Origin of the sequence: Rahnella sp. RcJ3, assembly GCF_009498575.1 — a bacterium.
Lineage (GTDB): Bacteria > Pseudomonadota > Gammaproteobacteria > Enterobacterales > Enterobacteriaceae > Rahnella > Rahnella aceris.
Genome location: NZ_QSNX01000001.1, coordinates 401,578 through 458,535, shown reverse-complemented (window position 1 = coordinate 458,535; position 56,958 = coordinate 401,578). Strand labels below are relative to the sequence as shown.

The window sequence follows — 56,958 nt, the reverse complement described above, 5'->3', positions numbered from 1 at the left end:
GCACGGCAACCATTGGCTCCGGTCTGGTGTCGCTGAGCACGCTGGATCGTAATTTTGATGCGCTGGGCGACGCCACGCACATCATCGGTTCCGGCCCGTTTGTGGTCAGCAAAGAAACGCTGGGGCGTGAAGTCGATCTGACTGCCCGCAAGGATTACAACTGGGGGCCGAAAAACCTTAAACAGCAGGGTCGCGCGAATCTTGACGGCATCAAAGTGATCGTGACCGGTGAAGACAGCGTGCGTATCGGCGCACTGCTGGCGGGTCAGGCTGATTTCATCCGTCAGGTTCAGGCGTATGACGAGAAACAGGCCAAAGACCAGAGCTTCCCGCTTTATGCCGCGCCGACCAAAGGCGTTAACGACAGCATTTCGTTCCGGCCGGACAACGCGCTGGTATCGGATCTGAAAGTGCGTCAGGCGCTGCTGCACGCCACCAACAGCAAACAGGTGGTCGATACGCTGTTCTCACCAAACTATCCGCAGGCCACTTCGGTGATTGCCAAAACGGCAGCCGGTTATGTCGATCTGAGCCACAAACTGACCTACGACCCGACGCTGTCCAAAAAGCTGCTTGATGAGGCGGGCTGGAAACCGGGTCCGGACGGCATCCGCCAGAAAGACGGCAAAACGCTGTCACTGACTATTTATGAATCGCTGCCACAGCCGCAGAACAAAGAGGTGTTGCAACTGGTTTCCCAGCAATGGAGCCAGGTCGGCGCGAAGCTGAATATTCTGGCGGGCGACGCGGGCAGCCGCGTAGCGGATAACCTCGATCCGGAGAAAACCCCGGCTAACGTGGTGGAAGTCGGACGCGCCGATCCGGACGTCATCAAAAGCTCCTTCTACCCGACCAATCGCGATGCGCTGCTGCAAAAAGGCGGCCTGAGCAGCAAGGTGAAAAGCTTCCGTGACGACAAACTTAACGATCTGCTGACCGCGATTTCTGCCGAAGTCGATCCGAAAAAACGGCTTGAACTGACCGGTGACGTGCAGAACTACCTGCTCGATCAGGCGTATGTCATTCCGATTTTCGAAGAGCCGCAGGTGTTTGCCGGTGCGCCGTATTTCAAAGGCGTAAGCTTTGAAGCGGTCGGGCGTCCGAGCTTCTACGGCGCATGGCTGGAAAAGCATTAACAGACGGGAGTAAATCATGAGCCGATACGTGAGCGGTCGATTCGGGCAGGCTTTGCTGGTGTTGTGGGCGGCGTTTACCGTCTCCTTCATCCTGTTGCAGGTGCTGCCCGGCGACGCGATTCTGATTAAATTCCAGAACCCGGACATGGGATTAAGCCCGGCACAAATCGCCGATATGCGTGCCGCTTACGGCGCGGATGTGCCGGTCTGGCAACAATATCTGCATACGCTGGGCAATTTCCTGCGCGGGGATCTGGGTTACTCGATTCAGGCTGGCGTACCGGTCACCGAATTACTCAGCAGCAACTTTCCGCCGACACTGCGTCTGGCGCTGATGGGTTTTGCTCTGGCCGCCGTGGTGGCTTTTGCGCTGGCATTTCTTTCCAGCCTGCTGCATTTCGGCTGGCTGAAAAATGCTTTTCAGGCGGTGCCGTCGCTGTTTATTTCCATCCCGACCTTCTGGCTGGGCATCGCGCTGATTCAGTTTTTCTCGTTCCATCTGCGCTGGATCCCGGTGATTAATCCGGGTGAATGGGTCGGGCTGATTCTGCCGGTTATCACCCTGGCGGTACCGATTTCCGCGCCGCTGGCGCAGATCCTCATCCGCAGTATTGATCAGGTGCAAACCCAGCCGTTTGTCGCCGTCGCCCGCGCCAAAGGTGCCAGCCGCAGCGGCGTGTTGTGGCGTCATGTGGCGCGCAACGCCCTGCTTCCGGCGCTGACCATTGCCGGTTTGTTGTTTGGCGAACTGATTGCCGGAGCGCTGATCACCGAAACCGTCTTCGGTCTTAACGGCCTCGGGCAACTGACCCAGCAGGCAGTGAATAATCAGGATGTCGCCGTGTTGCAGGCGATTGTGGTGATTTCCGCCGCCGCCTTTGTTGGCATCAATTTACTGGTCGATTTGCTGTATCCGCTGCTCGACCCGCGCCTTAAAACCTCTGCCTCTAAACATTCAGGAGGAGCCACCGCATGAGCAGCTTACCGCTTGGCAAAAGCATTCTGTCGTTGCCGGTGACACAGCGCCGCCGCTGGAAACCCGCCCGCCTGCAGCCGGGCTTAATTCTCGCCTGGCTGGTGATGGCGACCGTCATTTTGTGGGCGATTGCCCCCGGCTTATTTACGGATTACAGCGGTACCGAAGGGATTGCCGGGGCGCAGCGTCTGGCGCCGCAGGCCGGACACTGGCTGGGCACGGATCAGCTCGGCCGCGATGTGTACGCACGCATTGTGTATGGCGCATCGCATTCCCTTTCCGGTGCACTGGTCGCGGTGGCGCTCGGGCTGGTGTTCGGCACCGCGCTAGGGCTGGCGGCGGGTGCCAGCGGCGGTCTGGTGGATGCCATTGTCATGCGCATCAATGACGTATTGCTGTCAATTCCCGGCCTGCTGTTGTCACTGAGCGTGATTATTCTGCTCGGCTTCGGCACGGTGCACGCAGCGATTGCCGTCGGTGTCACGTCGGTTGCCAACTTCGCCCGCCTGGCACGTGCCGAAGTGGTGCTGGTACGTCACAGCGATTACGTCGAAGCCGCGTACGGCAGCGGCGGTTCCTTCTTCTCTGTTTTGTGGCGACACATTTTGCCCAACTCGCTGACCTCAGTGATCGCCTTCTCGGCGTTGCAGTTTGGCAGCGCGATTCTGGCGATTTCCACCCTGAGTTTTCTCGGTTATGGCACGCCACCGCCGACACCGGAATGGGGGTTACTGATTGCCGAAGGCCGCAATTACATTTCCACCGCCTGGTGGCTGACCACTTTCCCCGGCGTGGTGGTGGTTTTAGTGGTGCTTTCCGCCAACCGCATCAGCCAGTCATTACGCAGGAGAACGCGATGAACGCACAGGCCACTTTTACGCATGACGCTCCGCCGGTTCTCGAACTGGAAAACGTATCGATTGCCTACGACGGCAAACCGGTGGTGCATAACGTATCGTTTTCCATTAACGCCGGGGAGGTGCTGGCGCTGGTCGGCGAATCCGGCTCAGGGAAAACCACCACCGCACAGGCGATTATTGGCCTGCTGGCAGAGAACGGCCATATCGAACAGGGCGAAATCCGTCTGAACGGTTCCGACATCAGCCAGTGGTCGCAGCGCCGTCTTGATGCCCTGCGCGGTGCGCGCATCAGCCTCATTCCGCAGGATCCGACCAGTTCGCTGGATCCGGTGAAAACCATCGGTTCGCAGGTGGCGGAAATTCTCGATATCCATCAGCGCCTGCCGCGTGTGCAGCGCGACGCCCGCGTGGTGGAACTGCTGTCACGCGTCGGTCTTTCGCACCCTGAGCAACGGGCGAAACAGTATCCGCACGAGCTTTCCGGCGGCATGAAACAGCGCGTATTGATCGCCATTGCCATTGCGCTGCAACCGGCGCTGATCATCGCCGATGAGCCGACCAGCGCGCTGGACGTCACAGTGCAAAAACGCATTCTGGATTTGATCGACGAACTGCGCCGCGAATCCGGCACCGCCGTGTTACTGGTGACACATGACCTGGCGATTGCTGCCGAACGCGCCGACCGGTTGCTGGTGTTCCGTCACGGCAAAGTGCAGGAACAGGGCATCACACGCGAGGTGCTGGATGCACCGAAAAGTGATTACACCCGCCAGCTTTTCGCCGATGCCCCGGCCCTTTCCGGCCGTCACCGTGCACAACTTCGCGCGGCGGAAGATCCGGTGCTGGTGGTCGAAAACATCACCCATGATTTCACGCTGGGTGGCAAACATCAGGCGGCGTTCCGCGCGGTGGATCATGTCTCTTTCAGCATTCCGCGCGGCACCACCCATTCGCTGGTCGGCGAATCCGGCTCCGGCAAAACCACGCTGGCGCGCATTCTGCTCGGTTTTCAGAAACCGGACAGCGGACGCGTACTGATCGACGGCGAAGACATCACACGGCTAAAAGGTGAAGCCTTGCGGCAGTTACGCAAGAAAATCCAACTGGTATATCAGAACCCGTTCGCCTCGCTGGATCCGTCGCAAACGCTGTTTCGCGTGATCGAAGAACCGCTGCTGAATTTCGAAAAAATCCCGGCTGCCGTGCGCCGTGAACGGGTGCTGGATATCGCCCGCCGCGTGGCGCTGCCGGAAGAATTACTCAGCCGTAAACCTCGCGAACTGTCCGGCGGTCAGCGCCAGCGTGTGGCGATTGCGCGCGCGCTGATTTTAGAGCCGAAAGTGCTGATCCTTGATGAAGCCACGTCGGCGCTCGACGTCACCGTGCAGGCGCAAATCCTGACGTTACTTCAGCAGTTACAGGACTCACTCGGCCTGACCTATTTGTTTATTTCGCACGATCTGGCCACCGTCCGGCAAATCTCACACAGCGTCTCGGTGTTAAACCGCGGGCAGCAGGTGGATTCCGGCAAGGTGGAAGACGTTTTCGCCCTGCCTTCCAGCGATTACACCCGCCAGCTAATCGATGCTATTCCCGGTCGCCACCGCGCCGCATAAACCAGACCATGAAACAAGAGGGACATTATGAGCAGTAAACGTCTTGGATTTTTCACCCGCCTGCTGGACAACACCAGTGCGCAGGAACGTTACCGGCTGGCGACCGAGCAAATCATTCATGCCGAACAGTTAGGTTTTGATTCCGCGTGGGTCGCGCAGCACCATTTTCATGAAGCCGAGGGCGGCCTGCCTGCGCCACTGGTTTTTCTTGCGCAGGTCGCGGCGCATACCCGCTTTATCCGTCTCGGCACCGGCGTAATCACGCTGCCGATGGAAAACGCATTGCGCGTTGCCGAAGACACCGCCGTGCTGGATTTACTCTCCGGCGGACGGCTTGAGGTCGGTTTAGGCTCAGGCGGCACACCGTCATCCTTCCCGCCGTTCGGGCTGGAAAGTCACGAACGCGGTACGGCATTTGGCAATAATCTGCAAACCCTGCTCACCGCCTGGCGCGGCGAACCGCTGGCGGGCACCGATAACCGCTTATATCCGGCGGCACCGCAACTGGCGAACCGCGTCTGGCAGGCGACTTTCTCGGTGGACGGCGGCGCACGTGCCGGTAAATCCGGCGACGGACTGATGCTCTCGCGCACCCAGCCACGTCCGGCGGACGCGCCGGATTTGCGTCTCGATGAGCTGCAAAACCCGATCATTGATGCCTATCTGGATGCACTGCCGGAAGGCGTAGCGCCGCGCATCATGGGTTCGCGTACCGCATTCGTCACTGAAAACGGCGATGAAGCGCGTGAACTGGCGCAAAAAGGCTTACGCCGTCAGGCCGAAAATCACCGCGCCAGCGGACAGACGGTGCAAGGCGACACGCTGGATGATTATATCCGCGCCTTCGACGTGCATCTCGGCACGCCAGCGCAGGTGACCGCGACGTTGCAGGCCGATACCGCGCTGGCCCGCGTCACCGATCTGGCGTTTCAGGTGCATTCCATCGATCCGCCGCATCCGTATATTTTACGTTCCATCGAACTGATTGCCCGTCACGTTGCGCCCGCGCTCGGCTGGGTTCGCCGCACGCCGCAACGCAGTGTTTCCACCTCTTCTGCCGATTCCTCATTCTCAAGGGAAGCCCTATGACTACCTTTTCGACCGACCTGCTGGAAAAACTGGCCGATATTGCCCCGGATTCCGCATTGAAACAGGCTCGCGATACCCGCGACGCCGCCACCCGTCACGCACAGGGCAGCTATGACGCGCTGTTTACCGAACAGGATGGCGTGGATTTCTCACTGGCTGAGCGCCTGCGGCTGGCGCAAAACGTCGCGCGCTGGCACGGCGATTCGCAACTGACTAACCACTATTCCGAGCGTTTGCAGGATTTGCCGGATATCGACGAAACCGCACGCCTCGACGCGGCACTGACCCACGGCGAACGCCTGAGCTTCAAACCTGCCAGCGCGACGCCGGCGCATTTGCAGGCACTGAAAAAAGCCGGCTGGTCGGTGGATGCCATTGTCACGCTGTCGCAACTGATCGCCTTCGTCAGTTTCCAGAGCCGCGTGCTGCGCAGCTACCGTCTGATCGGTGGCAAGCCGGTGGAGAACGGCAGCAATAAGCCGGTCGGTGCCGCGTTCTGGCGCACCGAACCCAATACCCACAGCGGCCGCGATGCACCACAGGCCTTTACCCAGGAAGAACTGGGCTGGGAGCCGTGGATCCCGGCAAAAAAACTGGAAGAATTTGATGAAGCCCAGCAGGCTATTCTGGCGAAATTCGGCCATACCGATTCTGACTATTTCCGCCTGTTAGGTCGTAATTTACCGGTACTCGAACAGCGCACGCTGACCGACAAAGGGATTTTCTATACCTCCGGCGGGTTGCCGCGCAAAGAGCGCGAACTGGCGGCGACGGTTGCCAGCAAAATTAACGGCTGTATTTATTGCGCCTCGGTGCATTCGCGCAAAGCCAGCCAGCTTTCCAAACAGACGGAAGATGTCCAGCGTCTGATCGACACCCCGCCGGGCGGCATTCTCAGCAAAGAACAATCTCCGCGCTGGCAGGCTGAAATTGATTTCGCCGCCGCGCTTTCCGCTACCCCACCGGTCGCCACTGAGCAGCACATTGCGGCGCTGCGCGAGCAAGGTTTAAGTGAGCTGGAGATTGTCGATCTGGCGCAGTCTGCGGCGTTCTTCGCCTGGGCAAACCGTCTGATGTTAACGCTGGGAGAACCGTTTAATGACTGAAGCACAACATTCGCAGCCCCTTCGCCCGCAGCTTGATCACGTGGTGATCAACGTCGCCGAACAACTGGATCAGGCCGGGCAGCAGTTCCGCCGTCTGGGGTTTCATCTCACGCCGCGCGGGCATCACTCGCTGGGATCCAGCAATCATCTGGCGATTTTCGGCGAAAACTATCTTGAACTGCTCGGCTATGAGCCGGGCAACGCTCACACCCGCAAAGACCTGTGGCAGGCACCGCTTGGCCTGACCGGTCTGGTGTGGAAAACGCAGAATTCATCGGCGGTATACGAACATCTGCAACAGCAAGATATTGCCGGTTCCGCACCGGCGGAGTTCTTCCGCCCCGTCGGGCTCAACGACGGCACTTCACCGAATGCGCGATTCCGCACCGTACCGCTGGCCGCCAGCCGCGTACCGAATGGCCGCAGTTTCTTTTGTCATCATCTGACGCCGGAACTGGTGTGGCGCAACGAATGGCAACACCACCCGAACGGTGTTGCCGATATCACCGGTTTCGTGATTTCTGCGGCAAATCCGCAGGAAGCCGCTCAGGTGTATGGCGAATTGTTTGGTGTCAGTGCGCTGGAGTTCAAACCGCAGGAAGTCGTGCTGCGCGCAGGCCGCGCCGCCGTCCGGTTTATCACACCGGAGCAAGCCGCCGCTGAATTCGGCATTGTGCCGGAAGGCGAGAACGGCAGCGCCCGCATGGTCGGACTGGAATTCGCCACGCGGTCGCTGGAGGCAGTACGGAATAGTTTGCGGGTGGGGGAAATACCTTTCAGGGATGACGTTAACCGTGTGTCTGTCCGGGCAGCGGACGGGCTTGGGGTGGCGCTTGGATTCAGCGAGGAATGATCTGCTTTTAGCTCCTCCCCCTGCGAAGGGGGAGGATAGCCTACACATCATATTGAATATCAAGGATATTAATTTTCTATTATGAATTTATATCCTGTTTTATATCCAGCAAATAAATCTTATACAAACTAATTTCTGTTTTGAAGAAAAGAGCACAAATAGTTCAAGCGTTATTCGAAACTACAATTCACAGGATAAATCTTACTCATTGAATTTATTGAAATTTGGCATTATTTCCACATAAAGTATAGGTGTATGTTATCGTTTTATCCACAGAACGGTAATCATTATGCCTCACACGACAAAACGTCTCTATTTCTATGCTCCCGGTGATCATTTCCATCTTGCCCCTCTTGATATGTTTGTTGTGGCAAAAAAATCAGTCAGAGAAAACGGCATTCACTGGCTGGAACCCGTCTGGTCAACAGGCCCAACTCCCGATAAAAATGGTTTGTTGTTATTCACTTCTAAACTGGATGCTTTGATATATACCTTCATATTAAATAAAGGGGCAAACGAGGATTGGAATGTTTACCCTTTCAATGATGTCAGCGTGACTGAAATGATGATTGATGTAGCTCCACTGACAGAGACATATTCAATATATATTGCATTCGGTTTCAGCGTAGATAGCAAAGAGTCTCTTATATTTACCAGCGGTAGTTTACGAACCAGAAGTTTTATGCAAGGTCTCAAAATAGAAAAAGAAAGCTCTTCTTTATCTCCAATTACGCTGAAATTTGAAAACACACTTTTTCAACAAATAAATGATTACTGGAAAGATTATTACGCTGATTATTGTGAGGAAATAAAAAAACAAAACGCATTAGACAGTGCACATTTAATGCAAGTTGCCCATACTGCCATTGATAAAATTGAAAGATCTAAAAATGAGAAAATAAACGATTTTGATTGTATTTCGCATTACTCAATTAACAAAAAAAAATGGATCACTTCATACTGAAAAGGATAAACAAGTATGGCAATGCTCGGATATTTTATTCGTCTTGGTGATAAGACATCATGCGGCGGAAAAGTAGTAAGTGCAACAAGTCGTATTATACATCACGGACTAAATTTAGCTCGTGTAGGAGATAAAGTGACATGCGGTGAAAACGAAGGTGAATTTAATCTGTTTGGTGGAATACAAAACTACACTTGCGATGGTATTCCTTGTATTGGCACACTTGAAAGTTTCGCCGGTTGCCCATGTCGATCTAGATTATTCGCAAGTGAATTTTCATCCAGTTACTATCCTGAACCGCCGAAAATGGCGTCACAGAAAACCACTGTCAATGAACCTGAGCAACACGCACAGGCGGCAAAGAAACAGATGGTTACTGAAACTAAACCAGAATCGGCACCAGCTTCCCCTCTAAAAGAGGATAAACCACCACGCGAACCGGTGGATGCTGGATTCTGTATTGTCGATTTACCTGCGAATGTAAAAGATTTTGGTGACTATTTATTTTATAACCCTGTAGCAGGTGCAAGAGAATTATACGATACACTCAACGGCAGCGGGCCAATCAAACCAGCGTCTATTCTTTTATTAGTAGACCCTGATAAACAAGATCCAAAACAAATCGAAACTTTGAAGAAAGCAAAAGCAAAAGTTGATACTGCATTAAGTGATTTGACTATGGAGGAAGCCAGTTTTTTACATAAACATAAAGATACGATTGATATATTTATGGCTGTCGGAAATAAAGGGTTTGGAGTGGCATCTGAAATAGGCCAAAAATACTTTGAAGAAATAGAAAATATATTAGCAGACATAGAAAAAACTTATCAGAACGCTTTTAGAACGAGCGGTGCATTAATCGGTCAACAATTTTACGTACAAAGAGCAATTCAATTTAAAAAGTTAAATTTGATATTGAATAGTTTTATGAAAGACAAATTAGGTATGGCTCAGTACAATGATTTAAGAAAAGCATTAGGGCTTTCAAGTAGAAGTATTATGCACCAATGGACTCAAACAGGTATCGGCAGCATTGAAGGCTACGCAACATATATTGAGAAATCTGCTAAACTTATAAAAGCCATGAAGAAACTTGGGTACATCGGGATAGCTTTTGATTTCGGTAGTACAACTAACAAAGTCTATGATGCTTGCACCATCGGCAGAGAAGCAGATTGTACTAAGACCGCTTTCACAGAATATGGTGCTCTTACTGGTTCTGTGGGAATGTCCGCTGCTATTGGCCCGGCTGTTGGTGGACTCTCTACAACTGTTTGTATGTTTGCATTGGGATTAGTAACCGCAGAAGTTGGGGGATCTGGAGCACTTTTATGTACCGCAGTCGGTGTTACAGGGGCGATAGCTGCCGGTGAATTTGCGGGTTCACTAGGTGGCGAGTTGGGGGGGAGTATAGGCAAAGGAATATATGAGGTTATATATAGTGAATGAGTATTTACGCAATGTTGTATTAGTTTCACTCTTTATTAATTGCGTGCTTTATCTTTTGATTACATATAGAAACGAAAAGATGTATATAGGTATTTGTGAAATGTTTCGTGCTGTCAGTCACACTACAAATGATGACTATTGTTTTAAATATTTCAACTTTAACATTACCTTTTATTATGTACCAACTAAGAAAATAATATATGTATATCTCCCATTGATTTTTAAGAAAAACATCTCGACTAACAAGTCAGTTTCGGATGAATGGTATATCTTTATCAATACATTGCCATACTCTAAAAAAGCATGGCTATATTGTGAAATATTTTTACTTAAATTGTCTGGAATCTTGATGGCGCTACTTTTCGTATTATGGATGTTATGATAAAAAAAAAGGTGCGGAATATTCCCGCACCTTTTTTTTTCTGCCTGTTCGGCAGTGAACTACAATTACAATCAACTATTCGTAAAATTATGCTACATATTTCTAAGCTGCCTGTTCGGCAGTGGTAAAAACTAGCTTACGTAATTTTCTAAATCGCCAAGCGCAGCAAGCCCGAAAATCCCTTTAGCCCATGAATAACAATCAGATAGCACCATACTAAAAACCCAGAAAGGAGAATAGAAAGAAGATCAACAGAGGAGAAAAAAGTTCAAAAAAATCCCCGGCATTCATGCCGGGGATTTGTGTATAAGAGACAGCCCTGCGAAGGGGGAGGCCGGGAGGGGGTTTTAAGTATTAACGCAAATGCCTGTCCGGTAACTTAACCCGCTGATTTGTCTTTAATACCCCACCCCAACCCTCCACTTCGCAGGGGAGGGAGTCGATCGAGTTTCCGCTGAAGACTTTAGATCTTTTCGCTCTTAGTTATCACTTTTATTTTGTTGCTTAAATTCCCTGATATGTTAAAACTCTGCTACTGCGAGTCTTAGACGGCTAAACGTCTAAATCCCCAACCGTCTATTTAATAAGGCCCAACGCCCAGTGACTTCCTCCCTCCTTGAGATGCGTAATATCTCGATTTCATTTGCCGGTTTCCCTGCCCTGCGCCAGGTGGATTTCACGCTGGAAGGCGGATCCGTCCATGCATTAGTCGGCGCAAACGGCGCGGGGAAATCGACGCTGATGGCGGTGCTTTCCGGCACGCATGACCATTACAGCGGGCAGATCACTATCGACGGCGAAGCGGTAAATATCCGCCTGCCGCATCATGCCCGCGAGCACGGTATTCATCTGGTGCAGCAGGAAGTGGATGTCGCGCTGGTGCCGACGCTGAACGTTGCGGAAAACATCATGCTCGACCGCCTTTCCGAACCGGGCCATCTGCATAACTGGCCGCAGCTTTACCGCCAGGCGCAACTGCTGACTGAGCAGCTCGGCCTGAACATCAGCCTGCGGGCGCGGATCGAAAGCTGCACGCTGGCCGAGAAACAACTGATTTTGCTGGCGCGGGCGTTATCGCATAAATGCCGTTTTCTGATCCTTGATGAACCGACCGCCCCGCTGGATCAGGCGGAAAGTGCACGCCTGTTCGCGCTGGTCCGCAAGCTGAAAGCCGCCGGAATGGCGATCGTATTTATCTCGCACCGCATTCATGAACTGCGCGATATCTGCGACCGTATGACGGTGCTGCGTGACGGGCGTCTGGTCAGCGATGACAGCATGGACGGCCTGAGCAACGAGCACATTATCGAGAAAATGATCGGCCATCAGCTCGACGATATTTATCCGCCGCGCCGTCCGCCGCACAGCGGTGAAACGCTGCTAAGCATTCACGGGATGCACGATAAAGACAAACTGCGCGATATCTCGCTGCGACTGCATCGTGGCGAAATTCTCGGCATTGCCGGGCTGGCGGGTGCCGGAAAAACGGAACTGTGCAAAGCGTTGTTTGGCGCAACGCCGAGTCAGGTAGAAAGCGGTGAGCTGAATGGCAAACCGTGGAAGCCGAAGGAGCCGCACCTTTCTGTCGAACAGGGGCTGGCGTTAGTACCGGAAGAACGGCGCAAGGAAGGGATTTTCATTGACGAAAATATCCCGATGAACCTGAGTGTGACCGCTGATGACACCTTTTCGCGCTGGAGTATTTTCAACGCGCGCCAGTCGCTGTCATGGGCAAAAGACATTATCAGCCGCTTAGGCATTCGCGCTTCCGGGCCGATGCAGAAGCTGGCCCGGCTTTCCGGCGGCAACCAGCAAAAGGTCGCCATCGGGAAATGGCTGCGCAGTGAGAGTCAGGTGTTGATCTTCGACGAACCGACCAAAGGCGTGGACATCAAGGCCAAAACGGACGTGTTCAGGCTGATCGACGGCCTGGCGCAACAGGGAAAAGGCATTATTTATGCTTCCGGTGAGTTCGCCGAACTGGTCGGTTTATGCGACCGCATTCTGGTGTTATGGGACGGCCGTATCGTCGCCGAACTGAACGCCGCAGACGTCGACGAAGAAACCTTATTAGTCTATTCAACCGGAGGAATACCCGCGTGAACAAAGCCGTGGTGAGTAAAGAAAACGTGCCCGATGCCCGCCAGCCGTGGCGTCATCAGCTGTTCGAATTTTTATATAAATGGGGCATGTTGCTGACCGTGGTGTTGCTGATCGCCGCTTTTGGTCTGGCGTCAGATAACTTCCTCGAACCGTCGAACATCATCAATATCTTGCGTTCGATTGCCATCGTGACGGTGATTGCCATCGGCGTGTCGATTTCCCTGGCGGTCGGCGGCTTCGATTTATCGGTCGGCTCCACGGCATCGCTTGCCAATGCGCTGGTGATTTCGATGTTCGTCTGGCACGGTTTCGGCACGACCGAAGCGATACTTATCACGCTGGCGTTGTGCACGCTGGTCGGCCTGTTCAACGCCTTTCTGATCGTCATCCTGAAAATTCCTGACATGCTGGCAACGCTCGCCAGTCTGTTTGTGATTCAGGGCGCAGCGATGACTTACAGCTACGGCGGTTCCATCACTGAAAACATGTTATTGCCGAGCGGCGACATGGCCGAAGGCACGGTCCCTGCGGTGTTCAGCCTGCTCGGTCAGGTGCCGGTGATTGTGATCGTGATGGCCGTCGTGACCATTGCGGTGCAACTGTTTATGTCGCTGACCAAGCATGGCCGCCGCATGTACGCCATCGGCGGAAATCCGCTGGCCGCACGTCTGGCGGGGATCCGCACCGCGCGCTACCGCGTGATTGCTTATGTGATGTCATCCGTGCTTGCCGGTGCAGGCGGGATTTTGCTGGCTTCACGCATCGGTTCTTCGCAGGTGAATGCCGGTGGCGGCTATCTGATGGATGCCGTTGCCGCCGCTTATATCGGTTTCTCGCTGGCCGGTTCCGGTAAGCCTAATGCGCTCGGCACACTACTTGGCGCGGTGATTTTAGGCGTGCTGTCGAACGGCCTGGTGATGTTGTCGGTGCCGTATTATGCGATGGATATCATCAAAGGGTTAGTGCTGGCAGTGGCGTTAGCGCTGACGTATATCCAGAAGAGATAGCGGAGGCCGCTGCTATATTTCGGCCTCTTTAAGGTCAACACCGTGGGCTCGCCGCCCACACTGGCCCAAAGGGTTTTAAACGAAACCCTTTGGAATCCTGCGTTTTTTTAACTGCGCGCTTCGCTCGCTGGCTATGTTTCAGAAACCACAGCGACAGGCTGGAAATCTTGCCGCTGCGCGGTACCTTCTCTCGGTCTTCGAGCCATAGGTCTCGAAGCCGCTCCGTTCAGCAAGATTTCTGAATCGCCCGCGGGATCTTAAATTCAAGGGCAGACAGTTTAAGATTTCAAAATCAGTCAGGTTGTGAATTAAGAGCCTGAGGCCGGTTCCAAAATACCGCCGGACGAGAGGTGGAAAACCGCGCATGTTTTTGCGCGGGTTGTAACCCGATGGGAGGGAACCGCGCAGCGGCGGGATTTTGCGGCTATCACTGCGGCTGATGAAACATAGTCAGCGAGCGGAGCGCGCAGTGAAAGAGCCCGGGGGGTCTTGGGGGGCGGCGGCGATAAGCCGTCCCCCAAGTCGGTGTGGGCCGACGCCCACGACCTTGAATTTGAAGTTGAAGTTGAAGTTGAAGTTAAAACCGCCCCTGATTCGGTCAAAATCAGATCACACCAGCACCTTATACATCACACTCGTCGACTCCAGCATTCCCCCCGTCGACATCGCATAATGCGGAATCGTCCCGCTCAGGGTGAAACCCTGATTTTCATACAATGTCTGTGCCGGACTGCCGGTGACGGTATCCAGCACCAGCAAGGTTTTGCCCTCTTCCCGCGCCAGCGCTTCAACCGCCGTCATCAGTTTACGCGCGATACCCTTGCGGCGGCCATCGGGGTGAACCATCAGTTTAACCACGTCACCGCGGTGCGCACCGTTGGCGGGCTGATCGACCACCAGTTGCACCGTGCCGATGATTTTGCCTGCCATGCGCGCCACCAGCAGGCGTTTTTCGCCACGCTCAAAAGCCGGTAACAGCTTTTGCCAGAACGCCTGCGCCTGCACAAAACCGAAAGGCAAAATAAAACCGATGCTGGCACCCAACGCCACGGACTGCATCAGGGTTTCGGCCAGCGCATCCAGATCGATTTGCGACAATACGCCGCCCTGCACTTCACTGATCACCACTTCATTGCTGTTTTGCATCATGTTAAACCTTACTCAGTCAGACATTTAAGGACGTGAAATGACGATGGCGTAGCGGGCATCTGCCGGGCCGGGCACATAGAAAGAAGTCCTGCCGTGAAGATGAAAACGCAGGCAGTCGCCCGGTTCCAGCCGGTAACTGCGGCCATCGAGCACAAATTCCAGTACACCTTCAAGCATCCAGATATGCTGTTCGAGTCCCTCTACCGGCGGTGCGTCGTAAGTAATGCTGGCGCCAGCTTTCAGCACACCTGAAATCAACTCAGCACGAAAACCCGGTGCCGGTGCGGAAACGGAACGACGCTCGAAGCCGGTTTCCCGGTCATGCCACACCGGTTGTTGCGATGCGCGGATAAGCTCCGGGGGGTTATCTTCCAGCGCCATCAGCAAACGGGAAGTGGTCAGCCCGTAAGCCGCACTCAGTTTGCCCAGCAACGAGGCCGTCGGGCTGGTCTCTGCCCGCTCCACGCGTGAAAGTGTCGCGCGGCTGATGCCGGTCATCTGCGCCAGTTGTTCAAGTGACCAGCCCTGGCTGACGCGTAATTCAGCCAGCCGTTCCGCCAGACGGAGATCGTGATTGTCCTGCCCTTCTCCCATTTTCTTACCCTGTCGTAAAATCTCAATACAGGGAAAATATCTCTTATATGAGAATGTCGCAAGTTAAAAAAGTGTAACCAAAAGGATTTTCCAAGTTGTACAGAAATAATAAAGTTGTACAACTTTACGATGTGGCGCTAGAGTTAGCTTATAAGTGGTATGAATATTTGGATGGAAATATGTCTCTGTACAGCATCGGTGAAGTCGCCCGAATTTGTGGTATCAACCCGGTCACGTTGCGTGCCTGGCAGCGGCGTTATGGCCTGCTGAAGCCACAGCGCACAGAGGGTGGCCATCGTCTGTTTAATGATGATGATCTCGACACCATCCGCACCATTCTGGGCTGGATCAATCGCGGTATTCCGGTTGGTCAGGTGAAATCTTTGCTGGAAGGTAAAGTGGACGTGCTACCCGGTGGCTGGTCGCAGTCAGAACATCAGCTGCTGACCGCCTTACAGGATGGCCGCCCGCAAAAAGTTCGTCAGTTGATGCTGGAGTTCGGTCGTGAATACCCGGCGGTAACATTTGTGAATAACGTGCTTCGCCCCCTGCGTGAGCGCCTGAGTTCCGGCGATTCACGACTGCTGATGCTGCGCAGCCAGCTTGACGGTCTGATCATTGAACACGCGGTGATGTGCATGAACGCCGCCCGTAAGCGTCCCGGACCGGCTGCCACGTTGATCGGCTGGGGGAATACAGACAGCACCGAGTTGTGGCTTGAGGCCATTGTGCGGTGCGAAGAAGGTTTGCAGGTCGAAATATTGCCGGTTCCTCTCAGCGAGCCGTATCTGGAAAACCTGAGCGGCTCGCAAATTCTGTTGTGGTCCGAAGGCAAGCTGACGCAGGTTCAGCGCCAGCGGCTGCAGCACTGGATGGCGCAGGGTTTGTCGATCATCCTGCTGGGCAGCTCAGCTATCCTGCTCGGCGCAGAAGAAACAGACGCTAAGGAAGATGAGCTCAGCGCCTCCCCCGATGACGATGATCATCGCGCCAGTCTTCGTATTGAGCCTGCTCGTCGGGAGGGGAAAAATGATGCTTAAACATGCTTCTGAACACGCAACCCCGGCCGACGTTCTGGCACGGCTGTGCGAATTTTACCGTCACCTTGATATCAGCCGCCTGCCGCAGCTTTCCCTTATTTATCATCCGAATGTGGTGTTTATCGATCCGGTTTCACATTACGACGGCGTGGATGCGCTGGAACACTATTTTGCGCAGTTGCTTGAGAAAACGAATTACTGCCGCTTTGAGATCCAGCCTCCACTTATTCAGGGTGATGAAGTGTCGCTGTTCTGGCGGATGGAATTCTCACACCCGGCGTTGAAAAAAGGGCAGGCAATGTTTCTTGATGGCACAAGCCATCTGCGCCTGAATGAAAACCTTATTATCTATCAGCGCGATTATTACGATCTCGGTGCCATGTTGTACGAGCACATTCCGGTGCTCGGCGGTGTCGTGCGCGCCGTCAAAGCCAGGTTGAAATAATGGGGCGCGTACTGATTACCGGTGCCAGTTCTGGCATTGGCAAACAACTGGCACTGGATTATGCCAGCGGAGGCTGGGAGGTCATTGCCTGCGGGCGAGATGGCGCAAAGCTGACGGCCGTCGCCGCCACCAGCCCGCTGATCATCCCGCTGTGTTTTGATATCACCGATTTACAGGCTACCCGTGAAGCATTGCAGGGCAGGCAGGCCGATTTAGTGATTCTTTGCGCGGGCACCTGCGAATATCTCGACAACGGCGTCGTCGATGCCGAGAAAGTCATGCGGGTGATGAACACCAATTTTTCCGGTCCGGTCAATTGCCTCGACGCCCTGCTCCCCGGCTTAGCGCCCGGCAGCCGGATAGCGCTGGTGGGTTCCGTCGCCTGGCTGCTGCCGTTTTCACGCAGTGAAGCCTATGGGGCATCCAAAGCCGCGCTGGCCTTTTTTGCCCGCTCTCTGGCGGTTGATCTGGCGAAACGTCAGATTCACATTTCGCTGATTCAGCCGGGTTTTGTCGAAACACCACTGACATCGCGCAATGACTTCCCGATGCCGATGATGGTGAGCGTCGCCCAGGCGTCGAAGCACATTCGTAAAAAACTGGCGCGCGGTGCGAGTGAAATCGCCTTCCCTCCGCTTTTTGCCCGTTTACTCAAGGTGCTCTCCTTGCTGCCCGTCAGTTTGCAACAATGGTTATGCCGGAAAATGGTGAAATAAAATGACAACAAAAATGGCGATTGTAGGCAGCGGAATTTCAGGGCTGAGCTGTGCCTGGCTGCTGGCAAAAAGTCAGCCCGGCTGTGAGATTACCGTCTTTGAAGCGTCTGAAACCTTAGGCGGACATACTGCCACGCAGGATGTGATTTCCGACGGAAAAGAATACGCCATCGATACCGGTTTTATTGTCTATAACTCCCGGACATACCCGCATTTTATTGCCCTGCTCAAAGAACTGGGCATTGAAGGACAGCCGACGGAAATGAGTTTTTCCGTACGCAATCCGGTTAATAAACTCGAATACAACGGCCACTCGCTGAACAGCCTGTTTGCCCAGCGCCGCAACCTGCTCAAACCGCAATTCTGGCGCTTTATTCTCGAGATCCTGCGGTTTAACAAACTGTGCAAGGCGCGCCTGCTGAATCCGCACAATGACGAAGATACGCTGGCTGACTTGCTCGATCAAAACGGTTTCACCCCGTTTTTCGCCCTGCATTATGTGCTGCCGATGGGGGCGGCCATCTGGTCTTCTTCGCTGAGCGATATGGCGAATTTCCCCCTGTCGATGTTCCTGCGCTTTTTCGATAATCACGGATTACTGGACGTCAGCAACCGCCCGCAATGGATGGTGGTCCCCGGCGGTTCACGGGAATATATCCGCCGGATGCAGGAAAAACTGCCGGCCCGCGTCAGGCTGCTGACCAGCGCACCGGTCAGTAAAGTCGTCCGCACACCCTGCGGTGTGACGCTGCATTCCCCGCATGGCGAGGCGCATTTTGATCAGATTATTTTCGCCTGCCATTCCGATCAGGTGCTGACCATTCTGGGTGACAACGCCACTGCTGATGAGCAAAGCATTCTCACTGCCCTGCCTTATCAGAGCAACGACGTCATTTTGCATACCGATACCCACCTGCTGCCTCGCGAAAAACGCGCCTGGGCGAGCTGGAATTATCAGTTGCCGAACGCGCTGAATCTGGCGGACAACGCGGATATACGCGACAGCAATCCTTCGCACTGCCGCCGCGCCAGCGTGACCTATAACATGAATATTTTGCAGGGGCTGAATACGCCGCAGACATTTTGCGTGTCACTCAATCCGCTGACGCCGATTGATGAAAACAAAGTCCTGTTCCGCACCACGTATATGCACCCGGTTCTCAATCTGGCCAGCCGCCACGCACAGCAGGAACGCCACCGGATCAACGGCCACAACCGCACCTGGTTCTGCGGTGCGTACTGGTACAACGGCTTTCACGAAGACGGTGTCAACAGTGCGCGTGACGTGGTGGAACAACTCAATCTGCAACTTTTCAGTGCGCAGCAACAGAATGAGCAGGAAAAACGGGAGGCGTCATGAACAGCCAGTTGTATGTCGGCACGGTGCGCCATCGGCGGTTTACGCCGGTTGAACACCGATTCGACTACGATATTTTCATGCCGCTGATTGACCTTGATGAACTGGACCAGTTACCTGCACAAGGTATCCAGCTCGACCGGTTTTCCGCCGCCAGTTTTCGCCGCAAAGATTATCTCGGCGGCGGTGATATCAAAACCAAAGCGCAGGCGAGAATCGAAGCGCTGACCGGCGAACGCCCGGACGGGCGGGTGATGTTGTTATGTCAGTTGTGTTATTTCGGCTGTTATTTCAATCCGGTGAATTTTTACTATCTTTATGATCAGCATGGTGTTTTGCGCTGGATGCTGGCCGAGGTGCGCAATACCCCCTGGAACGAACGTCACACCTACGCCGTTCTGCCTGACGGTTCACAACCGGTGCCGAAAGCCTTTCATGTGTCGCCCTTTAATCCGATGGACATGGTCTATCACTGGCGGCTGACACCCCCTGGAAAGCAGTTACACATCACTATCGAAAATTACCGTAAAGAACGGGAATTCGATGCCGCCCTTTCACTGACAGCCCGTCCGCTGACCCGCGCGGCGCTGCGTCAGCAATTGTGGCGGCTGCCTGTCATGACCGCTAAAACCGCACTGACTATCTACTGGCAGGCACTGAAACTGTGGCTGAAACGGGCGCCCATTTATTCTCATCCTCCCGTTGATAAGGACTGACCATGAGCCAACCTGAAATGCAACTCGCCCGTGAAGGGACGAATAACAGGCGCAGCAAAGCGGCGCGTGCGCTCATCCTTAGCGTCCTGAAGCAGCTCAAAGGCGCGGGCCTGACGCTGCGTGAACCCGGTGAGCAGGCGATATTTTTTGGCGATCCGACGGCTATCTTGCAGGGTGAAATTGACATTCTGCATCAGCGCGCTTACCGGCGTGTCTTACTGGGCGGCAGCGTCGCAGCGGGTGAGAGTTTTATTGATGGCGACTGGACCACGCCTAATCTGACCGTCGTGCTGCAACTGCTGGCCGAGAACCTGAAGCTGGTCGATAAAATCGAGGCACGCCTCAGCTGGCTCAGCACACCGGCCAAAAAAGTCATTCATTTTTTCCGCCGCAACAGTCCGTCGCAGGCGCGTAAAAATATCTCGGCGCATTACGATCTGGGCAACGATTTTTATCAGGGTTTTCTCGATGAGAAGATGCTGTATTCCTCCGCCTGGTATCAGGAGCCGCAGATGACGCTGGAACAGGCGCAGGAAGCCAAAATGCGCCGCCTGTGTGAACAGCTGCAATTAAAAGCGGGCGATCATCTGCTGGAAATCGGCACCGGCTGGGGCGCGATGGCCGAATTTGCCGCGCGCGAATACGGCTGTCAGGTCACTACCACCACCATTTCCCGCGAGCAATATCGCTTTGCCTGTGAGCGGATTGAAAAAGCCGGGCTGAGTGACCGCGTGACGGTGCTGTTCGAAGACTATCGTTCGCTGCAGGGGCAGTTCGACAAACTGGTGTCGATAGAGATGATCGAAGCAGTCGGCAAACGCTATCTCTCCACCTTTTTCAAACGCTGCAATGCGCTGCTCAAACCGCACGGGCGTATGGCAATTCAGGCAATCACCATCGCCGACCAGCGTTATGCCGCCTACAGCCGTAACGTCGATTTTATTCAGTGCTACGTTTTTCCCGGCGGTTTTCTGCCCTCAATTACCGCCATGAATGACACCATGACCCGCTGCACCAGTCTGGTGGTGCGTGATCTGTTCGATATCGGTTCCGATTACGCCCGCACCCTTCATGAATGGCGTGAGCGGGTGCAGCGCTACTGGAATGCACAGACTGACGGCGTGCAGGACGAATATTTCCGCCGTCTGTGGCTGTTTTATCTGTGCTACTGCGAGGCAGGTTTTCGTGCACGCACCATCAGCACCGTGCAGTTGGTCGCCGAGCGACGCGGATGAAAACCTTGCGCTTCTGGCTGCTGACACTGGGTTTTGATGCCTGGTGGACGCTGGCCGTCTGGGGGCGCGGACGGTTTATCCTCTTCCTGCTTTTAAGCAGTTTTCTGATGCTGGCGTTTACACCATCAAAACGCCGGTTGTGGGTCGCCACCGCCTGTACGCTGGGCATCATGATGGACTCGCTGTGGTGCATTTTGGGTCTGTTTGAATTTAGCGATTCTTCCGCCGTACCGCCGTGGATGATGGCGTTATGGCTGGGCTTCAGCGCCTGGTGGCTGTGGTTACTCGGCTATTTACGGCTGACATGGTACTGGCTGATGCCCGTCGGCGCGGTCAGTGGCCCGCTGGCCTATTACCTCGGCATGCAGCTCGGTGCCATGCAACTTCTCGCCGCACCGGTTTATGTCTGGCTTCTGCTGGCGGCGGGCTGGGCGATATTCTTACCGCTGATCAGCCTGCCGGTGCTGCTCAGCCATGACACAGAGCGGAAAACCTGATGATGCGCGCATTTCTGGCCGTACTTTCGCTGATGATTTCTTTCTCTGCCTTTGCCGCCACGCCGTGGAACCAATGGCAACAGGTCGGGCGTGCCACGCTGAGCTGGGGGCCTTTTGAGGTTTATCATTCGCAACTGCTGACGCCCGACGGTAAGTATCAGGCCGGAAAATGGCCGCAGGCGCTGAAGATTGAGTATCTGCGCAGCATTGATCATCAGGAGCTGACCAGAGCAACAGAAGAACAATGGCAGGCACTGGGATTGCTGGCGCAGGCACAGAAAAATGGCTGGCTGGAGGCGGTACAAAACACCTGGCCGGATGTCAGCAACGGCAGCGAAATCATGTTTGTCGCCACTGAAAATGGCGGCCAGTTTTACAGCCAGCCCGCAAACAGCGTGCTGAGCACACCGGTCGGTCAGCCTTTCAGCCCGGCATTCCGCGATGCCTTTCTGGCGATCTGGCTCTCGCCCGCCACGCAATATCCTGATTTACGCAGCAAGCTGACCGGCGCATCCGCGTCCGATTAATGGCATCTTATGGAGGTTTTATGACTGTTCTGCGCAAGATTTTTGTCACGCTGATCCTCGGCGGAATGCTGTTACTCACCGGCTGTAAAGCCAATATTCAAGATTACGCACAAGCGCAACCGAAGCTGGATATTTTCACCTGGTTTGCCGGTGACAGCGTGGCCTACGGCATGGTGCAGGATTACAGCAACAAACAGACCCGGCGCTTCATCGTGAAAATCCGCGGTGATGTGGCGGGCGATACGCTGACGTTGCATGAAGACTTTGTGTATGACGACGGCGAGAAACAGACCCGCGTCTGGCGGATCCGCAAACTGGCAGACGGCAGCTATACCGGCACGGCGGGCGACATTATCGGCACCGCCACCGGGCAATCCGCAGGCAATGCCTTTAACTGGAAATACGTGATGGACGTAAAATCAGGCGGCAGCACCTACCGGCTGACGTTCGATGACTGGATTTATCAGCAGGACGAACAGCACCTGTTTAACGTCACCGCGCTGAAAAAATTCGGCGTGGAAGTGGCGCGGGTGACGATTTTCTTTGAGAAAAAATAGGCTTAACCCGGTCTGATCCCTCCCCTGCGAAGGGGAGGAGCAAAACAAAATCAGCTTTCACATTTGCGAAAAGGAAGCGGTTTAAACCTTCACTTCTTTAATCACCGTCTTCTTACGCCCGAATACAAATTTCCCCAGCGTCACCAGCAGCACCGCGCAGAGGATCACGCCCAACGCCACCCATTCGACCGGAGACAAGGATTCACCGGCGAAGCCGATGCCGAGCAACACCGCCACAATCGGGTTCACATAGGCATAACTGGTGGCCACGGCGGGACGCACAGTTTTCAGCAGAAACATATAGGCGCTGATGGCAATCATCGAGCCAAATACCACCAGATAACCGAGCGCCAGAAAACCGCTCAGCGAAGGCGTCGCGGTCATGTGTTCCCCGGTGACACGACTTGCCACCAGCAACACCACACCGGCGATAATCATTTCCGCCGCACCCGCCATCAGGCCGGTTGGCAGCGGCAAGCGAGAACTCCACACCGAACCGAATGCCCAGCTTAGTGAGGCGAGCAGGATCAGCGCCGCGCCCCACGGGTTCCCTTCCAGATTACTGCCGGTATTAAGCAGCACAATCCCGAACAGGCCGATGGCGACACCGGTCCATTCCAGGCGGCTGTTGGGCATTCCCCACAGGCGGCTGAAACACAGGGTAAACAGCGGCACGGTGGCGACCATTACGGCGGCAATGCCCGACGGCACCTGCATATGTTCCGCCACCGTCACCAGCCCGTTACCGACAGAGAGCAGCAAAATACCTACGGCACCGGCGGCCATCCACTGCTTCAACGTCGGGACTTTATGCCCGCGCAGCAATAAAAACGTGAACAAAATACATCCGGCGACGAAGAAACGCAGCCCGGCCATCATCAGCGGTGGCCAGCTTTCCACGCCCACGCGGATCACGAAATAGGTCGAACCCCAGATAAAATACAGCGCAAACAGTGCAGCAATTAATGGCAGCAGGGAACGGGTGGCGGAACCAGTCATAGGAATAACTTATTAGCGTGATAATGAAGGCAAACAGTTAACGCTATTGCCCTGATTTCCGGCAAGGGAATCCGTGCGATCGCGTCAAAATGTTGCTAAAAAGTTTCTGTATATGACAAAAAATGCGCTGGCATCACCGTTAAAAGTAATCACAGCATGAATAGTCTGTTGCAGGGGTGAGGAAACGATTTATAATTCGCCGTTCAAAATCCTGAGGTACTGCACATGAATTCGCTAGGCAAAAAATTATTTATCGCGCTGTTTGGTCTGATGGCGATTGGCGCAATTGGTGGCGTGATGGTTGCCGGTTATGCGGTGGTGATTCAGGACGACGCGAAACCGGTCAGCGATAACGACGCCCCTTCCGTGGTGCCTGCGCCGCCGTCTGCGTCAACGAACTGATTCGTCCACTGACCGCTGCTGCCAGCGTTGTAACCCTTGGCTCCAGCGTTCAAACAGCATATCTACGCAAATCGCCAGCAACGCGACAATTACCGCCCCCTGCAATACATAGGCGGTATTAAAACCGCTCAGGCCGATGATAATCGGCGAGCCGAGGCTTAACGTGCCGACCGACGAGGCAATCGCCGCCGTCCCGATATTGATAATCACTGACGTGCGGATGCCGGAAATAATCACCGGCGCGGCCAGCGGAATTTCCACTTTCCGCAGCATCTGCCAGCGGCTCATCCCCACGCCCTGCGCAATCTCCCGCGCCGACGCCGGTACCGATTCAATCCCGGCAATCGTCCCCTGCAGGATCGGCAGCAACCCGTAAAGCACCAGCGCAATAATCGCCGGTTTTTCACTGAATCCCATCACCGGCACCGCGACTGCCAGTACCGCAACCGGCGGAAACGTCTGTCCCATCGCCACCAGCGTTTCCACCAGTGAACGGAATTCTTTGCCCGCCGGACGTGTTACGCCCACCCCCGCCGCTACGCCGATAATCACCGCAATCAGGCTGGAAATGCCGACCAGCAACAGATGGGCTTCCACCAGCGCGGCAAAGCTTTCCTGCTGATACACCGGCCTGCTGAGTTCAGGGAACATCCAGTGGAACAGCCCGCCGAGCGAGGTCATACCGAAAATCAGCGCCAGCAATAAAGCGAATAACCAAATCAGAGGATCTGCAAATACCCGTTTCATGCGCTGCCGTCCGGTGCGGTCAGATCCGCAAAATGCAGCACGCCGAGCGGTTGCCCTTGTTCATCCACCACCGGTAACTGCTGAGCCTGCTGCGCGACAAATTTTGACAGCGCCTGACTGAGGCTCATGGTATCGGTCAGCGGTAACTGGTTGCCGGAATACGACTCGCCGCGCCGCATCAGCGAACCCACTTCGCGCAGCGACAACAAGCGGATCCCCATCTCGCTGCCACCGAAGAAATCACGCACAAACGGCGTCGCCGGTCGGGTCAGCAATTCCAGCGGCGTCCCCTGCTGCACCACTTGTCCGTCATTGAGCAGTACGATGCGGTCGGCCAGCGCCAGCGCTTCGTCGATGTCATGCGTCACCAGTACGATGGTGCGGTGAGTGATTTTATGGATGCGCGCCACTTCTTCCTGCAACGTCGCGCGGGTCACCGGATCGAGCGCGCCGAAAGGTTCATCCATCAGCAATACTTCCGGGTCAGAAGCCAGCGCCCGTGCCACACCGACGCGCTGCTGTTGTCCGCCGGAAAGCTGATGCGGATAACGATGACGGAACTGTTTCGGATCGAGATTGAGGAGTTCGAGCAGTTCAGTCACGCGGTCACGGATTTTCGCCTTCGGCCATTTCAGTAATTGCGGCACGGTGGCGATATTCTCCTCCACCGTCCAGTGCGGGAACAGGCCAATGGACTGGATCGCATAACCCATCCGGCGGCGCAGATCCTGCGCACGGAATTTTTCTATCGGTTCACCGGCAAATAAAATCTCCCCGCGATCGTGCTCCACCAGCCGGTTGATCATTTTGAGCGTGGTGGATTTCCCCGAACCGGAGGTGCCGATCAGCACCGTGAATTCGCCTTTGGCCATTTCCAGCGTGAGATCGCGCACGACCGCTTTTCCGGCAAAGTGTTTGCTAACCTGCTTGAAATGAATCATCTGCGTGTGGTTTCCAGAATTGAGACTGCAAATTTAAAGACGCTGTCGACAACAACGGCCATCAGCACCGCCGGGATCACCCCGAGCAAGACCAGATCCAGCGCACTACTGAGCAGACCCTGGAACATGATGGCCCCCAGTCCGCCCGCGCCAATCAGCGCCGCAACCATCGCCATACCGACCGTTTGCACCGCAACAATGCGCACACCTGTCAGGATAACCGGCAAGGCAATCGGCATCTGCACGCGGAAAAACACCTGCGCACGGTTCATACCCATGCCGCGGGCAGATTCGATCACCGATTCCGGCACCGACTCCAGCCCGGCAATCACCCCGCGCACCAGCGGCAACAGCGAATACAGCACCAGCGCGATAATCGCTGGTGCCAGCCCGATGCCACTGATGCCGTGTTCAGCCAGCCACGGCAGCGCTTTTGCCAGCCCCGCCAGCGGTGCGAGCAGCAGGCCAAACAGCGCAATCGACGGCACGGTCTGAATAATATTCAGCACCGACAATACCGGCCCGCGCCAGCGGGGTTTACGGTGACACAGCAACCCGACCGGCAGACCGATCAGCACCGCAGGCACCAGCGTGCCAAACAAAATGCCGAGATGCTGCCACAGCGCATCGTTGAACACGTCGGAACGGTTGTCGTATTCCTTGAGCAGCGAAAGTTCGGCAAGCTGACCGTACGCCAGCAGCAAAACCACCGGCACGATCATCTGCACGTTGAGCAAAATACGCAGGCTGTGATTACGGGTAAAACGGGAAATGGCGTCGGAGGCGATCAGCAGACAAAGCGCCGCACCTGCCCAGAAACCGCCGCCGAGCGAGGTGCGCGCGATACTGTCTTCATCGCCCCCCGCAAGTTGCACCGCGCTGTGACCGGCCAGCCAGACCAGCACGGCCAGCAGGATTTCCGCCAGCAGCATCACCAGCAAATGATGGCGACCATAAAGGGTCAGAAAGGCGCAGGCCAGCAGCAAAACGGCAGGCAACAGGAGTAACGCAGAATAGCCATGCAGCAGGCTCGCCAGTGAAATACCTTTACCGGATACCAGCCGGTTGGGCGCATGGCTGACAAAAGCCAGCCCGAAACCGGCCAGCAACAGCAGCAAAACCAGCGTCAGCAGGACGCGGTTTTTAACGGGTGAGTGATAAGTCAAAACATTACCTGATATCAGAGAGCACGATCCGAAGATCGTGCTCAGGGCGGTCACTGCCCGGTTATTTTTTAACGAAACCTTTTTCCTGCAAGTACTTCGCCGCCACCTTCTTCGCATCCTGACCATCAACCGCGATTTTCGCGTTCAGCCCCTGGAGCGTTTTGGTATCAAGCGAAGCAAACACCGGTTTGAGCAATTCAGGAATGTTCGGATGCGCTTTCAGCGCGGCCTCGCGGATGACAGGCGCAGGCGCGTAAATCGGCTGTACGCCTTTCGGATCTTCCAGCGTTTGCAGGCCGAGCGCGGCGACCGGGCCGTCAGTGCCGTAAGCCATTGCCGCATTGACGCCGGAAGTCTGCTCAGCGGCCGCTTTGATGGTCACCGCCGTATCACCGCCCGCCAGAGACAACAGTTGCGCCTGATTAAGCTTGAAGCCATAGGCATTCTCAAACGCCGGTAAGGCATCCGGACGCTCGATAAACTCGGCTGACGCCGCCAGTTTGAAATCGCCGCCGCTGCTGATGTATTTGCCCAAATCACCCAGCGATTTCAGGTTGTGCGCACTCGCGACGTCCTGACGTACCGCGATAGTCCAGGTGTTATTGGCCGGAGACGGATTCAGCCAGACAATTTTGTTCTGGTCGTAATCCAGCTTTTTGACTTTATCGAAACCGGCCTGCGCATTTTTCCACGCCGGGTCTTTATCGTCGGAGAAGAAGAACGCGCCGTTGCCGGTGTATTCCGGATAGATATCGATTTCACCGGAGGTGATTGCGCCACGCACCACTTTCGTCGTTCCCAGCTGTAATTTATTGGTAGTGTGAATACCGTTGGCTTCCAGCACCTGAATAATAATGTTACCGAGCAGCGACCCTTCGGTATCAATTTTTGAGCCGACACGCACGGCATCATCAGCGGCCTGTGCGCTGAAACTTAACACGGAAGCCAGCGCCAGTGCTGCCACTGAAAATCCCCGTACTCGCCCAGTTGTTACAGTCATGTTCTATCCTCTTATCGGGTTATGTTGGTTTTTGTCGCCCGGCGACTGCTCTGTCTTTCGGCTTTCATCTGAATAAACAAGCTGCTAACAAGAATAGTCCAATTTCGCGCAGGGAAACGGAGAGTGAGCCATAAAAGCAGGCGGCGGAAGCGGAGTAAAATGCATAAATGTTCGAAGCTTATCCGCTAAATCACTGAGACAAGACAGGCTGTTTCCCCCGAAGAAGATGTTCACCGCTGCCTTTTAGATCACTTTGTTTTAACTTATAGCCATTTGTTTTCACGCAACGTCTAATCAGGACTTGTGACCGGCATCACCTCGCCTCTATGCTGGTTTTTTTGTCAAAAAGCGTAAACACAACAATGTCTGATTCAATTGCGGCCTCTCAGACCGCCTCTTCAGGGGATTACAGCGCAGATTCTGCGTCTGACCAGCCGGTGGTGATTCGTTCCGCTGCCGATATTACTCAGTTAGTGAACCGCGGCGCAGCGAAAATCAGCGACGCACGCATCGTGATTGCTATCGCTCTCGGCGGCGTTTTCCTCGACGCTTATGACCTCGGTGCGCTGGCTTTCGGAATGAAAGATATCACCCGCCAGTTTGGGCTGACGCCTTCCGGCGCGGGCTTTGTGGCCTCGGCGATCACTTTCGGGGCGATTGTCGGCGCATTGTTCGGCGGCTATCTGACCGACAAAATCGGCCGTTACCGCGTCTTTATGGCTGATATGTTCTTCTTCGTGATTGCCGCGCTGGCCTGCGCCTTTGCACCGAATGAATGGGTGCTCGGCGGGTCGCGCTTCGTGATGGGATTAGGCGTCGGCATCGATTTACCGGTGGCGATGGCGTTTCTTGCGGAGTTCTCAAAACTTCAGGGGCGCGGCAATAAAGCCTCGCGCGTGGCGATGTGGTGCCCGACGTGGTACGCAGCGATCAGCGTCTCGTATCTGCTGGTTCTGCTGCTTTACGCAGTACTGCCTGCCACGCACACCGACTGGTTGTGGCGTCTGATCCTCGGCTTCGGCGCGGTGCCTGCGATTCTGATTATCGCTATCCGTCACCGTTATATGAATGAATCGCCGGTCTGGGCGGCCAATCAGGGCGACCTGCAAAGCGCGGCGGCGATCCTGAGAAAGTCTTACAACATCAATGCGGTAGTGGCTGAAGATGCGGACAAAACACCGCAGGTGAAAGTGCGCAAAGCCGCATGGCGTAACTACGGCACGCTGTTGCAGGGCATTTATCTGCGGCGCACCGTGCTGGCGACCGTGACGGCGGTGGCCTCGTCATTTGCCTATAATGCGGTGGCATTCGGGTTACCGGTGATTTTATCCAGCTTCCTGCAACAATCGATGATCAGCACCATTCTGTTCTCGCTCGGCCTGAACCTGTGCTTCGCTTTTGTCGGTGGTCTGATTGCGGTACGGTATGTGTCGAAATTTGGTGCATGGAAAATGACCTACGCCGGTTACGCCTGCCAGCTGGTGGCGATGATCGGTCTGGCACTGGTCGGCCGCCCGGCAGACGGTGGCGAAGCGGCGATTTCCATCGCCATGCTGGCGTTATTCCTGTTCGGTCAGGGCTTCGGCCCGGGATCGCACACCATGACATTTGCGTCACTGAGCTACCCGACATCACTGCGCGGCATGGGTGTCGGCTTCAACCAGACGCTGATGCGCGCCAGCTCCACCCTTTCACTGTTCCTGTTTCCGGTGCTTTCCGCCGCACTCGGCACCGGCGTGTTCTGGGTGATCGCGTTAGCGCCACTGGCGGGCTTAATCGTACTGACAGCGGTACGCTGGGAACCGTCGGGATATGATGTTGATGCTGAGGATTTTCAGCAGGAAATTAAACCGGTTTAGGTTTTTGCCTTGCTCCTCCCCCTGCGAAGGGGGAGGCTGGGAGGGGGTTTAGCAGACAACTCAGTTGCCATTAATACCCCACCCCAACCCTCCCCTTCGCAGGGGAGGGAGCAGATCGGTATTCTTACTCATCTTTGTGAGAAAACTGAGAGAGTGACATCAAACCACCGCACTTCTCGGCGCAAACACATACCCGATATCGTTCTTGATCATCGCGGCGACCAGTTCAAATCCGCCATTCGGTCTGGCCTGCGCAAACTCCAGTTCGCTGGTAAACACCGGACTGACCCAAAACAGATTCACCGGATCCCCGTAAATTTTTGGCAGACGCATTTTGTCTGCCGGACCGCATAATGCGGAGGAAATCACGTGTCCTTCAAAGCCGAGCGGTGCCATCGGCGACATCAGCGTGTGGCCTTCACCCAACCAGCTGAGAGTCGTCCAGGGAATCTGTGCATAACCGGATAACGCGCTGGCCATCTGCACGGCATTTTCTTCTGTCACATATTCTTTGCCGACCGAAAATGCGAGTTCGATGCGACGATGCTTTTCTGCTTCATCGTTGAAAACAATATCAATTTGCGGCATCGGACGGATACTCATGCCGACCGTGAAGAAGTAATAATTCTCTTCATCTTCATGCTGAGAAATCGCCATCGGCGGCCAGTTACCCTGATTGATCAGATAATATTTCAGTGATGAGCCAAAGCGATCTTCGTAGGATTCCAGCAGCTTGCGCTGGATTTTCGGCCACGGATTGCTGAATTCATTTTGCCAGTCACGCCAGAACAGGCGGGTCTTTTCTGCCAGTTCACATTGCGTGTTGGTCGAGGCAGAACCCAGCGGGAAGGTCAGCGGATTCTGTTTAATGCAGCCGGCGGAATAACACACCGAATGGTCGATATACAAACTCCAGCCGGGGATCACCGCCAGCAATAATCCCTGATACCACAACGCCGCGCCGTCATCGCTTTCATTCCAGAGGATCTGAATTTGTGCAGGCTCCAGCGGCGCTTCGCCCTCCAGATTGCGGCAGTATTGCGCCGCCAGCATCGGGGCAATCCCCTGCTCCATTGCCTCTGTGTCATCGTTCAGCGGTGCGGGCACCAGATTACGTACCCAGCAGGCGCGCATTTTCGGAAAGCGGTCGCGCAAATCTTCGCGGGCGAAAATATAAAAATACACCACGCGGTTATCCTGCTCGACCAGCGCGGTCAGGGTTTGTTTGTCGTTACTGACTTCAGCAACAATGTCGGACTGGCGCATATGACCTCAACAATATCAGGAAGCTTATTATTCCCTGTGATGGTCAGTGTAGAACGGATAAGCCAGGCCGATAACGGGCAATATTCCCAAAAATCCCCGATAAATCATTAAAACAGGTGCTTTTTTGTCAAAATATCAACATCAGCGGCAATACATCCGAAACAGCTGCGCCAGATGCGCGGCCATCGGCGTCAGCGTGGTATCACGTCGCTGAATGAGATAGAACGTGGCTTTCGGTAGCGGCAGATCAAGATCCAGCGCGACCAGACTCTGGCCGATCACCGGATCGTTAATGACATCGACGGACAACACGCTGAGAAAATCGGTTTTGGCGATCAGGCTGGTGCAGGACATAAAAGTTTCGCAAATCACGCTGATATTCGGCTCGGCATCCATTTCGCTGAACACTTCGCTGAGCAGTTTGTAATAGCTGCCGCGTGGCGTCGGCATCGTCCAGTCGCAATGCAAAAGCTCCTGCATCGAACGGGCATGCTGCATCGGATGACCACGCCTTGCCACCACGCGATACTCTTTATCCATAAGCTTTTCATATAACAGTTCGTTATCAAAGGGTCCCTGATAATAGGTATTCACGGTGAAATCCAGCTCGCCCTGACGCAGCTCCGGGATCATTGATACCAGTTGTCCCTCGGCAATCCGCACCTTCACATGGGAGAATTCACGGTGAAAACGGTCAATGACTTCCGGCATGATGGTGCGGGCAATGCTGGCACCGACGCCGATATTGACCCTGCCGCTGGTCCCGCCGAGGCGCTGAGCGATGTCTTCCTGCGCCACCCTCAGCTCTTCCAGAATCAGGCTTGCGCGCTTAAAAAACGCGTCACCACAATCAGTTAGCGTCACGCCCTGACGGCGACGGACAAATAACCTCGCCCCCAGATTTTCTTCCAGTTCTTTAATTGATTTGGTCAGCGCGGGCTGTGAAAGATTCTGCATCCGGCTGGCGGCACGAATACTGCCCTGACGTGCGACCGAAACAAACGCCCGCAACTGATGCATTTTTATTTGTGATGGCATGAGATTCTTTGATAACCCCTGATTATCACTAAGAAGATTTTGGCATCTTATATGCCCTGAACGCTTTATGTACATTGAAAATCATATCAGGCCGCCTTTCGCCGCTTTCTGCGTGCGGGTCTGCACTTCCCGAAGCTTTGATTTCCTCCTTTCTGCCGCTGTGCGGAAAGCCTGCATGTCTGTGTAAAAAGAGAGTCCGTGATGGTTAATGAGATTTCTGAACGTGTAGAAAAGCTGTTCCCTTCCCTGCAAAAGCAACGTCGTGATCTGCATAAATACGCCGAATCCGGCTGGCTGGAATTTCGTACCTCCACGCTGGTGGCCGATCGTCTGGAAAAACTGGGCTATTCACTGCAACTCGGCAAAGAAGTTATCGACGCTGATTCGCGTATGGGGCTGCCTTCCGCAGCCGTGCTGGCCGAACAGGAGCAGCGCGCACTGGAACAAGGCGCGATTGCCCGCTGGATGCCGCATTTCTCCGGCGGTTTCACCGGGATTGTCGCCACGCTGGAAACCGGTCGCCCCGGCCCGGTAATGGGTTTTCGGGTGGATATGGACGCGCTGGATTTAAACGAAGTACTGGAAGACCAGCATCGCCCGTTCCGCGACGGGTTTGCTTCGGCCAATAACGGCATGATGCATGCCTGTGGTCACGACGGTCACACCACCATTGGCCTCGGGCTGGCAGACGTGCTGATGCAGGTGCGCGACCAGCTCTGCGGCACCATCAAGCTGATTTTCCAGCCTGCCGAGGAAGGCACGCGCGGCGCGAAATCCATGGTTGAAGCGGGCGTGGTGGACGACGTGCAATATTTCACCGCCGTGCATATCGGCACCGGCGTACCGGCTAATCACATCGTGTGCGGTAACGATACTTTTATGGCAACGACCAAGCTCGACGTGCACTTCACCGGCGTGGCCTCACATGCGGGCGGTAAGCCGGAGGATGGCCGCAATGCCCTGCTGGCGGCGGCGCAGGCAACACTGGGTTTGCATGCGATCCCGCGTCACAGCGGCGGTGATTCACGCATTAATGTCGGCGTTTTACAGGCTGGTACCGGGCGCAATGTGGTGCCTTCCAGCGCCACGATGAAAGTAGAAACGCGTGGCACCACCAATGAGGTGAACGAATTTATTTATCAGCAGGCGCTGAAAGTGATTTCCGGCGCAGCCGAAATGCATCAGGTGAAATTCGACATCAAACTGATGGGCGCGGCGCAAAGCAGCACGCCGACGCCCGCCTGGGTGAATTACATCCACCGTCAGGCGGAAAAACTCGGCGAGTTTGAGCAGATTATCGACCGTCAGGAAGGCGCAGCGGGTTCGGAAGATGCCACCTATATGATGGAGCGCGTAAAAGCCCGCGGTGGCGAAGCCTCTTATGTCATTTTCGGCACTGATCTGAGCGCGGGTCATCACAATGAACTGTTTGATTTCGATGAAAAAGTGATGTCTCAGGGCATTAAAACCCTGGCGGCACTGGCGCTGAATATCGCTGAATTCAAAGGGGAACGCTGATGACGTCGCACGTGCCACATCAACAGAACGTCGTGAATTTCATCAATGATTTCATCGATAACCAGCAACCCGCGCTGGCAGAAATCAGCGATGCCATCTGGGATCATCCTGAAACCCGCTTTGTCGAATCCTTCTCTTCTGCATTACTGGCCGACAAACTCGACGCCAGCGGATTTGCCGTTGAGCGCGGCGTGGGTGGCATGGAAACGGCGTTTATCGCCAGCTTCGGCAGCGGAAAACCAGTGATTGCCCTGCTCGGCGAATTCGACGCGCTGGCCGGTTTAAGCCAGAAAGCCGGTTGCGATGTAGCGCAGCCACTGGTGGAAAACGGTAACGGACACGGCTGCGGCCATAACCTGCTCGGCACGGCGGCACTCGGTGGCGCGCTGGCCGTAAAAGCCTGGATGGAACGTGAAAACATTCAGGGCACGGTGCGTTTTTACGGCTGCCCGGGTGAAGAAGGCGGCTCCGGTAAAACCTTTATGGCCCGCGAAGGATTGTTCGATGACGTCGATGCCGCACTGACCTGGCACCCGGAAACCTACAGCGGCATGTTCAGCAACCAGACGCTGGCCAATATTCAGGCGTCGTTCAGCTTTAAAGGCGTGTCCTCACACGCCGCCGCCGCGCCACATCTGGGTCGCAGCGCGCTGGACGCCCTCACGCTGATGAATACCGGCGCGAACTTCCTCCGTGAGCACATCATTCAGGAAGCGCGCCTGCATTACGCGATCACCAACGCGGGCGGGATTTCGCCCAACGTGGTGCAGGCCGATGCCGAAGTGCTGTATCTGGTGCGTGCGCCGCAGAGGGATCAGGCCCAGGCAATTTTTGACCGCGTGGTGGATATCGCCAAAGGCGCAGCGCTGATGACCGGCACACAGATGTCGATGCGCTTTGACAAGGCCTGTTCCAACTACGTGCCCAACCGCACACTGGAAAGCGCGATGTATCAGTATGTGCAGGCTTTCGGCACTCCGCATTACACCGCCGAAGAGCGGGCGTTTGCGGCGTCGATTCATGCCACGCTGAGCGAACAGGATATCGATAACAATCTGCTGAATATCTCCCGTACCAGCGGCGCGGAAGGCGTGGAATTCGCCGAAACCTTGCGCCATTCCCCGCTGACAGACTCCGTTGCTCCGTATGCCCCGAACGGCAATATCCTCTACGGCTCAACGGACGTCGGTGATGTGAGCTGGCTGGTGCCGACGGCGCAGTGTTTCAGCCCGTGTTTTGCGGTCGGTTCGCCGCTGCATACCTGGCAGATTGTGTCGCAGGGGCGGACCTCCATCGCCCATAAAGGCATGTGTCTGGCAGCGAAAATCATGTCATCGACCGCGATAGACCTGTTCACCCGGCCGGATTTACTGACGGCCTGTCAGAAAGAGCGCGATGCACAACGTGCACGACGCCCGTATCAGTGCCCGATCCCGGCAGGCGTAAAACCTTCGCCATTGAAATAAATCACGGGTGTCAGTTAATGATGTAAACCGCTCATTCGCGTCCCGTTCCGGCACGGATGAGCGGCATAAATATAAAAAAAGACAAACACGACAGAGGGTTAACAGATGAGTATTCAGGCGCAAGATTCCGGCCAGAGTCCGGGGGGATTTCTTCAGTGGGTTGAACGTGTGGGGAATAAAATTCCCAACCCGTTTTTGTTATTTGTTTACCTGATCGCCGTGCTGATGGTCGCCAGTGCGGTGATTTCATGGCTGAATATTACGGCAGTAAACCCAACCAACGGTGAGGTAATCCATGTAAAAAACCTGCTGAGCGTGGAAGGTATTCAGTGGATTTTGCCGAACGTCATTAAAAATTTCAGCGGATTTACCCCGCTCGGCTCGATTCTGGCGCTGGTGATTGGTGCCGGACTGGCGGAGCGCGTCGGGCTGCTGCAAAGCCTGATGTACAAAATGGCGTCCAAAGTAAACGCCCGTTACGCCAGCTATATGGTGATTTTTATCGCCTTCTTCAGCCACATTTCGTCGGATGCCGCACTGGTGGTGATGCCGCCGCTGGGCGCACTGATTTTCCTCGCAGTCGGACGTCATCCCGTGGCTGGTTTACTGGCGGCTATCGCCGGTGTTGGCTGCGGTTTCACGGCTAACCTGCTGATTGTGACCACCGATGTGTTGTTATCCGGTCTGAGTACCGAGGCGGCAAAGGCGATTAATCCGGCGGTTCAGGTCAGTGTGATCGACAACTGGTACTTTATGGCAGCCTCGGTGATTTTGCTGACCATCGTGGGTGCCATTCTGACCGATAAATTCGTTGAACCGCGCCTGCCGGTGTATCACGGCGAGCGTAACGAAGAGATGAAAAAGCTGACGCCGGAACAGAACCGCGGCCTGATGGCGAGCGGCATTGCGGCGCTGGTGTTTATCGCCCTGGTGGCGTTGCTGGTGGTGCCGGAAGCCGCGCCGCTGCGCAATCCGAAAACCGGCGGCATCATCCCTTCGCCATTTATTCAGGGCATCGTACCGCTGATTATTCTGTTCTTTTTCGTGATTTCAGTGCCTTACGGCATGGTGACGAAGCAGATCCGCAGCGCCAGTGACGTGCCGGATTTGCTGGTGGATCCGATGAAATCCATGGCGGGTTTTATTGTGATGGTGTTCCCGCTCTCCCAGTTTGTGGCGTTTTTCAACTGGAGTAATATGGGGAAATTCATGGCGATCGGGCTGACGGATGTGCTGGAAAACTTAGGCATGACCGGCATCCCGGCGTTTCTCGGCCTGATTTTCCTGTCGGCATTGCTGTGTATGTTTATCGCCAGCGGCTCGGCCATCTGGTCGATTCTGGCACCGATATTTGTGCCGATGTTTATGCTGCTCGGTTTCCATCCGGCGTTCGCGCAAATCGTGTTCCGCGTCGCGGATTCTTCGGTGATCCCGCTCGCGCCGATGTCGCCGTTTGTGCCGCTGTTCCTCGGATTCCTGCAGCGCTACAACAAAGAAGCGAAACTCGGCACCTATTATTCGCTGGTGCTGCCGTATCCGATTGTGTTTTTCTTGGTGTGGCTGCTGATGCTGGTGGGCTGGTATCTGCTGGGTCTGCCCATCGGTCCGGGCGTTTATCCGCATCTTTAACGGTCAGTGCAGACGCCCCATACGGCGCATGGCCCGGTGCCATGAGCCGTTTCTCACCGCCCAGCGCAATACCCCTGCAATGCAACGGGTGGCGAAACGAATCCTCCGGCGCTTTTGCGGGGAAAGGGAAATCCCCAGTTGGATTGCTGCCCACTCAGGCAATAATTCAATGCCAGCCTGAATCATCAGGCTGCCCACCGGCCTGGCCAGACGGCTCGGCGCGGGTGCATTCTGCAATAATCTTACCACTTCAAGCGTCCGTTCATCGCAGCGCAACTGCGGGCGCATCGCCTGCAGATAGGCTTCTACCGCATCGACACTCTCCGGCACATTTCCCGCCCCCAGGCTTTTCGCCACACGGGAAAACTCCTGATAATAGCGGTTCTGATCGCTCAGGCTGAGCGCAGGATTGCGATAACGCAGATGCGATTGCAGGAAGCTGTACGCTTCGGCTACGTGCACCCAGACCAGTAAATCCGGATCGCTGGCCGCATAAGGCGTGCCGTAAGCATCGGTACCGGTCACCCGCAAATGAATGGATTTTACTTTTTCGATTAACGCGTTGGCGTCATTAACAGGCGCAAAAGTCGTCCCGGAAATGAACTGACTGGTGCGACGAAGTCGCCCGAGCATATCTTCACGAAATGAGGAATGATCCCAGACACCGGCAAGCGCCAGCGGATGAAGCATTTGCAGCAATAAGGCACTGACGCCGCCACAAAGCATGGATGAGAAGTCTCCGTGAATTCGCCAGGTGATGCTTTGCGGACCAAACAGTCCCGGGTCACCCGGCGGATTCTCAAAGTCTATACCGCCTAACGCCAGGCCCGAAAGACTCAGCACCTGACGTTCTATTCTCTTTCTTAACAATTATCTTAACTCAGTGATTAATGTGCGGCTTTGCTGACAACCGTGGCTTTGGTCAGCTCCGGCCACAGATTCATGACCACGTCAATCAGCCGGTTGAGTTCATCAGAACTTGCGCCGTCACGGGCCTGTACGGAGAAGCCCTGAATGGTGCAGGCCAGGTATTTCGCCAGCAGCGCGCTGTCAGTTACCGCAGTCAAATCACCGCTCTGTTTTTTCTTCTCGAAATATTCAAACAGAGTGCGTTCCTGCGAAAGGTGGCGCGCACGCAGCATTTCGGCAATATCCGCAGAAGATGAAGACATCCCGGATGATGCGCTGATCATAAAGCAGCCACTTGGCGTGTCGCAGTCGGTAAACAGCTCAACGATGGCACGCAGATAGCGCCCAACCGTATCCTCAACGGACAAATCTGTTCTGCTCAGTAAACATGAGCTCTTTTCGTAAAAGTTTTTCAGATAATGTTCAACGGCTGCGCGGAAAAGCCCTTCTTTGTTACCAAATTCGGCATACAAAGTTGGCGCTTTTGCACCGGTTGCTTCGACCAAATCGGCTAATGAAGTGGCCTCGTAACCATGGCGCCAGAATAAATTCAAGGCCTTGCTCAGAGCAGTTCCACGATCGAACTGTTTTGGGCGACCGCGACTTTTCCGGACCAAAGCCGTCTGTTCAGTGCTCATACACCCTCCTTCCATCACCATTGTGATTATGGTTATTAAAATAGTTATAGAAATAACTTAACGATCATTATTAAAAATAGTTGCGCACAAGTCCAGCGGAGTTTATCATTTAATTATCGAGCGATAAGAAAATCACTCAAACCCGCAAAGCTGCACAACTAAAACGCTTTTATAAGCCTTTTGCAGACAACACATTCAGGACGTAACATCATGAGTAACTTTAAAATCCTTCTTGCAGTTCTGGCATTAACCGCTGTACCGGTTGCCAATGTTGCCGCACAGCAGGTTATCATGATGCCTTTGCAGAGTCAGGAAGTGCGGATGGTCAATGTGACCGGTGACAGTAACTTCTGTAACCCGGCCACCTGTACGAACAAAAAAATCGAACAGGGCCGTATTCCTACTTCTCCCACTCAACCACCTGCGCCTTCAACCTCTGGTCATCAGCCCGCTTCTGTTTATTACTAATGACCACGGAGCCTGATGACAGACCGTCAGGGCAGGAATCACGATAAGGCGGCTTATGTCGCCTTATCTTTTTCCTGGCCGCCCCATGTTTTATCACCCTCGCTGGCCAGAACCAACCATTAACTTAGCGATCATTAAAGATTCATTCAGCAAAATTATGCATAAAGGATTTTCAATTCTTATCGCGAATCATTTTAAAAACATTCATTTAACAAAATGAAAACAAAAACCGCGTTTAGCGTGACATTCATCACAGCACGATTAGTTAACGTTCATTAAAAAAACATCTTGCACAAACTCTCAACACTCCCTATCATTTACTTATCGAACGTTAACTAATAACTAACGTTGACCCGAAACTGAGGTTCCTGAATAAGGCACCCCGAATAAAAAATTGACGAACAGGAATTAACATCATGAAAACTATCGCAATGACAATCGCAGCACTCACACTTGCTACCGCTTCTTTCTCTACCCTGGCGGCGACTGAGGTTCAGTCTGTACCTGCGGGTGAACAAACTATCGGTACTGTCAGCGCCTCTTCAAACGGTGACCTGAGTACACTGCAGTCAAAACTGAACGCGAAAGCCACTGAAGCCGGTGCAAGCTCATACCGCATCATCGGTGCTTCTGGTGAAAACCATCTGTACGGTACTGCTGAGCTGTATAAATAAGGCCTGAAGATTTCGTTAGCAGATTGTTCCGCACAATAAGTTAACGATTAATAAATAAATGAGTTGCACAGAATGTGATCCAGGTCTAACATTTACTTATCAACTGTTAAGAAATAACAGTCGGACCTAATGATCACCTGCTGATAAACAGATAAAAAGGAAGACCATCATGAAAAATATCACTATGACTTTAGCTGCAATTGCGCTTGCTACCGCCTCATTCTCTACCCTGGCAGCGACTGAAGTTCAGTCTGCACCAGAAGGTCAACAAGCAATTGGTGTGGTAAGTGCTTCTTCAAGCAATGATTTATCAAGCCTGCAGAACAAACTGAATGCAAAAGCCAACGAAGCGGGTGCAAGCTCATACCGTATCATCGGCGCTTCAGGTGAAAACCATCTGTACGGTACTGCTGAGCTGTATAAATAAGCACAAGAATAAGCAATTTAAGGGTACAACAGCATTTAGTTAACGATTAATAAGCTAGATGTTGTATCGGACAGAAGACAGCTTTGCACATTAAATGAACGTTGATGACAACGCCTGGCAAAGCTCAAAAATACGAAATGAGGAAAATAACATGAAAAACGTAACAATGACTCTTGCTGCAATCGCACTGGCTACCGCTTCATTCTCGACTCTGGCAGCGACTGAAGTTCAGTCCGCACCGGCAGGTCAGCAGGCAATTGGTGTGGTCAGCGCAACATCAGGTAACAGCCTGAGCAGCCTGCAGGACAAACTGAATGCTAAAGCCAGCGAAGCCGGTGCAAGCTCTTACCGTATCATCGGTGCTTCAGGTGATAACCATCTGTATGGCACAGCTGAACTGTATAAATAAGCTGAAGTAAGCAGTAAAAAAGCAGTAAGCAGAAGAGGCGGCATTTGCCGCCTTTTTCGTGTCTGTGTTTTATGAAAAATTTCTCTGAATGCTCCCTGCCCGCCTGACCTTGTGCTACATTTTTCTCTTCTATTTCCTTAAGGCCCTCTTTCCCAATGTAACGAACTCTCATCACTGACAGTTTTTCTTCTCCCTGTTGCCTGCGGGCAATTCGGGGTTTCTGTTATTTCTGATGAGAATCTCTTTCATGAATTCGTTATTAATTGCGCTCATACGCGCACTGCGCAGCCATCGCTGGCTGCGGCTGCTGGGCTTTGCCTTTATTTTATCATCTCTGGGTAATGGCCTGACACAGGTGGTGGTTTTTGGTCAACTGCTGCGCTGGAACGCCTCCCCTGCTACGCTGACTTTCGCTTATATGCTGGCAACATTGCCCGGCTTTATCGGAAGTCTGTGGGGCGAACGCCTGTGCAGAAAAATGTCGCCGCTGCAGATTTTGATCCTGACCGAAATTCTCGGCATGGTGGCATTGATATTTCCGCTGTACGGCTTGCTGTCACACAATATTTCCGCGTTGCTGGCTGTTCAGTCTGCCGAGGCGTTGCTCAGCGGGATGAGTTATCCGGCGCTCACGTTGTTATTCAAACGCGGGCTGAGTGTTGATGAGTTACCGGCAGCGACGGCAATGGAAACGCTGATCTTCGCGGCGCAGGTCATGCTCGGCACCGGCGCAGGGGTTTTGTTGTTCAATGTTGTTTCGCCACTCAGCATTCTGCTGCTTGATGCCCTGAGTTTTGCCGCATCTGCCATTTTGCTTCTGATCACCCGGAAAATATTTCAGGCCAGATGCGCCGACACAACGCCCGCTGATTCCGCCGTACCCGCGTCACTGCGCTGGAAAAATTACTCACCGCTACAGAAACGAAGCGTCTTGCTGCTACCGGCGCTCGCCGCCGTCGGTTCACCCGCGATGGCATTATTGCCCGCACTGGCGCAACAAATCCGCCCTGAAGAAGCCACAGGTCTGGCGCTCCCTTTGTTGTTCTCCCGTAGCCTGGGACAACTTTGCGGGCCGTTATTGCTCAATGCCGACAAACTCCGCCGTTACAGCGCCAGCAACGGACGGTTATTGCTATGCCTGATGTTGTTTCTGGGCGGATATTTTCTGCTTTCTCCCCTCTCCGCCTGGCCGGTGGCCAGTCTGATGCTGATTTTCGGTGCTCATCTGGCCTCGAATGTGGTGTTTGCATTAGGGACTTTCGGCGTGCTGCAAAATTTTGCGGGCAGGCAGGTCGCCACAGCCAGCGCTCTGGCCTGGCGCGGACAAGTTATGGTGAGCGCTTTTGCCACCGGAGCCGCCGGTTTACTGGCTGATAGCATCGGGGCAACCGGCGCGCTTTATAGTGTGTCACTCGCCAGCCTGACCGGGGTTGTTATCTTACTCTGGCACTACAGAGCGTAATCAGAAAACGACAAAGGCAGGGATTTCTCTCTGCCTTTTAACCCCATGGGAGTGCTTTTCTTCGGCATATCTCGCAAGAATTCTCCTTACTTATCTCGTCAGACGTTGGCTGTCGTATAAAGACGTTGGCGTGAGGCATATTTAGGTATAAAATTTTATACACAAGGAAAGTGATGGTGATTAAAGATATCGACTGGCGTGGAAGTTCGTTGAAGGATTTACGTGATTTCCCCACAGACGCCAGAAAAAGAGCAGGCTATGAACTTGAACAAATTCAGCATGGGCTTCCCCCAACACAATGGAAGTCAGTCAGCGACTGGGGAGCTGGCGTGGTTGAAATCAAACTTGATGTGTTTGCCGGTACTTTTCGGGTTATCTATCTCGCTAAATTCGACGAGGCCATTTACATCCTGCACTGCTTTGCGAAAAAGAAGCAGCAAACCAGCCCGAAAGATATTTCCATTATAAAAAGCCGCTATGCCCAAATTGTCCGGGAGCGCCACAGGAGAGAAAATGAAAAAGGATGTTATTGATGTCGCATCACGACATATCACACCAGCAGGCGGAAATGTTTTCGCCGATTTGGGATTCAGCGCTGTCGAAGCACAGGCTTTACATGCCGATTCACAGCGTAAAATTGCCCATACTCTGGCGCTCAAAGAACAACTGATGACTGAAATTGGCCTCTGGATCGCCCATCAGAATTTACTTCAGAGCGATGCTGCAAAAATTTTGCAAGTTTCCCGCCCGCGCGTTTCTGACGTAGTGAACAAAAAGACGGATAAATTTACGCTCGATGCCCTGATTCTGATGCTGAGTCTGGCCGGAAAACAGGTAAAGCTGGTGGTTGAATAATCAGCAAAGAAAACGACAAAGGCAGGGATTTCTCCCTGCCTTTTCATCTCAATGCAAAATTTGAATAATCAGTTGGCAGAACTCTTCAGTTGGTTATCCTGCTGATGTTGCTCGAGCGCCAGCTCAATCAGGCGGGTGATCAGCTCACTGTAACTTAACCCGCTGGCTGCCCAGAGTTTCGGATACATACTGATGTTGGTGAAGCCCGGCAATGTATTGATTTCATTGATGACGACATCGCCCTGTTCTGTCAGGAAAACGTCCACACGCGCCATGCCGCGACATTCCAGCACCTGAAATGCCTGCAAGGCAATGGCGCGGATACGGTCGTGGGTCTCACGGGGTAAATCAGCCGGAACCGCAATGGAAGCACCGGATTCGTTGATGTATTTGGTATCGTAGGAATAAAACTCGTCGTGCAGGATCACTTCGCCACACACACTGGCCTGCGGGTGATCGTTACCCAACACAGCGCATTCAATTTCACGACCTTTAATGGCCGATTCCACCAGCACTTTGTGGTCGAAGCTGAAGGCTTTATCCAGCGCACGCTGATAGCCATCTTCATCACTGACTTTACTGACGCCCACCGATGAGCCCTGATTCGCCGGTTTGATAAAAAGCGGCAGACCGAGTTGTTGCGAAACACTGGCAAAGGTATTTTTCTGACGGTTCGCACGTGTCAGGCACACAAACGGGGCAACAGCCAGACCGGCATCGCGCAGCAAACGCTTGGTGACATCTTTATCCATGCTCACGGCGGAACCCAGCACGCCGGACCCCACGAAGGCAATATTTGCCATGCGCAGCAGCCCCTGCAAGGAACCGTCTTCCCCCAGCGTTCCGTGCACTATCGGGAAGATCACATCCACTTGCGACAACGCGCTGGCGCTGTGAGTCTCAATTAACTGATTCTCAGTCTGACCGGGGATCAGTGCAACCTGGTTATTCGAGCGGTTCAGGGCAATCAGCGACGGATTTTCAGCATTGATCAGGTAGTTACTGGCATCATTAATATGCCATTCCCCTTTCTTATCAATGCCCAGCAATGTCACATCAAAGCGTTGTTTATCAATCGCATCCACAATGTTTTTTGCCGACTGCAGTGACACTTCATGCTCTGCCGATTTACCACCGAAAATAATACCAACCCGTAATTTACTCACCTGCTGCTCCTTGTCGCCAGCCTCAGCGGACGGCGAACGTTTCTATAAACAACCACGACTAATCAACAACAAACAGTTTCGCGCCAATTGGTGTGGATGAACGGTGTGCTTCAGCATTGTCCGCCACCTGATAACTCATGCCCGGCGATAAGGTGAAATTCCGTCCGTCCTCAAGACGCGTATGAAGCTCCCCCTCCAGGCAGAACAAAACATGGCCTTTACTGCACCAGTGATCAGCCTCATAGCCAGGTGAATATTCAACGATACGCACACGGATATCGCCAAATTTTTGTGTACGCCACAGCGCCATGCCGGTATCACCCGGATGCTGCGTCGGCGTGACATCACTCCAGTCAGTCGTGCAAAACGGAATCGCATCAAGCTTCATGAGTTTCTCAATGTCGGGAAAAGGAAGGAAAGCCAGCATAAAAGTGAGCGGTAAATTTATCAATCGCTTGCTGAAAACAATTCATTAACAGCCGCTCGCAAAGTTGCGTAAAGCCGATTGTTCTTAGAGACAGGCTACAGCGCACGTATGGCAGGGCCAGGGGAGAATGCGGGCAGCACACGCCATACCGTTGTGTTGCATGAGATGTCTGTGGGACAGCGGTCACGTTTTTTCGACTATGCTTAATGTTCTGTTGAGAACGCAGAAAGGCGCACGCACCTCAATTCCAACGTGCCGTTGTTTTCGACGACACGCCACAAAACAAGGAGCAACATATGCCATATCAAACGATAAATCCGTTCAACAATAAGCTCATCAAAGAATATCAAACACATAACGATCAGCAGGTTGAAGAGGCACTCTCTGCCGCCCATGCTTTATACAAATCTGACTGGGGTCAGGGCGATATTAAGCAACGCGTTAACGTGCTGCATAAATTGTCAGAACTGATGGCTTCCCGTGTCGATGAACTGGCGGAAGTGGTCAGTGTAGAAATGGGGAAACTCATCGGCCAGAGCCGTGGCGAAGTGCAGATTTGCGCGGATATTGCGAAATTCTATGCCGAAAACGCCGAGGAATTTCTCAAACCTGTGCCGTATAAATCCGATCTCGGCGAAGCCTGGGTCGAGCATCATCCGATTGGGGTGATTATGGCCGTCGAGCCCTGGAATTTCCCGTTCTACCAGTTAATGCGTGTACTGGCACCGAATCTTGCCTCAGGTAACAGCGTGGTCGTCAAACACGCCAGTATCGTTCCTCATTGTGCGGAAACCTTTGAGAAACTGGTTACCGAAGCGGGTGCCCCAAAGGACGCTTATACCAACCTGTTTATTTCTCAGGATCAGGTCAGTGCCATCATTGATGATGACCGCGTTCAGGGGGTCGCGCTGACCGGTTCGGAGAAAGCCGGTGCGGTCGTGGCTTCACGGGCGGCATCTAAGCTGAAGAAATCGACGCTGGAACTCGGCGGGAATGACGTGTTTGCCGTACTCGATGATGCGGATATCGATAAAGCCGCCAAAGCCGGTGCGCAGGCCCGTGTCTCCAATGCCGGACAGGTGTGTACGGCGGCCAAGCGCTTCATTATTCATGAAAAAGTCGCCGATGAATTCCTTAAAAAATTCACCGAACACTTTAAGGCACTGAAGATCGGCGATCCGCTGGATAAATCCACCACACTGGGACCGTTGTCCTCCGCGGAAGCGGTGAAAACGCTGAGCAAACAAGTGGATGATGCCGTGAAACACGGGGCGAAACTGCACTTTGGCGGTAAAAAGGTGGCAGACAATCCGGGCAACTTCTTTGAGCCAACGATTCTGACGCATATTACCCGCGATAATCCGGCCTATTTCGAAGAGTTCTTTGGCCCGGTCGCACAGGTGTACGTGGTGAAAAATGATGAGGAACTGGTGAAACTTGCCAACGACTCACATTACGGCCTCGGCGGTTCGCTGTTTACCACCGATCTGACCCGCGCCCGTAAGCTGGCGAGCCAGATTGAAACCGGGATGGTATACGTCAATTCACCGACGGATACCGCTGCTGAACTGCCTTTCGGTGGTGTGAAACGCTCGGGCTTCGGCCGCGAACTCTCTGATCTCGGTATCAAAGAATTTGTGAACCAGAAACTGGTGGTGCTGGCCGCGAAGTCCTGATGCTTCTTCTCCCCCTGCGGAGGGGGATTTTTTCCTCTCTCCGCACTTTTCCTTTCTCCCTCATTTACCAAGCCTTGACCCACGACAAAGCGCGCTCAAGCACCGCCTCTCTATAATCAGACCCGTTTGTCTTCCCACTGGTAAATCACATGGCTTATGAACTCAATCTGGACTGGCCGGAATTTTTAGAAAAATACTGGCAAAAAAAACCTGTTGTTATCAAAAAAGCATTCTCAAATTTTGTTGATCCAATCTCTCCAGACGAATTAGCCGGTCTGGCGATGGAGCCGGAAGTGGACAGCCGTCTGGTGAGCCATAAAGATGGTGAATGGCAGGCAAGTAACGGTCCTTTTGAAGATTTCGACGGGCTGGGTGAAACCGGCTGGTCACTGCTGGCACAGGCCGTAAACCACTGGCATTTGCCTGCGGCAGAACTGGTGAAACCTTTTCGCGTATTGCCGGACTGGCGTTTAGACGACCTGATGATTTCGTATTCCGTGCCCGGCGGCGGTGTCGGCCCGCACATCGATCAGTATGACGTGTTTATCATCCAGGGCATGGGCAGCCGCCGCTGGCGCGTGGGCGATGCTCTGCCGATGCGTCAGTTCTGCCCGCACCCGGCGTTACTGCATGTGGATCCGTTCACGCCAATCATTGATGAAGATCTTGAACCCGGCGACATTCTGTATATTCCGCCGGGCTTCCCGCACGACGGCTTTACCCATGAAACCGCCCTCAACTATTCCGTCGGTTTCCGTGGCCCTAACAGCCGCGATTTCATCAGCAGTTTTGCTGACTACGCGCTGGAAAACGATCTGGGCGGCAGCCATTACAGCGATCCGGATCTCACGCTGCGCGACCACGTCGGTAAAGTAGAAGATTACGAGCTGGAACGTGTGCGCCAGATGATGGTTGAGCTGATCAGCCAGCCGGAAGATTTCAAACAATGGTTTGGCCGTTTCGCCACTACGCCGCGCCATGAACTGGATATCGCGCCAGCCGAACCGCCATACGAATCACATGAAATTGCCGATGCACTGATGGAGGGCGAAAGCCTGGTGCGCCTGAGCGGTCTGCGGGTTCTCAACGTCGGCGAACGTTTCTTTGTTAACAGCGAGCCGCTGGAAACATCGCAACATGCCGCGGCCGATGCGCTGTGCCGCTATACGCTGATCAGTAAAACAGAGCTGGGTGCTGCGTTGCAGGATCCTGAATTTGTCGCTCTGTTAACGGATCTGGTGAATCAGGGTTACTGGTATTTCGACGAGTAAACTCCCGGCGATTCAATAACAGCAAAGGCGGCATCCATCCCGGATGCCGCCTTCTTTTATTCTGTTTCGACCGTTAACATTTACGAGCGATAAAGCTCCACCGGCGGCTTCATTTTCCGTTCTTCCGGTGCGAATAAACTAATCTCTTCGCCCAGGATATATTTGGCGCGCAGCATCGCGGAAATCTTGTCCATAATCATTACGATAGCCACTAAAATCAGTGTGATAAACATCACCACATCCCAGTTCCACAGACGCATATTTTCCGCATACACCAGACCGATCCCGCCCGCGCCAACAAAACCAAGAACAGCGGCTGAACGGGTATTGGATTCAATCTGATACAGCGACAACGCAAGGAATGTCGGGAAGGATTGAGTGAAAATCCCGAAGCGGTGCGTTTGTAGCGGGGAAGCCCCCAGCGCCCGCAGGCCGCGGCTCGGCGAACGATCTACCGCCTCATGCCCTTCCGCATAAAGCTTGCCAAGCAAGCCTAAATCCTGCATCACGATCGCCAGCACACCGGCCAGCGGCCCCATGCCGACAGCACGAACGAAAATCAGCCCCCAGATCGCCATATCCAGCCCGCGTAAAACATCCAGAAGACGGCGGATGACCATGGAAACGGGTCTGAGAACCGGCGTCGACATCACATTACGCGCCGCGAGGAATGAAAGAGGCAATGCGAGGAAAGACGCGGTGATGGTTCCGGAAAACACAATCGCCAGCGTGATAGCTATTTGCGAAAAATAATACATAAACGGCCATTCGGAAACGTTATGCCAGACAAACATCCGCAGGAAATAACGTCCTACTTCGCGGGTGCCGCGCACCACTTCGCTCCATGGAATACCGAAATAACTGAAGAAATAGACGTAGTACAGCGTAATCACGACAGCCAGTATCGCGAGGTAGCGCAGATAGCGGCGCTGCGCGGCAAACAGATGCCCGTGCTTCTGCTTCAGGCTGCTGACCACATGAGGTTCGAGCGCATCAGTTAACATCAGAAAGTGCCCTCCACAACGCGTTTGCGCAATTTACCGGAAAGAAAATCCATCGCCGACACCACCAGAATAATCAGCAGTAAGGTCATGCTGACCTGGTCATATCGGTCCAGTTTGATTGAGGTCATCAGTTCCTGCCCGATACCACCGGCCCCGACCAGCCCGAGGATAGTCGACTGGCGGAAGTTAATTTCGAGGCGCATAAAGCTGTAGGATAAGAATATCGGTTTCACCTGCGGCCACATGGCGAAACGCATGCGCTGCAAACGCCCCGCGCCGCAGGCTCTGAGTCCGCGCACCGGTTTGTCCGATGCGGTTTCAATGGATTCGTAGAACAATTTGGTCAGACTGCCGGCAGTGTGTAACGTCAGGGCGATAAAGCCCGGAATGGCACCGACGCCAAACGCCATCACACACATTACCGCCCAGGCCAGTTCCGGCATGGTGCGCAGGAAAGCGACAAAGGTACGGATGCTGAATTTCACCCATTTAGGCGAATCCGTATTGCTGGCGGCGAGAAAAGCCAGCACGACTGCCAGCGCCGTCGACAATATCGTCGAGGACAACGCCAGCTGAATAGTTTCCCAAATCAGCGGCAGCTGAATATTGAGACGATATCCCCAATACGCCAGTGAACCTTCTGTATGACCGTCAGCAAATAACAATGACCAGTGTAATACCGGCACCGTCTGACCAATATAATCAAAGAAGCTCGGCGCGGAGACAATAATCGTTTTTAAATTAAGTTCGGAAACATTGCCTGACCACAGATATAACAACAACATCAGCCCTGACCAGATCAGCGCTTCCCGCTTTTGTTTACCGCGTATCTGCTGGTAATAACGATTGAAGTCTTTGTTCAAAATAATATTTCCGATTTGCGATAATCATTATTCCTCCCCCTGCGAAGGGGGAGGTCAGGAGGGGGTATTAAAAAAACAATAATGGTAAAAGCTTTCGCTTCCTGAGTTGCCATTAATACCCCACCCCAACCCTCCCCTTCGCAGGGGAGGGAGTTACGGGTTAGCGACCGCCTTTGGTCAGTTCACGCTTCATATCAATAATCTGCTGATATTCAGCCAGGGACGTTTCGCCGATATGCTGTTTGCCGCCCACCGCTTTTACGAAACAAGCGTGGTCATCTTTATCCAGTTTCTTAATGGCAGAAACCAGCTTAGCTTTAAATGCCGGTGGCAAATCGCTGCGCACTAAAATCGGACCATTAGGAATTAATGGCGATTCCCAGATAATGCGGATTTTCTTCATCAGATCCGGATGGTCCATGCGGATCATGCGGTTGAATGCACCGGAGGTATAACCGGTTTCGCGGTCGCCGATCATTGAAGTCCAGGTGACTGCGCCTTCGAACTGGCCGTTCAGCACGCCAAGAATATCCTGCTCATGGCCGCCGGAGAAGGTTACGCTGGAGAAGAAGTTGTTGTATTTGTTATCCGTCGTGCCGCCAAATTCTTTCTTGAATGTCTGGTTCGGGATCAGGTAACCCGAAGTAGAATCCGGGTCAGCGAAACCGAATGATTTGCCTTTCAGGTCAGATAATTTCTGGTACGGGCTGTCGGCTTTCACGACAACCACGGAGTGATAACCCCGGGATTTATCCGTATCGTCAATAACAATGCCGACCAGATCCACCGCTTTCGGGTTATTAATATAAACCGAAGCAAAAGATGACGGGGACATGCTTAATACCATATCCACTTTCTTACCTAATAACCCCTGAATAACACCTGAATAATCGGATGAATTACGCAGTTTGGTATCCACATTTAATTCTTTATCGAAGAAATCTTTTACACACTGATTATCGCCGATTTGCTGGGTGGCATTCTGGCCACCCAGAATACCTAAGTTTAATTCTTTAGGAGCATCTTCTGCCATGCTGTGCATTGCAGTAAAAGAACCTGCTACGAAGACTGCCAGACGTAATAACTTCTTCATGTAATGATGACCTTGTGTAGATTGAGAGAAAGTAGAAATAAGCACTGCAAAATAAATAACGTTATTGTTTAACTGTTTATCGCTTCGTGTTCTTCACCGTATAACTGATGCAAAATGCCTTCAGTTAACTGGTCCGGATGGCCGTCGAAAATAATCTGCCCTTTCGCGATGCCGATAACGCGGGTGCAATAATCTTTCACCAACTCGACAGAGTGCAGGTTGACCATCACGGCGATATTCTCTTCGCTGACTTTTTTCAGCGCATTCATGATGCGCAGGGTATTTTTCGGATCCAGTGACGCCACCGGTTCATCGGCCAGCAGAATTTTCGGGTTCTGCATCAGCGCGCGACAAATCGCCACACGCTGCATCTGGCCGCCGGAAAGGTTTTCGGCACGCTGCAATGCATGCGGCAGCATGTGCAACCATTCAAGCAAAGAGATGGCGCGGGCGCGGTCTTCGTCATCGAACTGGTTAAAGAATGATTTGAACGTTGAGGTGTGGCTGAGACGCCCCAGTAACACATTTGTCAGGACATCCAGACGAGGCACCAGGCAGAAATCCTGAAAAATCATGCCACAGCCTGAACGCCAGCGACGCAATGCTTTGCCGGTAAGCCCGGCCAGCTCCTGCTGTTCACCATTTTCGTAATGACATACCACACTGCCATCCGTGAGCGGGATCGTACCGTTGAGCACATGCAGCAGGGTGGATTTACCCGCGCCAGAACGGCCAATTACCGCCACGAACTCACCGGCGTGGAGATCAAAATTGATGTCATTCAGGACACGCTGACCCGATTTATAGGATTTCACCAGGCCTTTGACGTCCAGAACTTTGTTCAGATGCTGTGGCCCGGTCTGAGGATATTCAGCCTGTGCCAGCTTAAGTTGAGCTTGCGCCATGATGCTGTCTCTCGGTTGCTTTCGTTATCTGGCGTTCATTAAGCGCGAGTTTTATGACACATCAATGACGATTTAATGGACAGCGCATGACAAAAATGCAACAGATTAAGTGAAATTACCTAACCCATATCCCGAATGACGTTTAACTTAACAAGTATCATTTAAGTCTATGATTAGATGGCATCCCATCAAAAAAGGAAGATGAAATGGATAATCAGTCACTCATCGCCACGCTGAAAGAGATTGCCGGCAGCCGCCACGTTTTAACCGGCGACAGCAACACCGAACGCTACCGCAAAGGGTTTCGCTCCGGTGGCGGCAAAGCGCTGGCGGTCGTATTTCCACAAACGCTGCTGCAACAGTGGCAACTGCTCAAAACCTGCATCGCCGCCGACAAGATTGTCATTATGCAGGCCGCCAATACCGGGCTGACCGAAGGTTCGACGCCCAGCGGCGACGACTATGACCGCGACATTGTTATTTTCAGCACCCTGAAACTGGACACGATCCAGTTACTCGACGGCGGTCATCAGGTGATCGGTTTTCCCGGCAGCACCCTGTATAAGCTGGAAAAAATCCTCAAGCCCTACAACCGCGAACCGCATTCAGTGATTGGCTCGTCCTGCATCGGCGCATCGGTGGTCGGCGGGATCTGTAATAATTCTGGCGGATCGCTGGTGAAACGCGGCCCGGCGTATACCGAAATGGCGCTCTATGCACAAATCGATGCACAAGGCGAATTGCGGCTGATTAACCATCTGGGCATTAATCTTGGTGAAACGCCGGAAGAAATCCTGACACGTCTGGAAAAAGGCGATTATCTGGAAACCGATATCCAGCATGATCAGCGTCTGGCGTCGGATCACGATTATGCCTCACGTGTCCGCGAAGTGGATGCTGATACGCCGTCGCGTTTCAACGCGGATGAGCGACGTTTATTTGAAGCTTCAGGTTGTGCGGGCAAGCTGGCGGTTTTCGCCGTGCGGCTCGATACGTTTCCGGCAGAAACGCAGCAGCAGGTTTTCTACATCGGCACCAATGACACGGCGGTGCTGACAGAATTACGCCGCCAGATCCTGCGTGACTTCGCTAACCTTCCGGTGGCAGGGGAATACATGCACCGGGATATTTTCGATATCACCGAAGTCTATGGCAAAGACACTTTCCTGATGATCGACAAACTTGGCACCGACAAAATGCCGGACATGTTTACTGCCAAAGGAAAGTTCGATGCACACGCCAGCAAGGTCCCTTTCCTGCCCAAACATTTCAGCGACCGCGTGATGCAGTGTCTGAGCAAAGCCCTGCCGAATCATCTGCCACCGCGTATGAAGCAGTATCGTGACCGGTTTGAACATCACTTACTGCTGAAAATGTCCGGCCCCGGTATTGACGAAGCCCGAACCTTTTTGACACGTTTCTTTAGTGAGGGTCAGGGTGATTTCTTTATCTGTTCCGCCGACGAAGGCAAGAAAGCCTTCCTGCATCGCTTTGCCGCCGCCGGTGCCGCCGTGCGGTATCACGCGGTACATGAAAAAGAAGTGGAAGATATTCTGGCGCTGGATATCGCACTGCGCCGCAATGACCGCGACTGGTTCGAGACATTGCCGGAAGATATCGACAATCAACTGGTGGCAAAACTGTATTACGGCCATTTCATGTGCCACGTTTTCCATCAGGATTACATCGTCAAAAAAGGCGCAAACAGCAAGGCGCTGAAACACAGGATGTTAGAACTGCTCGACGCCAAAGGCGCGGAATATCCCGCCGAACATAACGTCGGCCATTTGTATCTGGCAAAACCACATTTGAAAGAATTCTACCGGCAGGCAGACCCGACCAACACCTTCAATCCGGGTATCGGGAAAACCAGTAAGATGAAGAACTGGCAGGAATAATGTCCTTCAAAAGAGGAATGGCGTAGTCGGCGCAGGCAGTTTGTTCCCAGACAGCGCGGAGGACCCGGAGCGTACATAAAGTACGTGAGGAGTCCGAGCACTGCCCGGGGGCAAAATGGCAAGTAAGATAGCCATTAAGTTAAAATAACTGTGTTCCGTAACCCCACATAATTACCGTCAGAGCCAGAAGCAGCTCTAATACCAGAACGCCCATTGCCAGTGTTGAACTGGAGAACAGGAACCCTTCGCGACGGTCGATATTGAGGAAGTTAGGAATGCCGAGATACAACAGGTATCCGCTGTAACACAGGCCGATCAGCCCGACAAACAGGCATAACCAGACCATCGGATACAGGGCTACGACCCCGCTGAGGAACATGGGTGTGGCCACGTAGCCGGCAAAGACGATACAGTTGTTGAGTGTCGGGCGGCTGTCATAACGACGCGCCATCCCGTAGATAATCCGCCCCATCAGTGCGACAGCAGCGAGCATCAGAACATAGAAAATGACGGCGATATAAGACGCGGTAAACATGGAAACCATCAGCTTCTCGCCATCACCGAAGTTCCAGCCAAGTTGTGTTGTTCCGATGAAAGAACAGACAACCGGGATGAGCGCCATTAAAAGAACATGGTGGGAATACACATGTGAAACGGTTTCCCGCTCACGCTGGATTTGTTGCAATTCGGGACCCGGATTGGATATCAGTCCCCAGACATGATTAGCCATGAAACACCCCCTTGTACGCCGAAAGCCGCCAGCAGCGCGCAGTGATAAACCTTCGGGATTGCCCGTCAGACAAGGGCATAAAGAAGGTGGCGACCTGTCTATATTATAGTCGCTCTTGCCAGCTTTGCTGATACGGCCAATTCAGCGTAATGGGAGATCAACCGTATCAGGTCGCCGTTAGTGAATATAGCGTGCAGCCGTAAACGTCACGCCAACCAGTACCAGCATCATGCTGACAATCCATCGGGTCTGTTTAATCATGAGATCGTAAAACATTGCCTGCATTGCACTCAGTGAAGCTTCAATCTTCACAAAGCGTTCATCTACTTTTTCAAAGCGCCGGTCGATCTTCTCAAATCGTTGTTCTATTTTGTCAAAGCGCTCATCTACACGATCGAACTGTTTATCGACCTGTTGAAACTGTTTATCTACCTGTTCAAACTGTTTATCTATCCTCACCAGATGATCGTCAATTCTCAGCAGGTGCCCGTCGATGCGCGCGATGCTCTGTTCGGTTTTCCCGACACGACCCCCGATATCTGTCACCGCTTCAGTGAGCGTGACCATCTGGTGCTCCAGTTTGCCGACACGGAGATTCGTCTCCGTGATCACTACCGTTAGCTGACTGACCTGCTGTTCCACCTTCCCTACCCGCAGATTCAGCCCGGCAATTTCCTCACCATTTTTGATTCCCTGCTTTTCAATATTGTTGATCTGGTTTTGCATGAGCTTTTCCATGAGCGATTTTCCTTTGTAATCTTCCGGCCAGGCAGGCGCGCCTGGAAAATAGAGCATCCTGTTGATCGGCGATAGATCCCGTCTGCTGAGCTGAAACACAGTTGTTGTCCCTCACATGAGCTTTCCCTGTTTAGAAATCCTTAATCTGGCCACAGTTTGCACTGGATAAATAACCACCTCAAATCAATTTCCTTCTCGACAAATACGCGATTGCTTATGTATCTATATATGATTGAGTTGCATTGCTTTAATGAATAAATATCAATGAAAATAACCTGTTACGGGGATCGTTAACAGGTCAAACTTAAGGAATTACGGACGCCCGCGGGTTATGGAAATCATAGCGTGCACCGGGGAAACCGGGCATTTTCCAGCCCGCATTAACTCATCAGTTTTTACAGGTAAAAAAGTCTGCGGTACGGTTAAAAAATCATTAACGTAGAGGCAGACACTTATCAGGAGAATTACATGCGCATTACCTGCTTACATACGGCCGACAGCAATATTGCGGTTTTCGAAAATACAGCTCACGAACTTGGGCTGGATCAGCATAAGTTTGTGCATGTTTCGCGGCCCGATTTACTGGCTGCAGCCGAAAAGGCGGGCGGGCTGACTGCAGAAATTCGTCAGCAAACAGCGGATGTGCTGCTGGCATTGAGTGAAAATGCCGATCGCGTTTTACTGACCTGTTCGACGCTGGGTTCTGCCGCGACGCTTGCCAGTGAAAGTGCCGCGGTGCCGGTGTTGCGTGTCGATCAGACGCTGGCGGAACAGGCCATGAAAACAGCGGGCAGTGTGGTTGCACTCTGTGCGGTCGAAACGACCCTGGAGCCGACGCGGCAGTTGTTCGCGCAGGTGGAAAAACATCCGCAGGCGCAGTTTGAAATCCATCTGGTGGCAGGCGCATGGGAAAAGTTTAAGCAGGGGGATCTGGCCGGATATTTACAGGCTATCGCGGCGGCGGCTGATGTGGAATACAGGCGAGGCGCGGCCTGCGTGGTGCTGGCTCAGGCTTCGATGACCGGTGCGGCACAACTGACCCAAATGGGCAAACCGCTTACCAGCCCGGAATGTGGTCTGCGCGCGGCACTGGCCTGAAATTAGCAAGCACACAGCAAAAATGCAGGCAGAAGCTATACTGATAAGGAATATCATTGGCTTAGCCGGATGGCCGATGACGACTGAAGGTTATGTTAAGGAGAAAACATGAAAATTATTCTGTGGATCATCGCCATCATCTTTATCGTCGGCTTACTGACCCTGACAGGGGTGTTTAAACTGATTTTCTGACCACGTTGTCTGTCCCTGCAAAACAAAAAGTCCGGCATCTGGCCGGACTTTTTCATTTCAATCATCTGCTCAATCATCCGCCTCTTCGACGGAAGGCTGCGTTTTCTGCTGCTCTTTCTGCTTACGGTAGTTTTTGGCAATCTGTGGAACAGGCACTGCTTTGCCGGTTTCCATCCAGGTGCGCAGGCGGTTGGCATCGGCAAAGGCCGTAAATTTCCCGAAGGCATCCATCACGACCAGTGTAACGGGCTTGCCGTTAATGGTGGTACGCATCGCCAGGCAATGGCCGGCTTCATCGGTGTAACCGGTTTTGGTCAGCTGGATATTCCACGACGGATTCATGATCAGATGGTTGGTATTACGGAACGGCAATGCGTACGCCGGATGGCTGAAGACAGCCGTTTTTTCAGCAGTCGTACTTAGCTGACCGATCAGCGGATAGCGCTGTGAAGCCAGCAGCAGCCGTGTTAAATCACGCGCGGTGGAGACGTTGCGCGGCGACAAACCGGTCGGTTCAGCATAATGCGTATGGGTCATGCCCAGCGATTTCGCCTTCGCATTCATAGCATTGATAAATGCAGAATAACCGCCCGGATAATGTGCCGCGAGACTGGCCGCAGCCCGGTTTTCTGAGGACATCAGCGCCAGTTGGATCATCTGACGACGGGTAATTTCACTGTTCAGTTTCACGCGGGAGAACACGCCACGCATTTCAGGTGTATTACTGATATCGATATTGATCACTTCGTCGAGTGGCAGATTCGCATCAAGCGTCACCATCGCGGTCATCAGTTTGGTCAGGGAGGCAATCGGCCTCACCTCATCCGGATTTCGGGAATAAATCACTTCGTGGCTTTTCAGATCCACCACCATGGCACTGCCGGAAGCAATTTGAACGATCGGGGCGACGGCCGGCTCATGCTTTGCAGCGGTGGCGGCAGGGGCAGACAACATGCCTGTATTTAAGGCTAATAAGCTCAGAACCAAAAGACGGATTTTCACATGCATTGCTCTGTATTTAGAAAGTTGTCATTAAGATATGTCGTAACAGCGGGCGGAATTATAAGTGAGGCGAAAAGTCTTAGCACCCGCAATTTTCAATTCTATTTGTCACAAAGTCTGTCACCACCACCCACAGACCGTGGAACGACGAGTAAGTGAACACTTGCGTAAGAATGCACTGAAAAAATAAAGGGACGCTCAGAAAGCGTCCCTTCGAAATACACAGGTGAATATTATTGATTGTCGATCAGATAACCAATCTCCTTCGACGTCTTCAGCACGCGCACTTCAGTAAATAACTCTGTCGCCTCTTCGTACTCTTTACGCAAATAACTCAGCCACTGTTTAATGCGCGCAACGTGATACAAACCGGTATCGCCCTGCTTTTCCAGACGGGTGTATTTCTGCAACAACGTTATTACCTCCGGCCACGGCATACGCGGTTCGTTGTACTTCACCACACGGCTGAGATTCGGAATATTCAGCGCACCACGCCCGAGCATCACGGCATCACAACCGGTGGTGTGCAGACACGCCTGGCCGCTTTCGTAATCCCAGATTTCACCATTGGCGATCACCGGAATACTCAGGCGTTGACGGATTTCGCCAATCGCAGCCCAGTTAATACGTTCCGGCTTGTAGCCGTCT

At 53.4% G+C, this 56,958-nt stretch carries 56 protein-coding genes and 1 pseudogene (2 of these 57 cut by a window edge); 36 read left to right on the top strand and 21 right to left on the bottom strand.

Going from position 1 to position 56,958, the window contains the following annotated elements; translation table 11 throughout:
* The 11 genes from DXU84_RS02180 to DXU84_RS02130 all read left to right on the top strand — a co-directional run.
* Positions 1–1,136, top strand: the 3' portion of a protein-coding gene (locus tag DXU84_RS02180; protein WP_015690211.1) for a TIGR04028 family ABC transporter substrate-binding protein. It extends 505 nt beyond the left edge of the window; the window shows 1,136 of its 1,641 coding nt (coding positions 506–1,641); its start codon lies off the left edge, out of view; its stop codon occupies positions 1,134–1,136.
* Positions 1,137–1,152: 16 nt separating this feature from the next.
* Positions 1,153–2,112: an ABC transporter permease gene (locus DXU84_RS02175; RefSeq protein WP_131638074.1), complete on the top strand. Its 960-nt coding sequence runs from the start codon at positions 1,153–1,155 to the stop codon at positions 2,110–2,112.
* The gene (locus DXU84_RS02170; RefSeq protein WP_126125041.1) at positions 2,109–2,972 is read left to right on the top strand and encodes an ABC transporter permease; all 864 of its coding nucleotides are present in this window, start codon (positions 2,109–2,111) and stop codon (positions 2,970–2,972) included. Before DXU84_RS02175 ends, DXU84_RS02170 begins: the two co-directional genes overlap by 4 nt.
* The gene (locus DXU84_RS02165; RefSeq protein ID WP_153374683.1) at positions 2,969–4,588 is read left to right on the top strand and encodes an ABC transporter ATP-binding protein; all 1,620 of its coding nucleotides are present in this window, start codon (positions 2,969–2,971) and stop codon (positions 4,586–4,588) included. Before DXU84_RS02170 ends, DXU84_RS02165 begins: the two co-directional genes overlap by 4 nt.
* A gap of 27 nt (positions 4,589–4,615) precedes the next feature.
* Positions 4,616–5,677: a putative FMN-dependent luciferase-like monooxygenase gene (locus DXU84_RS02160; protein WP_153374681.1), complete on the top strand. Its 1,062-nt coding sequence runs from the start codon at positions 4,616–4,618 to the stop codon at positions 5,675–5,677.
* The gene (locus tag DXU84_RS02155; protein ID WP_153374679.1) at positions 5,674–6,783 is read left to right on the top strand and encodes an alkylhydroperoxidase domain protein; all 1,110 of its coding nucleotides are present in this window, start codon (positions 5,674–5,676) and stop codon (positions 6,781–6,783) included. Before DXU84_RS02160 ends, DXU84_RS02155 begins: the two co-directional genes overlap by 4 nt.
* A complete protein-coding gene (locus DXU84_RS02150; protein ID WP_153374677.1) occupies positions 6,776–7,636 on the top strand; it encodes a VOC family protein in 861 nt (286 codons plus the stop codon). The genes DXU84_RS02155 and DXU84_RS02150 overlap by 8 nt, the downstream gene beginning before the upstream one ends.
* A gap of 289 nt (positions 7,637–7,925) precedes the next feature.
* Entirely contained in the window at positions 7,926–8,600 is a 675-nt protein-coding gene (locus tag DXU84_RS02145) for a hypothetical protein (protein ID WP_153374675.1), read from the top strand.
* Positions 8,601–8,615: 15 nt separating this feature from the next.
* A complete protein-coding gene (locus DXU84_RS02140) occupies positions 8,616–10,049 on the top strand; it encodes a PAAR domain-containing protein (protein WP_153374673.1) in 1,434 nt (477 codons plus the stop codon).
* Positions 10,050–11,052: 1,003 nt separating this feature from the next.
* Positions 11,053–12,534 carry a sugar ABC transporter ATP-binding protein gene (locus DXU84_RS02135; protein WP_119261831.1) on the top strand — a complete coding sequence of 494 codons (1,482 nt, stop codon included), beginning with the start codon at positions 11,053–11,055 and terminating at the stop codon, positions 12,532–12,534.
* An 11-nt stretch (positions 12,535–12,545) separates the two neighbouring features.
* Positions 12,546–13,541, top strand: coding sequence for an ABC transporter permease (locus tag DXU84_RS02130; protein ID WP_015690214.1), 996 nt, complete (start codon positions 12,546–12,548; stop codon positions 13,539–13,541).
* 609 nt (positions 13,542–14,150) lie between these two features.
* Here DXU84_RS02130 and DXU84_RS02125 read toward each other — a convergent pair.
* Both DXU84_RS02125 and DXU84_RS02120 read right to left on the bottom strand, forming a co-directional pair.
* Positions 14,151–14,687, bottom strand: coding sequence for a GNAT family N-acetyltransferase (locus tag DXU84_RS02125; protein WP_112198505.1), 537 nt, complete (start codon positions 14,685–14,687; stop codon positions 14,151–14,153).
* A gap of 27 nt (positions 14,688–14,714) precedes the next feature.
* Positions 14,715–15,284: a helix-turn-helix domain-containing protein gene (locus DXU84_RS02120; protein WP_013576324.1), complete on the bottom strand. Its 570-nt coding sequence runs from the start codon at positions 15,282–15,284 to the stop codon at positions 14,715–14,717.
* A 179-nt stretch (positions 15,285–15,463) separates the two neighbouring features.
* Here DXU84_RS02120 and DXU84_RS02115 point away from each other — a divergent pair, with 179 nt between their 5' ends.
* From DXU84_RS02115 to DXU84_RS02075, 9 genes are read left to right on the top strand one after another with little or no spacing between them, the layout of a single operon-like run.
* Positions 15,464–16,324: a MerR family transcriptional regulator gene (locus tag DXU84_RS02115; RefSeq protein WP_153374671.1), complete on the top strand. Its 861-nt coding sequence runs from the start codon at positions 15,464–15,466 to the stop codon at positions 16,322–16,324.
* Positions 16,314–16,769, top strand: a complete 456-nt coding sequence (locus tag DXU84_RS02110) for a nuclear transport factor 2 family protein (protein WP_228388930.1) — start codon at positions 16,314–16,316, stop codon at positions 16,767–16,769. Before DXU84_RS02115 ends, DXU84_RS02110 begins: the two co-directional genes overlap by 11 nt.
* Complete coding sequence (locus DXU84_RS02105) at positions 16,769–17,485, top strand: SDR family NAD(P)-dependent oxidoreductase (protein ID WP_013576327.1); 717 nt, start codon at positions 16,769–16,771, stop codon at positions 17,483–17,485. Before DXU84_RS02110 ends, DXU84_RS02105 begins: the two co-directional genes overlap by 1 nt.
* A gap of 1 nt (position 17,486) precedes the next feature.
* Complete coding sequence (locus DXU84_RS02100) at positions 17,487–18,845, top strand: NAD(P)/FAD-dependent oxidoreductase (protein WP_153374669.1); 1,359 nt, start codon at positions 17,487–17,489, stop codon at positions 18,843–18,845.
* Positions 18,842–19,558 carry a DUF1365 domain-containing protein gene (locus DXU84_RS02095; RefSeq protein ID WP_121020052.1) on the top strand — a complete coding sequence of 239 codons (717 nt, stop codon included), beginning with the start codon at positions 18,842–18,844 and terminating at the stop codon, positions 19,556–19,558. The genes DXU84_RS02100 and DXU84_RS02095 overlap by 4 nt, the downstream gene beginning before the upstream one ends.
* 2 nt (positions 19,559–19,560) lie before the next feature.
* Entirely contained in the window at positions 19,561–20,793 is a 1,233-nt protein-coding gene (locus DXU84_RS02090) for a cyclopropane-fatty-acyl-phospholipid synthase family protein (protein WP_013576330.1), read from the top strand.
* A complete protein-coding gene (locus DXU84_RS02085; RefSeq protein WP_013576331.1) occupies positions 20,790–21,290 on the top strand; it encodes a DUF2878 domain-containing protein in 501 nt (166 codons plus the stop codon). Before DXU84_RS02090 ends, DXU84_RS02085 begins: the two co-directional genes overlap by 4 nt.
* A complete protein-coding gene (locus DXU84_RS02080; RefSeq protein ID WP_013576332.1) occupies positions 21,290–21,817 on the top strand; it encodes a hypothetical protein in 528 nt (175 codons plus the stop codon). Before DXU84_RS02085 ends, DXU84_RS02080 begins: the two co-directional genes overlap by 1 nt.
* Before the next feature lie 20 nt (positions 21,818–21,837).
* A complete protein-coding gene (locus tag DXU84_RS02075) occupies positions 21,838–22,374 on the top strand; it encodes a DUF3833 domain-containing protein (protein WP_112151641.1) in 537 nt (178 codons plus the stop codon).
* 81 nt (positions 22,375–22,455) lie between these two features.
* On the opposite strand, the gene yedA is transcribed toward DXU84_RS02075, so the two are convergent.
* Positions 22,456–23,373, bottom strand: coding sequence for a drug/metabolite exporter YedA (gene yedA / locus DXU84_RS02070; protein ID WP_112198500.1), 918 nt, complete (start codon positions 23,371–23,373; stop codon positions 22,456–22,458).
* Between the two features lie 225 nt (positions 23,374–23,598).
* Between yedA and DXU84_RS25365 the strand changes: the two are divergent.
* Positions 23,599–23,700, top strand: a pseudogene (locus DXU84_RS25365) (hypothetical protein); the annotation flags it as partial.
* Positions 23,701–23,763: 63 nt separating this feature from the next.
* Here the strand turns inward: DXU84_RS25365 and DXU84_RS02065 are convergent.
* From DXU84_RS02065 to DXU84_RS02050, 4 genes are all read right to left on the bottom strand, one after another.
* Entirely contained in the window at positions 23,764–24,522 is a 759-nt protein-coding gene (locus DXU84_RS02065; RefSeq protein ID WP_013576336.1) for an ABC transporter permease, read from the bottom strand.
* Positions 24,519–25,463, bottom strand: a complete 945-nt coding sequence (locus tag DXU84_RS02060; RefSeq protein WP_153374667.1) for an ABC transporter ATP-binding protein — start codon at positions 25,461–25,463, stop codon at positions 24,519–24,521. Before DXU84_RS02060 ends, DXU84_RS02065 begins: the two co-directional genes overlap by 4 nt.
* Complete coding sequence (locus tag DXU84_RS02055; protein WP_037037194.1) at positions 25,460–26,629, bottom strand: ABC transporter permease; 1,170 nt, start codon at positions 26,627–26,629, stop codon at positions 25,460–25,462. The genes DXU84_RS02060 and DXU84_RS02055 overlap by 4 nt, the downstream gene beginning before the upstream one ends.
* A gap of 61 nt (positions 26,630–26,690) precedes the next feature.
* A complete protein-coding gene (locus DXU84_RS02050) occupies positions 26,691–27,629 on the bottom strand; it encodes an ABC transporter substrate-binding protein (RefSeq protein WP_126125047.1) in 939 nt (312 codons plus the stop codon).
* Positions 27,630–27,991: 362 nt separating this feature from the next.
* On the opposite strand from DXU84_RS02050, the gene DXU84_RS02045 reads away from it, so the two are divergent.
* Positions 27,992–29,488, top strand: coding sequence for an MFS transporter (locus DXU84_RS02045; protein ID WP_013576340.1), 1,497 nt, complete (start codon positions 27,992–27,994; stop codon positions 29,486–29,488).
* A gap of 159 nt (positions 29,489–29,647) precedes the next feature.
* Here DXU84_RS02045 and DXU84_RS02040 read toward each other — a convergent pair whose 3' ends face one another.
* Together DXU84_RS02040 and DXU84_RS02035 are read right to left on the bottom strand one after the other, a co-directional pair.
* Positions 29,648–30,754 (bottom strand): suppressor of fused domain protein, encoded by a 1,107-nt coding sequence (locus DXU84_RS02040; protein ID WP_013576341.1) that lies wholly within the window; start codon positions 30,752–30,754, stop codon positions 29,648–29,650.
* A gap of 141 nt (positions 30,755–30,895) precedes the next feature.
* Positions 30,896–31,792, bottom strand: a complete 897-nt coding sequence (locus DXU84_RS02035; protein WP_153374665.1) for a LysR family transcriptional regulator — start codon at positions 31,790–31,792, stop codon at positions 30,896–30,898.
* 201 nt (positions 31,793–31,993) lie between these two features.
* Between DXU84_RS02035 and DXU84_RS02030 the strand changes: the two genes are divergently transcribed.
* From DXU84_RS02030 to abgT, 3 genes are all read left to right on the top strand, one after another.
* A complete protein-coding gene (locus DXU84_RS02030; RefSeq protein WP_013576343.1) occupies positions 31,994–33,310 on the top strand; it encodes a M20 family metallo-hydrolase in 1,317 nt (438 codons plus the stop codon).
* Entirely contained in the window at positions 33,310–34,776 is a 1,467-nt protein-coding gene (locus tag DXU84_RS02025) for a M20 family metallopeptidase (protein WP_153374663.1), read from the top strand. The genes DXU84_RS02030 and DXU84_RS02025 overlap by 1 nt, the downstream gene beginning before the upstream one ends.
* A gap of 105 nt (positions 34,777–34,881) precedes the next feature.
* Positions 34,882–36,405 carry a p-aminobenzoyl-glutamate transporter gene (abgT, locus tag DXU84_RS02020; RefSeq protein WP_153374660.1) on the top strand — a complete coding sequence of 508 codons (1,524 nt, stop codon included), beginning with the start codon at positions 34,882–34,884 and terminating at the stop codon, positions 36,403–36,405.
* A 3-nt stretch (positions 36,406–36,408) separates the two neighbouring features.
* Here the strand turns inward: abgT and DXU84_RS02015 are convergent, their stop codons facing one another.
* Complete coding sequence (locus tag DXU84_RS02015; RefSeq protein ID WP_153374658.1) at positions 36,409–37,275, bottom strand: oxygenase MpaB family protein; 867 nt, start codon at positions 37,273–37,275, stop codon at positions 36,409–36,411.
* Positions 37,276–37,292: 17 nt separating this feature from the next.
* Positions 37,293–37,952 carry a TetR/AcrR family transcriptional regulator gene (locus tag DXU84_RS02010; protein ID WP_013576347.1) on the bottom strand — a complete coding sequence of 220 codons (660 nt, stop codon included), beginning with the start codon at positions 37,950–37,952 and terminating at the stop codon, positions 37,293–37,295.
* Between the two features lie 210 nt (positions 37,953–38,162).
* Between DXU84_RS02010 and DXU84_RS02005 the strand changes: the two genes are divergently transcribed.
* From DXU84_RS02005 to DXU84_RS01975, 7 genes are all read left to right on the top strand, one after another.
* Positions 38,163–38,420 (top strand): hypothetical protein, encoded by a 258-nt coding sequence (locus tag DXU84_RS02005; RefSeq protein WP_013576348.1) that lies wholly within the window; start codon positions 38,163–38,165, stop codon positions 38,418–38,420.
* 416 nt (positions 38,421–38,836) lie between these two features.
* Positions 38,837–39,094, top strand: coding sequence for a YdgH/BhsA/McbA-like domain containing protein (locus DXU84_RS02000; RefSeq protein ID WP_013576349.1), 258 nt, complete (start codon positions 38,837–38,839; stop codon positions 39,092–39,094).
* Between the two features lie 169 nt (positions 39,095–39,263).
* Entirely contained in the window at positions 39,264–39,521 is a 258-nt protein-coding gene (locus DXU84_RS01995; protein ID WP_013576350.1) for a YdgH/BhsA/McbA-like domain containing protein, read from the top strand.
* A gap of 151 nt (positions 39,522–39,672) precedes the next feature.
* Complete coding sequence (locus DXU84_RS01990; RefSeq protein WP_013576351.1) at positions 39,673–39,930, top strand: DUF1471 domain-containing protein; 258 nt, start codon at positions 39,673–39,675, stop codon at positions 39,928–39,930.
* A 247-nt stretch (positions 39,931–40,177) separates the two neighbouring features.
* Positions 40,178–41,392, top strand: a complete 1,215-nt coding sequence (locus DXU84_RS01985; protein WP_153374656.1) for an MFS transporter — start codon at positions 40,178–40,180, stop codon at positions 41,390–41,392.
* A gap of 173 nt (positions 41,393–41,565) precedes the next feature.
* Complete coding sequence (locus DXU84_RS01980) at positions 41,566–41,925, top strand: type II toxin-antitoxin system RelE/ParE family toxin (protein ID WP_013576353.1); 360 nt, start codon at positions 41,566–41,568, stop codon at positions 41,923–41,925.
* Complete coding sequence (locus DXU84_RS01975; protein WP_013576354.1) at positions 41,906–42,247, top strand: helix-turn-helix domain-containing protein; 342 nt, start codon at positions 41,906–41,908, stop codon at positions 42,245–42,247. Before DXU84_RS01980 ends, DXU84_RS01975 begins: the two co-directional genes overlap by 20 nt.
* A gap of 68 nt (positions 42,248–42,315) precedes the next feature.
* On the opposite strand, the gene ddlA is transcribed toward DXU84_RS01975, so the two are convergent.
* Together ddlA and DXU84_RS01965 are read right to left on the bottom strand one after the other, a co-directional pair.
* Positions 42,316–43,413 carry a D-alanine--D-alanine ligase gene (gene ddlA / locus DXU84_RS01970; protein WP_013576355.1) on the bottom strand — a complete coding sequence of 366 codons (1,098 nt, stop codon included), beginning with the start codon at positions 43,411–43,413 and terminating at the stop codon, positions 42,316–42,318.
* Between the two features lie 58 nt (positions 43,414–43,471).
* Positions 43,472–43,801, bottom strand: a complete 330-nt coding sequence (locus DXU84_RS01965; RefSeq protein ID WP_013576356.1) for a DHCW motif cupin fold protein — start codon at positions 43,799–43,801, stop codon at positions 43,472–43,474.
* Positions 43,802–44,136: 335 nt separating this feature from the next.
* On the opposite strand from DXU84_RS01965, the gene DXU84_RS01960 reads away from it, so the two are divergent.
* Both DXU84_RS01960 and DXU84_RS01955 read left to right on the top strand, forming a co-directional pair.
* Positions 44,137–45,516: an NAD-dependent succinate-semialdehyde dehydrogenase gene (locus tag DXU84_RS01960; RefSeq protein ID WP_153374654.1), complete on the top strand. Its 1,380-nt coding sequence runs from the start codon at positions 44,137–44,139 to the stop codon at positions 45,514–45,516.
* Positions 45,517–45,665: 149 nt separating this feature from the next.
* Positions 45,666–46,787 carry a cupin domain-containing protein gene (locus DXU84_RS01955; RefSeq protein WP_153374653.1) on the top strand — a complete coding sequence of 374 codons (1,122 nt, stop codon included), beginning with the start codon at positions 45,666–45,668 and terminating at the stop codon, positions 46,785–46,787.
* A gap of 80 nt (positions 46,788–46,867) precedes the next feature.
* Here DXU84_RS01955 and phnE (DXU84_RS01950) read toward each other — a convergent pair whose 3' ends face one another.
* The 4 genes from phnE (DXU84_RS01950) to phnC form a co-directional block, all read right to left on the bottom strand.
* Positions 46,868–47,791, bottom strand: a complete 924-nt coding sequence (gene phnE / locus DXU84_RS01950; protein ID WP_013576359.1) for a phosphonate ABC transporter, permease protein PhnE — start codon at positions 47,789–47,791, stop codon at positions 46,868–46,870.
* Entirely contained in the window at positions 47,791–48,654 is an 864-nt protein-coding gene (gene phnE, locus DXU84_RS01945; protein ID WP_013576360.1) for a phosphonate ABC transporter, permease protein PhnE, read from the bottom strand. The genes phnE (DXU84_RS01950) and phnE (DXU84_RS01945) overlap by 1 nt, the downstream gene beginning before the upstream one ends.
* Before the next feature lie 160 nt (positions 48,655–48,814).
* Positions 48,815–49,747 (bottom strand): phosphonate ABC transporter substrate-binding protein, encoded by a 933-nt coding sequence (phnD, locus tag DXU84_RS01940; protein WP_013576361.1) that lies wholly within the window; start codon positions 49,745–49,747, stop codon positions 48,815–48,817.
* Positions 49,748–49,815: 68 nt separating this feature from the next.
* A complete protein-coding gene (gene phnC, locus DXU84_RS01935) occupies positions 49,816–50,652 on the bottom strand; it encodes a phosphonate ABC transporter ATP-binding protein (RefSeq protein WP_015690220.1) in 837 nt (278 codons plus the stop codon).
* Positions 50,653–50,858: 206 nt separating this feature from the next.
* Between phnC and dld the strand changes: the two genes are divergently transcribed.
* Positions 50,859–52,550 carry a D-lactate dehydrogenase gene (gene dld, locus DXU84_RS01930; RefSeq protein WP_015690221.1) on the top strand — a complete coding sequence of 564 codons (1,692 nt, stop codon included), beginning with the start codon at positions 50,859–50,861 and terminating at the stop codon, positions 52,548–52,550.
* 139 nt (positions 52,551–52,689) lie between these two features.
* On the opposite strand, the gene DXU84_RS01925 is transcribed toward dld, so the two are convergent.
* Entirely contained in the window at positions 52,690–53,280 is a 591-nt protein-coding gene (locus DXU84_RS01925; RefSeq protein ID WP_013576364.1) for a Yip1 family protein, read from the bottom strand.
* 177 nt (positions 53,281–53,457) lie between these two features.
* A complete protein-coding gene (locus DXU84_RS01920) occupies positions 53,458–54,117 on the bottom strand; it encodes a hypothetical protein (protein ID WP_013576365.1) in 660 nt (219 codons plus the stop codon).
* Between the two features lie 369 nt (positions 54,118–54,486).
* Here DXU84_RS01920 and DXU84_RS01915 point away from each other — a divergent pair, with 369 nt between their 5' ends.
* Positions 54,487–55,116, top strand: coding sequence for a hypothetical protein (locus DXU84_RS01915; protein WP_013576366.1), 630 nt, complete (start codon positions 54,487–54,489; stop codon positions 55,114–55,116).
* Positions 55,117–55,377: 261 nt separating this feature from the next.
* On the opposite strand, the gene pbpG is transcribed toward DXU84_RS01915, so the two are convergent.
* A complete protein-coding gene (gene pbpG, locus DXU84_RS01910; protein WP_015690223.1) occupies positions 55,378–56,316 on the bottom strand; it encodes a D-alanyl-D-alanine endopeptidase in 939 nt (312 codons plus the stop codon).
* A 227-nt stretch (positions 56,317–56,543) separates the two neighbouring features.
* On the bottom strand, positions 56,544–56,958 hold the end of the coding sequence (gene dusC, locus DXU84_RS01905) for a tRNA dihydrouridine(16) synthase DusC (RefSeq protein ID WP_015690224.1). It continues 518 nt past the right edge of the window; only the last 415 of its 933 coding nucleotides appear in the window; its start codon lies off the right edge, out of view; its stop codon occupies positions 56,544–56,546.

What these genes read in the sequence shown, in the direction of transcription:
- DXU84_RS02120 (WP_013576324.1), bottom strand. Translation starts at nt 15,284, where the DNA reads ATGGGAGAAGGGCAGGACAATCACGATCTCCGTCTGGCGGAACGGCTG.
- DXU84_RS02175 (WP_131638074.1), top strand. Translation starts at nt 1,153, where the DNA reads ATGAGCCGATACGTGAGCGGTCGATTCGGGCAGGCTTTGCTGGTGTTG.
- DXU84_RS02150 (WP_153374677.1), top strand. Translation starts at nt 6,776, where the DNA reads ATGACTGAAGCACAACATTCGCAGCCCCTTCGCCCGCAGCTTGATCAC.
- phnD (WP_013576361.1), bottom strand. Translation starts at nt 49,747, where the DNA reads ATGAAGAAGTTATTACGTCTGGCAGTCTTCGTAGCAGGTTCTTTTACT.
- DXU84_RS02025 (WP_153374663.1), top strand. Translation starts at nt 33,310, where the DNA reads ATGACGTCGCACGTGCCACATCAACAGAACGTCGTGAATTTCATCAAT.
- DXU84_RS02090 (WP_013576330.1), top strand. Translation starts at nt 19,561, where the DNA reads ATGAGCCAACCTGAAATGCAACTCGCCCGTGAAGGGACGAATAACAGG.
- DXU84_RS02035 (WP_153374665.1), bottom strand. Translation starts at nt 31,792, where the DNA reads ATGCCATCACAAATAAAAATGCATCAGTTGCGGGCGTTTGTTTCGGTC.
- dld (WP_015690221.1), top strand. Translation starts at nt 50,859, where the DNA reads ATGGATAATCAGTCACTCATCGCCACGCTGAAAGAGATTGCCGGCAGC.
- DXU84_RS01995 (WP_013576350.1), top strand. Translation starts at nt 39,264, where the DNA reads ATGAAAAATATCACTATGACTTTAGCTGCAATTGCGCTTGCTACCGCC.
- DXU84_RS01985 (WP_153374656.1), top strand. Translation starts at nt 40,178, where the DNA reads ATGAATTCGTTATTAATTGCGCTCATACGCGCACTGCGCAGCCATCGC.
- DXU84_RS02075 (WP_112151641.1), top strand. Translation starts at nt 21,838, where the DNA reads ATGACTGTTCTGCGCAAGATTTTTGTCACGCTGATCCTCGGCGGAATG.
- DXU84_RS02010 (WP_013576347.1), bottom strand. Translation starts at nt 37,952, where the DNA reads ATGAGCACTGAACAGACGGCTTTGGTCCGGAAAAGTCGCGGTCGCCCA.
- DXU84_RS02000 (WP_013576349.1), top strand. Translation starts at nt 38,837, where the DNA reads ATGAAAACTATCGCAATGACAATCGCAGCACTCACACTTGCTACCGCT.
- DXU84_RS02040 (WP_013576341.1), bottom strand. Translation starts at nt 30,754, where the DNA reads ATGCGCCAGTCCGACATTGTTGCTGAAGTCAGTAACGACAAACAAACC.
- yedA (WP_112198500.1), bottom strand. Translation starts at nt 23,373, where the DNA reads ATGACTGGTTCCGCCACCCGTTCCCTGCTGCCATTAATTGCTGCACTG.
- DXU84_RS02030 (WP_013576343.1), top strand. Translation starts at nt 31,994, where the DNA reads ATGGTTAATGAGATTTCTGAACGTGTAGAAAAGCTGTTCCCTTCCCTG.
- pbpG (WP_015690223.1), bottom strand. Translation starts at nt 56,316, where the DNA reads ATGCATGTGAAAATCCGTCTTTTGGTTCTGAGCTTATTAGCCTTAAAT.
- DXU84_RS02065 (WP_013576336.1), bottom strand. Translation starts at nt 24,522, where the DNA reads ATGAAACGGGTATTTGCAGATCCTCTGATTTGGTTATTCGCTTTATTG.
- DXU84_RS02050 (WP_126125047.1), bottom strand. Translation starts at nt 27,629, where the DNA reads ATGACTGTAACAACTGGGCGAGTACGGGGATTTTCAGTGGCAGCACTG.
- abgT (WP_153374660.1), top strand. Translation starts at nt 34,882, where the DNA reads ATGAGTATTCAGGCGCAAGATTCCGGCCAGAGTCCGGGGGGATTTCTT.
- DXU84_RS02060 (WP_153374667.1), bottom strand. Translation starts at nt 25,463, where the DNA reads ATGATTCATTTCAAGCAGGTTAGCAAACACTTTGCCGGAAAAGCGGTC.
- DXU84_RS01975 (WP_013576354.1), top strand. Translation starts at nt 41,906, where the DNA reads ATGAAAAAGGATGTTATTGATGTCGCATCACGACATATCACACCAGCA.
- phnE (WP_013576359.1), bottom strand. Translation starts at nt 47,791, where the DNA reads ATGTTAACTGATGCGCTCGAACCTCATGTGGTCAGCAGCCTGAAGCAG.
- DXU84_RS02135 (WP_119261831.1), top strand. Translation starts at nt 11,053, where the DNA reads ATGCGTAATATCTCGATTTCATTTGCCGGTTTCCCTGCCCTGCGCCAG.
- DXU84_RS01955 (WP_153374653.1), top strand. Translation starts at nt 45,666, where the DNA reads ATGGCTTATGAACTCAATCTGGACTGGCCGGAATTTTTAGAAAAATAC.
- DXU84_RS02005 (WP_013576348.1), top strand. Translation starts at nt 38,163, where the DNA reads ATGAGTAACTTTAAAATCCTTCTTGCAGTTCTGGCATTAACCGCTGTA.
- DXU84_RS02125 (WP_112198505.1), bottom strand. Translation starts at nt 14,687, where the DNA reads ATGCAAAACAGCAATGAAGTGGTGATCAGTGAAGTGCAGGGCGGCGTA.
- DXU84_RS02095 (WP_121020052.1), top strand. Translation starts at nt 18,842, where the DNA reads ATGAACAGCCAGTTGTATGTCGGCACGGTGCGCCATCGGCGGTTTACG.
- DXU84_RS02105 (WP_013576327.1), top strand. Translation starts at nt 16,769, where the DNA reads ATGGGGCGCGTACTGATTACCGGTGCCAGTTCTGGCATTGGCAAACAA.
- DXU84_RS01915 (WP_013576366.1), top strand. Translation starts at nt 54,487, where the DNA reads ATGCGCATTACCTGCTTACATACGGCCGACAGCAATATTGCGGTTTTC.
- DXU84_RS01980 (WP_013576353.1), top strand. Translation starts at nt 41,566, where the DNA reads ATGGTGATTAAAGATATCGACTGGCGTGGAAGTTCGTTGAAGGATTTA.
- DXU84_RS02115 (WP_153374671.1), top strand. Translation starts at nt 15,464, where the DNA reads ATGTCTCTGTACAGCATCGGTGAAGTCGCCCGAATTTGTGGTATCAAC.
- DXU84_RS02165 (WP_153374683.1), top strand. Translation starts at nt 2,969, where the DNA reads ATGAACGCACAGGCCACTTTTACGCATGACGCTCCGCCGGTTCTCGAA.
- DXU84_RS02110 (WP_228388930.1), top strand. Translation starts at nt 16,314, where the DNA reads ATGATGCTTAAACATGCTTCTGAACACGCAACCCCGGCCGACGTTCTG.
- DXU84_RS02085 (WP_013576331.1), top strand. Translation starts at nt 20,790, where the DNA reads ATGAAAACCTTGCGCTTCTGGCTGCTGACACTGGGTTTTGATGCCTGG.
- DXU84_RS02045 (WP_013576340.1), top strand. Translation starts at nt 27,992, where the DNA reads ATGTCTGATTCAATTGCGGCCTCTCAGACCGCCTCTTCAGGGGATTAC.
- DXU84_RS02145 (WP_153374675.1), top strand. Translation starts at nt 7,926, where the DNA reads ATGCCTCACACGACAAAACGTCTCTATTTCTATGCTCCCGGTGATCAT.
- DXU84_RS02080 (WP_013576332.1), top strand. Translation starts at nt 21,290, where the DNA reads ATGATGCGCGCATTTCTGGCCGTACTTTCGCTGATGATTTCTTTCTCT.
- DXU84_RS02140 (WP_153374673.1), top strand. Translation starts at nt 8,616, where the DNA reads ATGGCAATGCTCGGATATTTTATTCGTCTTGGTGATAAGACATCATGC.
- DXU84_RS02170 (WP_126125041.1), top strand. Translation starts at nt 2,109, where the DNA reads ATGAGCAGCTTACCGCTTGGCAAAAGCATTCTGTCGTTGCCGGTGACA.
- DXU84_RS01925 (WP_013576364.1), bottom strand. Translation starts at nt 53,280, where the DNA reads ATGGCTAATCATGTCTGGGGACTGATATCCAATCCGGGTCCCGAATTG.
- DXU84_RS02155 (WP_153374679.1), top strand. Translation starts at nt 5,674, where the DNA reads ATGACTACCTTTTCGACCGACCTGCTGGAAAAACTGGCCGATATTGCC.
- DXU84_RS01965 (WP_013576356.1), bottom strand. Translation starts at nt 43,801, where the DNA reads ATGAAGCTTGATGCGATTCCGTTTTGCACGACTGACTGGAGTGATGTC.
- DXU84_RS02100 (WP_153374669.1), top strand. Translation starts at nt 17,487, where the DNA reads ATGACAACAAAAATGGCGATTGTAGGCAGCGGAATTTCAGGGCTGAGC.
- DXU84_RS01990 (WP_013576351.1), top strand. Translation starts at nt 39,673, where the DNA reads ATGAAAAACGTAACAATGACTCTTGCTGCAATCGCACTGGCTACCGCT.
- DXU84_RS02160 (WP_153374681.1), top strand. Translation starts at nt 4,616, where the DNA reads ATGAGCAGTAAACGTCTTGGATTTTTCACCCGCCTGCTGGACAACACC.
- DXU84_RS01960 (WP_153374654.1), top strand. Translation starts at nt 44,137, where the DNA reads ATGCCATATCAAACGATAAATCCGTTCAACAATAAGCTCATCAAAGAA.
- phnC (WP_015690220.1), bottom strand. Translation starts at nt 50,652, where the DNA reads ATGGCGCAAGCTCAACTTAAGCTGGCACAGGCTGAATATCCTCAGACC.